Origin of the sequence: Rheinheimera muenzenbergensis (assembly GCF_036984005.1) — a bacterium.
GTDB classification, from domain to species: domain Bacteria; phylum Pseudomonadota; class Gammaproteobacteria; order Enterobacterales; family Alteromonadaceae; genus Alishewanella; species Alishewanella muenzenbergensis.
This window is the reverse complement of the sequence record NZ_JALAAR010000007.1, coordinates 172,159-222,876: the sequence shown is the minus strand read 5'-3', so window position 1 is coordinate 222,876 and position 50,718 is coordinate 172,159. Positions and strand designations below refer to the sequence as shown.

Sequence of the window (50,718 nt, the reverse complement as noted above, 5' to 3'; positions counted from 1 at the left end):
ATACCACCGAAATACAAACAGGCTTTAATAACGCAACCTTCTACTTTCAGCGTCAATTAAAAATGGGTGTATTACCCTTCGTCTACCCGGTAAAAGCGCTCGGTTAAGCGTTTAACATGCTGCGGCGCTATGCCGGGGCCGTTATCGTTAACAGCAAACACGGCTTTTAAATGCTGGCGTTGCCAGCTGATATGAATATCGCCGCCATTTTGCGTGTACTTAATGGCGTTAACCACCAGATTAGAAAAAGCACTGCGCAGCTCTTCAGTCACACCGGTCACTTTTAATGACGGATCTATGTCAAACACCAGCTTATGTTGCTTGTCACGGTTTACGGTTTGCGCTTCCTGCTCCAGCTGCGCCAGCATCAGCGGTACATCTACCTCGTCGTCAAACTGCACCCGGGCCGAGGCTTCAATACGCGATAAGGTTAGCAACTGCTGCACTAAAGCATCCATGCGTTTGGTTTGGTCCAGCATGACATTGTGGGCTTTTTTCCACATGGCTTTATCCGGCAGGTGTTCGTCGTCCATAACTTCCAGATAGCCCTGCAACACGGTAAGCGGCGTACGCAGCTCATGCGATACGTTGGCGACAAAGTCTTTGCGGATTTGCTCCAGCTGTTTTAGCTGGGTAATGTCACGCACAATCAGTAAGTACTGCTCAATGCCATAGGGCATAATATTAAACTCAAGCGTCAGTTGGTCATTTACCGGCGAGGCCAACACCAACGGCTGCTCAAATTTAGTCGCTTTGATGTACTGCAAAAATTCCGGATGGCGAATAAGGTTATCCAGCCGCTGGCCTTCGTCGGCCGGCCAGCGCAACCCCACCAAAATTTGCGCCAGTTTGTTACTCCAGATAATGCTCCAGTCATCGCGCAGCACCACTACAGCTTCAGGCAGGGCTTCGGCACCATCACGAAAGCGCCGTACCACATTGCGCAGCTCGCGGCGCTTACGCCGGTCGCGTCGCTGCAGGTAGTAAATACCTTCAAACAGGTGGCCCCAGATGCCTTCGCTGATTGGCGGCGACAGTTTGCGGTCACGCCACAACCATTTGTCCATTAAAAACAAATGATGGTAATGCCACAGCAACAGCGCTACGGTAAAGATCAGCAACGCCAGCAACAGGCTGTCGGAAATCAGGCCAACCACAGCAATAAAACAGAAAAAAAGGAACAGCTTGGTATAAACCTTCCTTTTTGATAACAGTTGGCGCATAGACTAAGTGTTAACCTTTTACTTGGCAGAGAAACGGTAACCGGAGCCCCGTACGGTTTGCACTAATCTATCATGACCGGCCAGAGAAATCGCTTTACGTAAACGGCGAATGTGCACATCTACCGTACGATCTTCAACATAGACGTTAGTGCCCCAGACATGATCCAGCAGTTGCTCACGGCTGTATACCCGCTCTGGGTGCGTCATAAAGAAATGCAGCAGACGAAACTCGGTCGGCCCCATGTCCAGCGCCTGATCCGATGCCATTACCCGATGCGATACCGGGTCCAGCTTTAAACCCTGTACTTCTATCACTTCGTCCAGGCTGGTGGGTGCCACTCGGCGGATCACCGCTTTGATGCGTGCCATCAGTTCTTTCGGTGAAAACGGCTTGGTCACATAGTCATCTGCGCCCACTTCCAGGCCGCGTACTTTGTCTTCTTCTTCACCGCGGGCGGTGATCATAATAATCGGGATATTGCGGGTCAAATCGTGCTGCTTCATTTTCTTCGCGATTTGGATACCGCTGCCGCCTGGTAACATCCAGTCCAGTAGCACTAAATCCGGATAGGGTTCAACCAGGGCATTGACCGCCGATTCAAAATCTTCAGCGGTTACCGCCTGATAACCATTTTGTTCCAGCACAAAACACAACATGTCACGGATTGGCGCTTCATCTTCCACTACCAGGATCTTTCTTGCCATTGTTCTCACCACATAAAAATAGCGGCACTAAGGCCGTATCGGTTAACTGATTACTCTGCCTAGTATTACCGCACATTATGACACTTTTATGAAAGCAACAAATCAGCTTGCAGTCATGCTTACTTCAAAATGACAAATACAACTATTAAACATTGAAAACAAAAATTAAACATAAGCCACCAGGGTGATGCATGACACTCAGATGAATTTTTTTTGACAGCAACAGCGTTAAGGTCCATGCCGGCACAGGGCGGCGCAACTGTAATGTTGCAGCCATATTACTGTAATAAAAGCGTCACGTCCCCGTTGTAGGGTGCAAGCAACTTTTTAGCACCACCGACAATAACACAACGGAGAGATGGTAATGGCTTTAGGTAAACTGATAAAACTGAGCGCAGTGGCAACAGCCCTTATGCTGGCGGGCTGTGGTGGCGACTTAGTCGTTAACGCTGGTGGCAACGACAATGGCGGCAATAATGGCGGCGGTAACCCGACGCCACCACCAGCCAGTGCCTGCCCGGCTTTTGCAACGCAGGGCAACAGCCTGGCTGGCGTCAGCAAAACAGTATGTGAGATTACCGGCACTATCACCAGCGATGTCCGTTTAACCGCAAACATCGCCTGGTCATTAAGCGGCAAGGTCACTGTAGGTAACGACAATGCCAACAACGCAACCCTGACCATAGAGCCGGGTACCACCGTTTTTGGTAAGAGCGGAGCCGACTATCTGGTGGTTGCCCGCGGTTCAAAAATTCAGGCTATCGGTACTGCAGCCGATCCTATCATCATGACGTCAGTTAACGACATGCTGGGCTTATCCGATGACGAATCAGCGGCCGAATGGGGTGGCCTGGTATTACTGGGTAATGCACCTACTAACAAATGTGATCAGGCGGATTTAGCTAACTGTCAGGTAGAAGCTGAAGGCGAAGCTGGCCCATACGGCGGTGCAGATGCCGAAGATAGCAGCGGCGCGCTGAAATATGTACAGGTACGTTACGCCGGTTTTGAGGTTATTCCGGATAACGAATTAAACGGTATTACTTTTGCCGGTGTTGGTCGCGGTACTACGGTGGAATATATCCAGGTGCACAACAACCTGGATGACGGCGTTGAATTTTTCGGCGGTACTGTTGATGCCAAATACGTGGTGTTAACCGGCAACCGTGATGACTCGCTGGACTGGGCAGATGGCTGGACTGGCCGTATGCAGCACGTTTTAGTGCGCCACAACCCGAACGATACCAAAGCCAACCGCGGCATCGAGGCTGATAACCAGTCCGGTAACTTTACTGCTGAGCCGGTATCAAAACCGCAAATTGCCAACATGACGATTGTCGGTAATAACTTTGACGGCGAAGACGACTCAGAAGGCGTGTTATTGCGTGCGGGTACTGCTGCTGAGCTGTACAACTTTGTTATCACTGGCCCATCAGGTATGGGTGAGTGTTTTGAAATTAACTCTGACGAATCTGTTGCCAATGCCGGCAACGGTGAAATCGTCTTCCGTAACTCTATTATCGATTGTGCCGAGCCAACTAAAAACTCAGTAGATGGCAATGGCAACGTGACGCTGGACGCTAAAGCCTGGTTTATGCAACAGCCTGGCAATATGATTACCGATGCGCTGATAGGCGGTTATGTGCCAGCTCCTAACTCACCTGCACTGGGTAACGGTTATAACGTTGCTAATAACGTTGACCCATGGTTTGACACTGTAGATTACATTGGTGCTTTTGATGGCACTACTGACTGGACAGTTGGCTGGACAGTGGGTATTCACCCGGAAGACGATTTGGCCGCCTGCCCGTCTGGCACTACTGAAGTAAACAGCTTAAGCGGTAAATTAAACTGTCAGTTAACCGGTGATATCACCGATAACATTACCCTGGTTGCCGGCGCAGATTATGTATTAAGTGGCCGGGTACGTGTTGGTATCGACAACACCACAGCAGCAACCTTAACAGTACAACCTGGCGTGCGCATTTTCGGCAAATCCGGTGCCGACTTCCTGGTCGTTACCCGTGGTTCAAAAATTGAAGCCAACGGTACTGCCGCTAATCCAATCGTGATGACGTCAGTACAGGATGTTATCGGTTCACCAACCGCTGCCGGTCAATGGGGTGGTTTAGTATTGCTGGGCAAAGCGCCAAGCAACAAGTGTGATCAGGCTGATTTGGCAAACTGTCAGGTATCGGCTGAAGGCGATGCCGGTAACTACGGCGGCAATAACCCGGCTGACAGCAGCGGTACGCTAAATTATGTGGTGGTTAAACACGCCGGTTTTGAAGTTATCCCGGATAACGAATTAAACGGTATTACTTTTGCTGGTGTCGGTTCAGGTACTAAGTGTTCAAACATTCAGGTACACCAGAACGTGGATGACGGTATCGAAATGTTTGGCGGTAGCGTCAGCTGTAAAAACGTAGTACTGACCGCCAACGGCGATGACTCAGTAGACTGGGCAGACGGCTGGAACGGTAAACTGCAATTTGTACTGGTAAAACACGCTGCAGATGGCGCTAAAGCCAACCGTGGTATTGAAGCGGATAACCAGTCAGGTAACTTCGGTGCCCTGCCAATCTCTAACCCGACAATCGCCAATATGACCATTATCGGCAACACCTTTGACGGCGACGACGATTCTGAAGGCGTCTTGCTGCGTGCCGGTACTAATGCCCAACTGGCTAACTTTGTTATCACCGGCCCTGAAGGTATGGGTGAATGTCTGGAATTTGACTCGGCAGAAACCAAAGCGCTGGCAGCGGCTGGCTCATTAACCATGACAAACTCGGTAATCGCCTGTGCAGAGCCATTTAAAGGCGACCTGGGCAACGGCACTACTACAGAGCAATGGTTCCTTGGCCAGGCCGGCAATAGCGTAGCCGCCAATCAGGCAGCGGTGCTGGACGGCATCTTCACTATCGATGCCACTACGCCAAAAGATATGACGGCAGATAGCTTCTTCGACGCCGTTGACTTTGTCGGTGCAGTAAAACCTGGCAATGACTGGACTGCAGGCTGGACCGTTGGTTTAGACGACTAACAGCAACTAACACTGCCGGGTTTTACCTGGCAGTGTTTTTTATTTCACAGCATTGCACAGCAAGCAAATCAGTCAATGCAACGCAGATATAACAGTAAAAGCTGATAGGACAAAGTTCAGATGAGCAGCATGCAAAAGTTTAATTTCAGTCGTGTAGGCCGCAGTGTGTTGCTGGCACTTAGCACGGCAACCGCGCTGGCGTCGCTGGGTGCAGTAGCGCAGGAAACGCAGCCGCAACCAGCCCAAAATGAAGAAGAAGTAGAACGCATTTCTGTATCCGGCCGTCTGATGAGCTCCGCTGCCTCTGCTGCGGCCGAGCGCCGCGAGCAACCTTATGTGGCCGAACTGCTTGGCATGGAGCAAATATCCCGCGCCGGCGACAGCAATGCCGCTACCGCACTGCGCCGGGTAACAGGTTTAACCCTGGTAAAAGATAAGTTTATTTATGTACGCGGTTTGGGTGAGCGTTATTCCAGCACCTTATTAAACGGTGCCATGGTACCCAGCCCGGACCCAACACGTAATGTTATTCCGCTGGATATGTTTCCGGCCGGTATTATTGAAAGTCTAGTGGTACAAAAAGCCTACTCGCCCGAGCTACCTGCAGCCTTCGGTGGCGGTAATGTAAATATCCGCACCGCCGCTATTCCGCTGCAAACCACCTTTAACCTGTCGGTCGGCACCGGTTACAGCAGCCTGAACAGTGACGACGGCTTTGAATATGCCGGCGGCGGCGATGACTGGCGTGGCAAAGACGATGGCAGCCGGGCTATATCGGCCGAACTGGCCGCTGCCCAGGCACAATATGGCGTGCTGACACCGATTAATATCGCTGAAGCCTTAGGTGGCATTAATGCCGGTAATCTGGCACAGGCAGAAACCATAGTTCGTGAGTTAGGCACGGCCTTTAATCGCGATATTGATGTTAGCCGCACGTCGGTTAAGCCCGATTTTGATGGCAGCGTATCTTTTGGCTCGCGCTTTGATATCGCTAAAAACGTAGTGTTTGGCGTGATGAGCGGTTTAAGCTATGACCGCTCAACACAGAATATCGACGAGCAAGAGCGCTACTACTCCGTATCTGGCGAGTCGTTAACACCACTTAACCGTTATGACGATATTAAGGGTACTGAGCATCAGGTTAAACTGTCTGGCATGCTGAACTTTGGTTTAGAGCTGGGTGTGGATCACCGGTTGGAAACGTCCACCATTTATCTGCGCGATACCAAAGACGAAGTTAAGATTAAAAACGGCGACAGTATCGAAACCATCAACGAAACCAACCGTTCTAATACCGACACCAGCATTACTTATGAAGAACGCAGCATGTTAAGCAACCAGTTGCGTGGTAAGCATAACTTCCCTTACCTGATGGATTTAGCCGTAGACTGGCAATATACCGATGCCAAAGCACGCCGCTATGCACCAGGTGAAGTGGAATACCGCTACCTGAACGAAACCCAGGCCGATGGCTCTGTGTTCTCGTTCCTGCGTCGTAACCAGAATGCAGTGAATTACAGTTTCAGCGATATGAAGGACAACACGGAAAACTTAAGCTGGAACGCTAAGTTACCCCTGACGCTGGGCAAAGCAGAAATGACCTTTAGTGGCGGTTACAGCTATTTTGAACGTAGCCGTGATGCCCAGACCGACCGCTTTAACTTTGATACCGTAGGCTACAGCCTGCAACAGTTAGCCGGCAGCTTTTCGGAGATTTTCTCCGACAGCAATATTTTAAATCCGGATAACGGCTTTAAAATCTCTAACGTCACCACTCAGGCCGATGATTACCTGGCCGCACAGATGATCGATGCCGGTTACGCCGCGCTGGAAGTCAACTACGACTACAAATTCCGCTTAAATGTCGGCGTGCGTTATGAAGACTTTAAACAGGTATCGCTACCGCTGGGTGCCGATGGCAATGTTAGCGGCGAAGTGACCGATTCAGTGTTACTGGAAGACGGTTTTTACCCGGCACTGTCATTAACCTGGTTTGTTAATGACGACTTACAAGCACGCTTTGGTTACAGTAAAACCGTAGTACGGCCGGACTTACGTGAAGTTACCCCGGTACTGTACGTTGACCCGTTAACCGACTTCAAAGTAACCGGTTTTGCCGGCCTGAAAAGCACCGACATCAGCAGTGCTGACGTGCGCTTAGAATGGTACTACGACAATAGCAACTACAGCATCGGTGTATTCTATAAGGATTTAGAAAACCCGATTGAAGCCATTGAATTGTCCGGCTCGGACGGCAACCTGTTAATGTCGTTCCGCAATGCGCAAAGTGGCAAAGTTTATGGTGCTGAAGCGGAGTTTCTGCAGCAACTGGACATGTTTGGCGGTGACTTTGGTAAGCTGGCCGACAACTTTTTCCTGGCTGGTAACCTGACACTTAGCGAGTCTGAAATCAGCATTCAACGTTTCCCGGGCGCTAACCTGACCAATTTAGAGCGCAGCTTAAGCGGCCACTCTAAGTACGTGGCTAACCTGCAGCTGGGCTTTGACTCTGACAACAACCAGCACAACGCTACCTTAACATTTAACGTGTTTGGTAAGCGCATTGCTTTTGCCGGTGTGAACGATAAAGACGACGCCTTTGAACAACCGTTCAACTCGCTCGACTTCACCTACAGCTATACGCCAATGGACAACATGACGTTAAAGCTGGGGCTGAAAAACCTGCTGGACGAAGATGTGGAAATTCTGCAGCAAGGCGAGATCCTGCAAAAACGGGTTGAAGGCCAAAACTACAGTTTAAGCTTCTCATATAAGTACTAGCCGCTTTGTTAATACAAAGGCCTGCAATTTTGCAGGCCTTTTTTATTGCATTACATTCGCCTGCTATTGAAAGGTGTAACGCACGCCCAGTGCATAGCGGGTACCGTATTGCCGGGCAAACAAAAACTGCTCTTTAAAGCGGCCATAGCCTCGTTCAGTTTCATTGTTCAGGTTGATACCTTCAAAGAAGACTGTCAGGTTTTCGTTTATATCGTAATTCACGCTTAAGTCCCACTGGCCGAAAGTGCGGCCAAACTGCGGCGGAGCATCAGATGAGCCCTGGCCCTGGCCAATGCCAATCAGGTAGTTATCACGCCAGGCATAAGTGGCTTTAACCGACAAACCATCGGCTTCGTAAAACAGTTGCAGGTTAGCTGAGTCGCTTAAACCGGTTAGCGGCGACTGCACCTGCAAGCTTTGCGGGTCAAACTTTACATCACCATCGACAAAGGTGGCATTAACGCCGACACCAAAACCACTGTCGCCAAACAGATGCTGCAGCGCCAGTTCAACACCGTCTACCGATTTATCTTCGCTGTTGTACGGCCGGGTGACCAGCCAGCTGATTAACGGGTCATCTGCGGCTGGTTCTATCACGCCATTGGCATTACCATGGCCGTTAGCCAGCATTTGCAGGTAAATGTCGCCTATGTCAGGGTTGCTGTCGCCGGCAGCAACCAGCTGCTGCTGGGCGGCCAAATAACGCGGCCCCTGATAAATGTCTTTTAGCTCATCGTACTGCACGGTTACGGTTTCGTTAGACAGGAAGTTTTTCACGTCTTTTTTGAAGTAACCCACCGAAGCATAGCTACCTTCGCCGTAGTAATATTCCAGACTGAGATCCAGGTTGGTTGATTCAAACGGCTGCAGGTTGGTATTGCCTTCAGCGCCGGTACGTGCGCCAATTTTCGGGCTGCCACTTAATGCCCGGCCGCCAGCCAGAGCTCCCAGCGGCGCCCGGGCAATACTTTTACCCCAGGAAAAACGTGCGACGACATCATCAGTTAACTCGACCCGGAAATCGAACATCGGTAGCAGCACATCATGCTTACCTGTGACTTCTAAAAAGGTGTCGTCGCCGGCTTCATACTGGGTGATCCACTCCGATGCCGACGCCCACACCACCTGGGTTGGCACTTTTTGCCGCACATTACTGGTAACATCGGTTTCTTCGTAACGTACACTGGCATTAATTTGCGCCGGCAAGCGGCCAATATCAAACTGCCAGTCGGATTGCAGGTAAATACTGCTGGTTTCTTCCTGCACAGAGCCTTCGCTGTCGATACCGTCAAAATAGGCATCCACCACGTAAGCATCGGCTCCCATCAGCGCTTCGGTCAGATAAGCCTGCTGCCGTGCCACTGCTTCATCAAAGTCATAGCTGTAGTAGTAAGGTGACGCCATGTTCAGGCCGCCGCCGGCAAACTGATCTAAAAAGCCGGCGGTGCTATGACGGGTAAACATGCCATCGGGCAAGATAGCTGTGAAACTGGGGCTAAAACCGGCGCCGCCACGCAAGCCACTCCAGGCACTGTAGCCGCTAATGGTTTGGTCGGTTACAGCAAAACCGGCTTTAATGCTGGTTAGCGGTATAGCAAATACCGAGTTGTACCAAACGGTATCCAGTTGCAGCTGTTTAACTGCCGACTTACCCGGTGAATGGGTAAATTGGCTGAAATTTGAATCAATTTCACCGGGTTGCAATTCATTACTGCCGTTGCGCCACAAAATAGCGGCTTGCGGAATTTCACCGCTACGGTAGTCATAGATTTTGCTGATCAGCTTGTCAGAGCCCAAAATGATCTGGCCGGCACTGCCCAGACCTTTATCCGCGCCATTATCGGCTTTATTGTCTGAGTCGTGGTAATCCAGGCTAACGTGCCAGTCTGCACTGATTTGCCAGTCCAGATTTAAGCCGACAGAGCGCGCTTTAACTTCGGTGGTATTGCGGCTGGCGGTAAAAGAGCCGTCATTGCCGCTGATATCGGCAAACAGTGCAGTGCCATTGGCGTCCAGTTCATAGGCGTTAATATTGCCGCCAAATTCGTTCCAGATCCCCCAGCCTACGGTGTTTACGCCGGTAATGGCTTGCGATACGGTGTAATCGAGCGAGGCAATAAAATTATCGACCGGAGCAAACTGCAAAGTAAGCTGGCCGTTAGTGCGCTCGCGCTCAACATCATCAATACCGTAGTTCATATCTTTCGGGAAAAACGCTACCCCTTGCTTATTGCCCTCGGCATCGGTCGGCCGGTTGTCGATAACCATAGCGGCATCAAGATCAGGCAGGTTGCTATTGGTTTGGAACTGCCAGCCCTGAATATTGGCTTCCTGGCGTTGAAAATCACGCTGCTGGTGCGACAAAGACAACGCCACGCCAAACTTATCATCTGCAAAGGTATCGCTGAACAACGCTGACACTTCCGGCGTAACATCATCATTTTGCTTGTTTGATGTGTCGTAAATACCTTTGGCCGAGACCGAATAGCGCAGGCCCGGTGTCTGCAGCGGCTTGGCGGTAATAATGTTTACCGTAGCACCTAAACCACCACTGGGATTTTCGGCCCGCGCTGTTTTATATACTTCCAGTGAACTGACACCGTCTGATGCCAGGTTTTCCAGGTTATATGAGCGGCTGTTGCCGGTACCCGGCATTTGCCGGCCGTTTAAGGTAATAAGATTAAACTCCGGGCCAAAACCGCGCACTGTGATCTGGCTGCCTTCGCCATTGGCGCGGCTGACAGTGACCCCGGTTATCCGCTGCAGCGATTCTGCCAGGTTGGTATCGGGAAATTTACCCATTTCTTCTGCGGAAATGGCATCCACTACGCCGCTGGCCTGGCGTTTGACGTTCATCGAGCGGATTAAACTGCCACGAATACCACTAACTTGGATCACTTCTATTTCTTCGCCGGCAGCATCGTTTTGTGCCGCGTTATTGTCCTGCGCCTGTACCAGACTGGTGGCCAATAACATGGCAATGGCGCTGGCCAGACGGTTCTTCGTAAAGGTTAGGTTTTTCATAATGACCTGCTAAGCTCTGTTCGTTATGTCCTGCCGGACAGCTGTGCCCGGCGTCTGCTATGCGAAATACGGTTATCTGGCTTATGGCTGCGTAATCACCACATTGTCTATGCGGTATACCGCGCCATTACCCGCACCCCAGGCCGGAAATACCATCAGCACATCAATGGCACTGATATCCAGGCCAGCATTAAACAGGTCCTGCAAACTAAAGGTGTATGTTTGCCATTGCCCAACAACCGGCATTTGCCCTTGCTGGCTGTTACTTAGCGCTAACTCCACCGCGCTGCTGGCATCATTCGCTTCAATTTTAAATAGCCAGGCTGCCGCGGCATCATTTGGCGGGCTGACAATTTTCATTTCAAACTGCACTACACCATTTTCCAGCAACGCTGAAGCGTCGTAATACACGCCATCCGCAGCCAGAAAGCCCATGACTGTCGGCGTAGCCCCGATGACAAACTGAGCAGTGGCACCGTGGCTGTCATCGTCCTGCTCAACTGTTGGCGTGCTGCCACCACAGCAGTCCCAAATCGACCACTGTTCCGCTGCTTCATCGGCGAACAGGGTTAAACCCGAGCCCTGATTGGCCCCTGGTAAATAAATTTTGGCATTATCAACCCGGTATACGGCACCTTCGCCGGCACCCCAGGCCGGGAAAATCATGACCACATCTATCGCCGACACATCCAGACCGGCCGCGGCCAGGCTGGCCAGCGGAAAGGTGTAGCTTTGCCATTGCCCCGCAACCGGCGCCACCCCTTCCAGGCTGGCGGTCAGATTTAACTCAACCGCTGAGGCCGCGTTGTCAGCTTCTACTTTAAACAGCCAGGCAGCATCAGGCGTTGAAGGCATGCTTACCACTTTCATTTCAAACTGAATTACGCCCTGCTCCAAAATAGCTGTGGCATCAAAGGGTTTATCACTGCCACCATTGGCTGAGCGGGTAATAAAACCCATCACTGTTGGTGTCGCGCCGATAGTAAATTCAGCTACTGTGCCATGAGCGGCATCATCGGTTTGTTCGGTCGGGCTGGAGCTGGCGCAGCAATCCCACATTGGCCAGTCCGGATTTTGCTGATCAGCAAATAACACCAGCTCCGGGTAGCTGATCTCGGCACTGATTTTCACGTTATCAACCCGGTAAACCGCGCCCTCTCCGGCGCCCCAGGCCGGAAAAATCATCACCACATCTATGGCTGAAACGTCAAGGCCGGCATCGGCCAGCATTTGTAGCGAAAAGGTATAGCTCTGCCATTGGCCGGTTACCGGCGCAGCGCCTTCACTGCTGGCACTCAGCGGCATTTCTACTGCGGTAGAGGCGCCGGTGCTTTCAGTTTTAAACAACCACACCGCCTCAACATTGGCCGGTGCAGACACCACCTGCATATCAAAACTGATACTGCCGGTAGCAACAATTGGCGAAGCATCAAAAGGCTTCGCCTGGCCGGCCGGATCGGTAATAAATTCGGCGCGGCTAACAAAACCATTTACCGTTGGCGAAGCACCCACACTGAATTCGTACACATCGCCACGATCGGCATCTGCTACCAATGCCGGTGTCGAACCACCGCAGCAATCCCAGGCGGCCCAATCGGGATTAGGTGTACCGTCGAAGATAGTTAAATTTTGCGCAACACCACTTGATGGCGGTGACGGAATAGGTGCTTCACCGGTGACCAGTGCATCTTCAGGCTTGTCGTAGCCGGTGCGCACCGTTTCGCAGCCTTTGCCAGTATCCGGATCGGCCGCACACTGATAAACCCGCACATAATCAATTTGAAAACGCTGACCGTCGGCAAAAGCCGCAGCATCAATGCCGAGGTTATTAACATTTTCCGGCCAGTTACCGCCTACCGCCAGGTTCAGGATCAGGAAAAACTCCTGATCAAAGGGCGCTGCGTCCCAGTGTGTTTTCAGCTCGCCACTGCCCTGATCAAAATACTCGGCAAACCAGCCGCGATGCGCCAAACCAACAGGTTCGCCCCGGCTGTTATAACGCACCGCAGATTGGCGCTGAGTAGCATACAAATAGTTATCGACATACCAGCGTATTTCGCCTTGCTGCCATTCAACCGCATAGGTATGAAAATCATCGGCCGGGTTTACCCCCTCAGGCAACAGGTAGCCTTTGCCAGAGCTGGCATTGTTCGGCCACTCGCGACCATAGTGCAAAGTACCGTGTACATTGGCTTCAGCTACGCCGTCAGCGCCCACCACTTTCAGGTTTACCGCTTCCATAATGTCAATTTCGCCGGATCTTGGCCAGCCACCATAGACGCTGTCGGTTGGCATCATCCAGAACGCCGGCCAGCTGCCCTGGCCAAAAGGTAGCTGGGCACGCATTTCAATGCGGCCATATTTAAAATCGGCCTTATTGCGGGTAACCAACCGGGCTGAGGTATAAGGTTTTTCTGCACCTTCCGGTGCCGGCAGGGCAACGATATTTAACATACCATCGGCGATATAAGCGTTATCGCTGCTGTCGGTGTAACATTGTTTTTCGTTATTACCACCACCGCTGCAGTTGACTTCATGCGTCCACTTAGTCGCATCTAAACTGTTGCTATCAAATTCATCCTGCCACACCAACTGCCAGTCGCTGACCGGCTGGGTTACGTCAACCTGATTAAAATCAGATTTAGTCTCAGCGCCGCCGCCACAACCGGCCAAGGCCAGCGAAAGCACACTGGCGCAGGCTATGCGCGCCAGGTTTGCAGATTTATCCATGTTGTTTGCCCCGTGTTATCAGCATTGTCAGCCGGCTGGCACCCTTTTTAGTGCTGCCGGTTAATATGTAAGCGCTTTCATAAATTAAGACACAACGGCGGAAACGTCAATGTGGCACTAAAGTTTTTTTGCTGTTATTTTAACCGCCCTGGCAAGCTGAATAAATTTACCACGTAAATTCAAAAACTTAATTATCGGCAATAAAAAACGCCGGTCACAGACCGGCGCTTGTTAACAAGTGGGCAGTATTAAAACTTATGTTTAATACCCACAGCCAGATAGTCACGATCCGGCGCTGTGGTATCGAAGTTAAAACTGCTGTACCAGCCGTACAAGGTGGTATTTTTGCCGGCTTTGTAATCTACACCTAAGCTGATTGCATCATCATCTTCCAGTGTCTGGTACTGGGCTTTCAGTTCAGTTTTACCCATTGGGTAAGCCGCGCTTAACAACCAGCCGTCCTGCTCCAGGCCGCTGACAATATTTTCCTGGCTATGAAACATGGCGCCCAGTTTAAAACCGGCAACTTTACCCTGCGCCTGCACCCGCATGGCGTCGTAACCGGCAACATCGGCATCCATCGCTACCGCCGCATAAAAATTGCTGTTCTTCAGATTTTCATCACCGTAATACACGGCCGCTGAAAACGCATCTTCGGCATCGGCGGCATCTTCCATTACATAAGTCAGCTGCACACCAAAGCCGTTAAAGCTGGGGCTGTAATAAGTAATTGAGTCGCTGGCACGTACTTCACCTTTCCACAGCGCTTTAACGTCAGCCTCGTAATCACTAAACAGATCGATTTTACCCTGAGCATCTTTTAATGCCGTGTCGTGCCGGCCCAAACGAACTTCGCCAAAGCTACCGGCCAAACCAATATACTGGTTGCGCGAGGTAATGTTGTCACCATCGCCGACATCGGCTAAATCTACGCCCCACTCCAGCTGATACACCAGCTTCAGGCCACCTTCCAGTTCGTAGTCGCCTTTTAAACCAAAGCGCGAACTGTTGCTTTTCAGCTCAGAGAAGCGGCCTTCGCCTTCATCACTGGATTGTGCTGACACATTTAACTGGCCATACACTGTTACCGGATCTGCCTGCACGGCAAAGGCGGCCAGAGTGGTAGATAAAATTGCTACTGTTGTTTTCATACCTTGCACCTGTGTTGTAGTGAGCGTCGTTGCGGTCAGATTCGACATCGCTAATGTTGATGGCGGCTATCTTATGAATAATTTATGACACTAAAATGACAAAATGACATTTTTACGACTATAACATGATGATTTTATGACTAAGGATCCTTGTATTGCCTGAAACAAAGTATTTATCAAATTTTGGCAAATGCCAGCTAACTGGCTCTGCAACAACAAAAAAAGGGCCTCTATGGCCCTTTTAAGAAGAAAAAACCAGCAGTAACAACTATCAGGGCTTTTTCTCTACCACTTCGGTAACTTCAGCATCGCTTAAATGCGCCACATTGCGGCCGCGGGCCAGAAAAATAGCATGCTGGCAAATATTGCGGCTATGATCGCCAACCCGTTCCAGTGCTTTGGCCACGTTAGACACCTGCAAACTCACGCCTATTTGCTGCGCATCATGCTTCATGCTGCTTAGGCTATGGGCAATAATCTGCGCATAATCGTCGTCAATGGCTTTATCTTCGCGCAGTACATGCAGTGCTGCCTGCGCATCTATCTGTTTAAAGGCTTCCAGCGCACGCTGCAGCATTTGCTGTACCTTCTGCGCCATCACCGACAAGGCGTCGAGCTGAGCCTGGCTGGGACGGCCGTACTCGGCGCCTTTTAACAGGGCTTTGGCAATGCGTTTGGCTAAATCACCTACCCGCTCAATGTCGTTTACGCTTTTTAACACCGACAATACCAGGCGTAAGTCGCTGGCGGCAGGCTGGCGCCTCGCCAGAATGTCCAGGCAATGCTCATCAATATCCACTTCAAAGCTATTAACTTTGCGATCAAAATCTTTGACCTGTTGCGCCAGCGCCACATCGCCACTGGCAAAAGCAGCCAGAGCATCGCTTAGCTGTTGCTGTGTCAGCGCTGCCATTTGCATCAGGCGGTCTACTGCCTGTTGTAACTCTGCATCATAGGCCTGCGAATAATGGCCACCAATCTTACTGTTTGGCATAACGCCGTGCTCCTGCGAATTTAGGTTGGGCAAACTTAACCATAACGACCGGTAATATAGTCTTCGGTGCGTTTTTGCTGCGGATTGGTAAACACATCGTTGGTGTTACCAATTTCAATCAGATTGCCTAAATGGAAAAACGCTGTGCGATCAGATACCCGCGCCGCCTGCTGCATATTGTGGGTGACGATAACAATAGTGAAATTCTGCTTTAGCTCGTCAATCAGCTCTTCAATAATCGAGGTAGCAATAGGGTCCAGTGCCGAGCAGGGTTCATCCATCAGGATCACCTCGGGGCTTACCGCAATACTGCGGGCAATACACAGCCGCTGTTGCTGGCCGCCGGATAAACCGGTACCGGGTTGATCCAGCCGGTCTTTTACTTCATTCCACAAGCCAGCGCGGCGCAGGCTGGACTCAACGATATCGTCTAAATCGGCTTTACGCTCGGCCAGGCCATGTAAGCGCGGGCCATAGGCGATATTTTCATAAATCGACTTCGGGAACGGGTTTGGCTTTTGAAACACCATGCCAACCTGGGCCCGCAATTGCACGACGTCCAGCGCCGGCTCATGAATATCGCGACCGTCCAGGGTAATGCTGCCGGTTACGCGGCAATGCTCTATGGTATCGTTCATCCGGTTCATACAACGTAAAAATGTTGATTTACCGCAGCCAGACGGGCCGATAAAAGAAATCACTTCATTCTGATACACGTCCATGCTGATGCCATGCAGCGCTTCATTTTCGCCGTAGAATACTTTGACGTCTTTGGCACTGATTTTTACCGGAACTGTGTTTGTCATGCGTTTATCCGTTAGCTAAAAACTAAAACTGTTACTACACCTTGCAGCGGCTGTTACCGGCTGCGCCTACCAGCGTTTCTCGTATTTTTTCCGCAACCAGATAGCCAGGCCGTTCAGGCTTAGCATCATCAGTAGCAGCACGATAATGGCTGCTGAGGTACGGGCTTCAAAGAAATTACGCAGCTCATTGCCCTGCCACAGGTAAATTTGCACCGGCAATGCCGTCGCCTGCTCAAACGGCGACGCTGGCACAGACGCAACAAAAGACTTCATGCCAATCAATAGCAGTGGTGCTGTCTCACCCAGTGCCTGAGCTACGCCTAAAATAGCACCGGTTAAAATGCCGGGTATCGCCAGCGGTAATACATGGTGAAATATCGCCTGCATTTTCGACGCGCCCAGCCCCAGTGCGGCCTGGCGAATTGACGGCGGTATAGCTTTAAGAGTCGAGCGGGTGGCAATAATCACCGTTGGCAATGTCATAAGCGATAACACCAAACCACCCACTATCGGTGCCGACATTGGCAGATTAAACCAGCCAATTAGTACCGAGGCACCCAGCAAACCAAACACTATTGACGGTACTGCTGCCAGGTTATTGATATTAACCTCAACCAAATCAGTAATACGGTTACGCGGTGCAAACTCTTCCAGATAAATCGCTGCCGCGACCCCCATCGGCACCGCCAGTAAAATCACCACCAGCATCATATAAAACGAGCCCATAAAGGCACCGGCCAAACCGGCGGATGCCAGCGAGCTGCGCGAGTCAGGGTTCATAAACAATGCCAGACTAAAGCGGCTTGTTATCACACCGTCTGCGGCCAGTTTATCTACCCATTCGCGCATTTTCGGGCTTAGCTGCTGTTGTTCATCGGGCAGGCTGCGGTCAATATTGCCTTTTAACCAAACATCGATATTGGCATCAGTTAGCAGGTGCAAGGTACGGGTTTGGCCAATAATAGTTGGATCTGCCACCACCATATCGCGCAGTGCAAAGCGTTCACCTGAGGTGACTACCCGCGCCAGATCGCGCCGGTGTTTGCTGGCATCGGGCAAGATTTGCTGCAGGCTGTCGGTGATCAGACGGTTAAAGTTAATAAAGCCCAGCTGGGTTTGCCAGGCCAGATCACGCTGGCGAAAGTCATTGTCAGACTCGCCTGCCTGCTGTACCGGTTTTTCTTCAACCTTAATAATCTTAGGGTCAAAATAAATATCCAGCGTAATGGCCGACTGCCAGAATGCCGGCAGACCCTTAGCGAATATATTAATAAACAGCACGGCCACCAGCGCCAGGCTGATCAGCACCGCGCTTAAGCCCAGGCTGCGGAACAAACGTTCTTTGCGATGGCGCTTTTGCAGCGAGGCTATAACTTTTTGCTGTACCTGCGACGGTGGTGCCACAGCTTTAATCGGATTTTCTGCAATAATGGTCATATTTTACTCGTATTGCTCGCGGTACTTACGCACTATTACCAGCGCCATCACGTTTAACAGCAGCGTAATAACAAACAGCGTTAATCCCAGGGCAAAGGCCACCAGAGATTGCGGGCTGGAAAAATCGTTGTCACCGGTAAGCTGGTTTACGATTGTTACCGTAACCGTTGATACCGCTTCAAATGGGTTAGCCGTTAGTGCCGGGCTGTTACCTGCAGCCAGTACCACTATCATGGTTTCACCTATTGCACGGCTGGCTGCCAGCAATACCGCACCGACAATACCAGGCAAGGCTGCCGGCAACACGACTTTCAATACCGTTTCAGATTTAGTCGCGCCAAGGCCCAAAGAGCCGTCACGCATCGATTTTGGTACCTGGGTTATAATGTCGTCGGACAACGAAGAGATAAACGGAATTATCATTATGCCCATCACCACACCGGCAGTAAGTGCCGAGGTCGCGTTAATGCTCAGGCCGACGGCATTACCCAAATCACGTAAAAACGGCCCTACCGTTACCAGCGCAAAAAAGCCATACACTATGGTAGGAATACCGGCCAGCACTTCAATCACCGGCTTGGCAATATTACGCAGCCGGTAAGGTGCGTACTCGGCCAGATAAACTGCCACCATTAACCCCAGCGGAATAGCCACCAGCATTGCAATCGCTGAAATCAACATAGTGCCCGACAGTAGCGGTACTAAGCCAAAACTGCCTTGCTCGCCGACACCAACCGTAGAAAAACGCGGGTTCCAGGTGGTACCAAAGAAGAAGTCTGTCGGTGATATATAGCTGAAAAACTTCATGGTCTCGCCAACCATCGACAACACTATGCCAATAGTGGTCAGAATAGCCACCGCCGAGCACAACACCAGCAGCGCCTTCACCACTTTTTCGACCTGATGACGCGCTTTGAGCAACGGGGTGATTTTTTGCAGGCTAAGTAACATGCCAACAGCTGCGATAACCGCGATTAGCGCCGTCAGTACTATGGCGCTGTTGGCTTTAAGCTGGTTTAGCTGTTCAGCAGCGTTAAGCTCCCACTGTTCAGCATCAGCTACCACACCAAAATTACTCGCCAGGTTATTAATGCGCTGTAAAACCACCCGTAGTTGCTCAGCACTCTGGCTGGCAATATCGGCCGGTAAAGCACTAACCAGCATCGCATTAATCACTGCCGGTGACAGCCACAGCCATAATAGCAGCAGCATAAAGGCTGGCAGAACCGCCCACAGCCCTACCATCATACCGTAGTGGTGCGGCCTGGAATGCATACGCAAATTAGGGTTAACTGTAGCAACGTTGCGGCTGCGGCGGGTACCAAACTGATAGCCCATAGCCAGCAACATCAACAGCACTACAATTAACGACAGGTTACTCATGGTCACTCCGTAAGCAGCATTACGCCAGTTAAGGCTGGCAGTGTAAGCGGCTTATATTTCATTTTTATGACAGCCCAATATAACTAAAAGAACCCTGCTGGGTTCTTTTAGTTTATAGCGTTGTAATTACAGCGATTTTTTTGATGCGATAGCTTGCTGAATTTCAGCACGCTCGTCATCTGCCAACGGTATTAAGCCGGCGCTTTCCAGCACACTGCCAAAACCTGACATAGTGTCACTGACATGAAATTGAGCATATTCCTGCAAGCCCGGGATCACGCCAATGTGAGCACCTTTAACGTAAATAAACAGTGGCCGCGATACCGGGTATTCACCGGAGATAATGGTATCCTGGTTCGGTTCTACGCCAGACATAGTGGCAACCTTAATACGGTCACGGTTGGCTTCATAGAAGCTTAAACCAAATACGCCGATAGCGTCTTTCTGTGCCTGTAACCGCGCCAGTGTTTCAGTATAATCACCGGCAATTTCTACCACTTTGCCGTCGGTACGCATAGCGGTACAGAATTTATGGGCCGCATCTTTATCCATGGCTTTTACTTCAGCCAGTGATTTACAACCCGGGATCACCGCTTTTTCTTCATAAACTTCACGGGTACCGTGGTTTGAACCAGGAATCGCCAGCAAAATTTCCTGATCCGGCAGGTTTTTGTCGATTTGGTTCCAGCGCGTGTATGGGTTGGTTACCATTGCACCGTTTTGTGGCACCTGGGCTGCCTGCGCTAAAAACACATGCAGTGGCTCTAATTTAAACACTGCCGCATCGGTACGTGACGCAAACACTATGCCGTCATATCCAATTTTAACTTCAATAATTTCTTTTACGCCGTTAGCTTTACAGGCTTCAACTTCATTTGGCCGGATTTTACGTGATGAGTTAGCGATATCGATAGTATTGGCGCCAACACCCTGGCAAAACTGACGTAAACCGCCTGATGAACCGCCTGACCCTACCACTGGTGTACGGAACTGGGCAAAATTATTACCAAACTCTTCAGCCACAACAGACGAGAAGGGCAGTACTGTTGATGAACCGGCAATTTGAATAGTATCACGGCTACTTTGAGCCTGAGCTGACGTGCTCAGCACACCAACAGCTAACAGCACAGCGGTAAGAGTATTTAATTTCATCATCATTCCTCGGTTATCCGATCTTGGGTTAGCTGCAGTTTGCTGCATTTTTATTGCAGTAATATGACAGGCGACAATTTTTTAATTGTCGGTATAGCCATGATGCTGCACACAGCAGCGATTGCGTCCCTGCCGCTTTGCCTGATACAACGCCTGATCGGCGCGCAACAGCAGTTTGTCCAGATCGTCCTGCTCGGGCTGATACATGGCAATGCCAATGCTGCAGGTAACCGTTAAACTGTTGCCATCACTAAGGGAGAATGGCCGCTGTGCCACCGCTATTCTGATACGGTCAGCCGATAAAATCGCTGTTTTTAAGTCGATTTCCGGCAGCAGAATAAAAAACTCCTCACCACCGTAGCGACCGGCTAAATCGGTTTCGCGAATACTTTGCAGACATAAACCGGCAAACTCAATTAACACCTTATCGCCGGTAGCATGGCCGTACTGATCATTTACCTGTTTAAAATGGTCAATATCCAACATCAGTACTGCCAAATCTTTGTGATACCGGTTGGCCCGACGGATTTCAGCTTGCGCCCGCTGCAAAATGGCACGGCGGTTAGATAAGCCGGTTAACTGATCGGTGGTAGCCATTTGCAGTAATTCTTTATTGCTGTCGAGTAGCTGCAGCTCGGTTTGGGCATGGCGGGCAATTTCGGCGCGCAGGGCTGTTGCGGTGTGGCGAAATTTAACAATCACCACTGCCAGTAACACTAATAACGCCACGCAGCACGCCAGCAAAACCACAACAACTAAGCTGGCATTGGCAAAATGGTAATCGGGTTGGGTTGCATCAGCGCGGCCAGAAACGGCTGCCAGAAGCATGCTACAGCACTGCCAACGCCGCCGCTGACTTAAGCTGATCTGGGAAAATCTGACTGTGAACACAGCTAAGTTCCTGCTTATTAGCACTGTTGGCAACCTGTTTAGTATAGGCCAGCTTCTTTAACGGTAAAGGCAACGGCTTTTACCGGAAAAGCCCGGCATAAATGCCGGGCTGCTATCAGATACTCCGTGTTAGTTAGCCAGGATCTCCAGTAAACTGCTGGCCTGTTCAATGCCGTCCTCATCTTTAAATGACATCACGCCAAGATAAGGAAATGGGCTGGCTGTCAGACCGGTTGTAATCAAGGTAACATTGTTAGGCCTGCCGGCTATAGCCCGCATGCTGGCGGCGACGCGGCTGTTATTTTCATTGGCGTTGGCAAGCCAAACCGGCATGGTGTAGCTGGCCTGCTCTGCACCAAACAGCGAATAACCGTGTACAAACACCAGATAAAAGTCGCCTGCGGCCCCATTGGCTGCAGGTGCAGGATCACGCAGTGTTACCTCTTCGTAACCGCCCTCATTGGCGGAAGAACCTACCGCAGAGCATGACAGCGCAATACAACGATAGACAAACATATCCAGATCCGCGCCAGGTACATCAGCCAGCTCTTCATACAGGCTAAAACGCACCAACCGGGTACCTTGCGGCACCAGGAAAGTATGGAAGCCTAAACCCGGCTCATTGAAGGTAAAGCTGCTGTTAGCATCCTGCGCGACTACACCGGACGACCCAAAGGGTGCAGTCAGTCCCCACAGCGCCGTGCTGGTCATGCCGCTGTAGTTCATCATTACCGGAAAGCTGACACGGCCACCTTTGGCCAAAGCAGAGGCATTAATTTCTGCCGGCGCAACAATCTTCTTCGGCGGCACCACTTTTACCGCTATCGGGCTGCGTACACTGTGTACTCCGTCCGACCAGGTAATGGCACCAAACACCCATTGCTCAAACACTGCGTCTTGCGTTGGCGTAAAAATCAGACTAAACGGCACTGTCGCACCCGCTGGCACCGACAGCATATTGGCACCGTCATTAGTAACAACTGTCACGCTGACACCGGCAGGAGCTTCAATACTGGCGGTATATACCGCGGCTGAAGCACTGACATTGGTTACCCGGCGCTGCAAGGTTTCTTGCTCTGACAGCTGAGCAATGGCCATAGAGGGCAGGTTTAACTGGCTGGCGTCGGTGTTGTAACCGGCATTGACAAAAGCAGCGCAGGAAAAGCCACTGGCCGTTTGCACAAAGGCGCCCTGGCCCACTCCACAGAGGAAGGCAAAATATTCCAAATTAGAAATAGGATAGGTCAAGCCCGGATTAACAGCAGTATTAGGCACTACATGGCCGGCGCCAAAATCAAAGGGATCAGCCGCGGTTACGCCGTTTTCTTTGCTCAGGTTTTGCCTGGCTGTCGTCATAATGGCCGATTTTATCATCGCTGCCGACCACCCCGGATTAACTTCTTTTACCAGAGCGGCAATACCGGCAATATGCGGGCTGGACATTGACGTGCCTTGCAGGTAGGTGAAACTGGTACCTGGCGCGCCAAACATTGATTGCGCCGATGCACCGGCGAGAATTTTCACGCCAGGGGCAGTGATATCGGGTTTAATGATATCCAGCGTATTCAGGTTCGGCCCCCGGGACGAGAACCCTGCCATCAAATTGCCCACCTCAACCACATCGTCTACAAATACCGACGGGCTCATTTTTACATTAACAGTACCACCGCCACTTATTTCTGCGTTAATAGCACTGCCGGCTGCCAAAGTAGTCATTACCGCAGGGAAAGTAAAACTGCCGGTGCCCCCCATAGCAATAGGTGCCGCTGCCGAGTTATTGTACATAATAACCGCCGCAACACCGGCCGCCTGCGCGTTCGCCAGTTTAATATCAAAGCCGCAGTTACCACGTTGCATCAGCGCAATTTTGCCCGCCAGTTCGGCGGCATTATTCAGCGCGGTACAGGCTTCAAGTGGCGACGCCACAACCACGTCAGCAACAACATCACCGCTTACACTAAGCGGTACTGTCGTAACACCTTCTATTGACTGATACACACCCTGTAGCGGACCGGCGGTGACTTCGATGCCGTTAGATACACTGGTACCACTGTACGTCGAAGCCGCAACCGTAGTAACCCAGGGAGCCGGCGTGCCAATGGTGCTTGCTGCCGGGCCGTTATTACCTGCAGACACTGCGACAAAGACCCCGGCCTGGGCAGCGCGCAATTTTGCAGCAGCCTGTGGCGTGGTGATATTGGTTAAACTGCCGCTAATGGAATAGTTAATCACATCGACACCGTCAGCCACAGCCTGGTCAATGGCGGCCATAGTATCGCCGCCAAAACAACCGCGTTCCGGCTGCCCCTGCGGATTAGTGTAAGTGCTATTCCAGCAGGCTTTATACATAGCAACACGGGCGCGCGGGGCTATACCCGACACGGTAGCCACTGCGGTGCCGTTGAGTACCGCTGTAACATCTGCATTACCAGCAGCAGTTGAGGCGACATGGGTACCATGATCATCCGCATCCCGCGGGGAGACAAACTCGCCTGGTTGCAGCTGATATACGCTTTCAAACGATTCTTTGTAATAGCGGGCACCAATCAGTTTGTTATTACAGCTGAAAGCCGCATCTTCACCGCTATCACAGGCTCCGGCCCACCCCGCCAGCGGAGTGTAGCTGCCATCATCGGCAAAGCTGGGATGCTCTGGCCAGATACCGCTGTCAACTACACCTATGACTATGCCTTCACCTTTTACACCTTGCACATGTAAACCGTCAGGTTCACCGGTCAGGCCAAGAAAAGCCGGCGTATTAGAGGTGGTAAGTTGCTGCGCTTCATCACGCCATACCCCCAGCACATTCGGATGGTTACGCAATGTTTCGGCCTGAGCCGCGGTCATTTTCGCCGAAAAGCCATTAAAAGTATGGGTGTACGAATATAACAACTTGCCGCTGCCACTTTGCGTGGCTAACTGTTGATGAAAATGTTTTAAGCCGTTGGTGTAGCTTAGCATTCGGGCTGATCCGGCATTGTAGCGGTTAAGACCGACGGTGACCGATTCTGCCGCCGGCAGCAGCTCACCCAGTTCTTCCGCTTTTTCTACCCCGCTTTTACCTTTTACCTGCACAATATAAGGCACCGGCGTCGTGCTTTCTTCTGCTTGCTGTAGCAGGGTGCGGTCTACTTCAATCTGATAATTCGTCGCCACTACTACAGCTGGCATGGCGCCTACCGCCAAAGCAACAGCACAGGCCGTTCTGGACATAAATTGGTTAAATTGCATCTGATATCTCCGTTTATTGTTTTTCTCGCTGTACAACAGGAGTTAATTCGGAGGGAAGTCACTGCCGTTCGGCTTCCAGCCATCTGACTCTCGCTGCAGCGTTGTTTAACGCCGCAATAGCGTTATTGCTGCGATAAACTTACTGACAACTACTGTATAATTTTTTGACAGCCAGTCATTTCACTCAGCCGACACGGTACAGAGCCTGCAAAGCTGTAACTGCTTGTTGCAGATATGTGTACGCAGGAGCCGACCAGGTGCTGTGCAAAAAAGCAGACGCTGCCAGGCTAAACCAGCCCGTGTCGACGCTGACGTACCATCAAGCCTGCCAAAGCGCCAAACAACAACCAGAAAGTGGCCGGTGCCGGTACTGCGGTAGTTTGGCCCGGTGCTAAATTCACCAATGCGGTAAATTCATCGGTGGTAAAGTTATAGGAGGTGAAATAAGGCGGTAAGCCGGGATCATTCAGATCGAAAAAGCCCGAAAAGGCGAATTCTCCGCTGATATCGCTAACATCAAAGTTCAAATATTCCAGGCCAGCGAAAACGTTGGCCGGGTCAAACCCTAAGCTTACAAAGAAAAAACTGCTGTCAATTTCATAGCCGAACAGGGTAAAACTTTGCCACGCCAGCAATTCGCCGGTGCCAGGAAACCATTCATCAAGATCGTCAGTATCAAAACTAATAGCGCCGATAGAAATAATACTGCCACCCGGGTCTTCTACCAGCAGCTCCTGTGTCAGGATCAGGCCTGCATGGGCCGGTTTCGACAGGGTGACAGCACTGAGCAGCACGACAGACAGTGCAAGAACAATAGACTTCAACATGGATTACCTCTTATTTATTTTGTTTTAGATTAGGTGTGGTGCAATTGCTTGCAATTTAACCAATGCATAAAACAATCCAATTGTTAATACTGAATTTATTCAATCTATTAGCTATTGTTAAACTAGCTTACGCCCGAGCTGATGTATAAAAAATAGACAATAAAAAAGGCGAACCTGAGTTCGCCTTTTTACTGCTAACGGACAGACTAAGACCAGTTAAGTACGACTTTACCCGACTGGCCGGAGCACATAATGTCAAAGCCTTGCTGGAACTGCTCTACCGGCAATTCATGCGTGACCATAGGGCTAAGGTCGAGGCCGGATTGAATTAAACTGGCCATTTTGTACCAGGTTTCAAACATCTCGCGGCCGTAAATGCCTTTAATCACCAGGCCTTTGAAGATTACTTTATTCCAATCTACGGCCATATCTGACGGTGGAATACCCAGCATGGCAATCTTGCCACCATGATTCATGGTATCGAGCATGCCACGAAACGCCGAAGGCACCCCGGACATTTCCAGGCCAACGTCAAACCCTTCCGTCATGCCCAGCTCTTTCATCACGTCTTTTAAGTTCTGCTTGCTGACATCCACCGCCCGTGTAGCACCCATTTTCAGTGCCAGCTCCAGCCGGTACTGGTTGACATCAGTAATAACCACATGCCGGGCGCCAACATGACGCGCCACCGCCGCGGCCATAATACCAATGGGGCCAGCCCCGGTAATAAGCACATCTTCGCCAACTAAATCGAATGACAGCGCCGTATGTACCGCATTCCCAAAAGGATCAAAAATAGCGGCAATATTGTCAGGAATATTATCTGCCAGCTTAAAGGCGTTATAGGCCGGAATAACCAGATACTCAGCAAAAGAACCAGGCCGGTTGACACCGACACCTATGGTATTACGGCACAAATGCACCCGGCCGGCGCGACAGTTGCGACAGTGACCACAGGTAATGTGGCCTTCGCCGGAGACGCGGTCGCCAATACTAAAACCGCGCACTTCTGAACCCATATCTTCAATAACACCTACATATTCATGGCCTACTACCATGCCATGCGGAATAGTGTTTTGCGCCCACTCATCCCACTTATAAATGTGCACATCGGTACCACAAATCGCGGTTTTCTTTATGCGAATTAACACATCATTCGGCCCTACCTGCGGTTTTTCTACCTCGGTTTGCCAAATACCCGGTTCTGCTTTTAACTTTGCCAGTGCTTTCATTTTCACGCCCCGCCCTTATGCGATCACGCCCATGTCTTTACCAATGCGGATAAAGGCGTCTATCGCCTTATCCAGTTGCTCTGTTGTATGTGCTGCTGAAATTTGTGTCCGGATACGGGCCTGGCCTTTTGGCACCACCGGGAAAGAGAAACCGACCACGTAAATACCTTGCTCCAGCATGCGCTTAGCCATCTCAGCTGCTATTTTGGCATCGCCCAGCATTACCGGAATAATAGCGTGATCTTTGCCGGCCAGCGTAAAACCTGCCGCCGACATTTTTTCGCGAAAGTAAGCGGCGTTTTGCCACAGTTTTTCCCGCAGAGCGTCGCCCTGGGCTAACATATCCAGCACTGTGATTGACGCAGTAACAATAGAAGGTGCCAGTGAATTAGAGAACAAATAAGGCCGCGAGCGCTGCCGCAACCATTCAATTACTGCTTTTTTACCCGAGGTGTAGCCACCGGACGCGCCGCCCAGCGCCTTACCTAAAGTGCCGGTAATAATGTCTACTCTGTCCATAACGCCGCAATATTCGTGGGTACCACGGCCATTTTTGCCAACAAAGCCTACCGCATGGCTGTCATCTACCATGACCAGCGCATTATATTTATCCGCCAGATCACATACTGTTTTCAGATCAGCAATTACGCCATCCATTGAAAACACACCGTCGGTAGCAATTAGCTTAAAGCGGGCGCCATCAGCGTCGGCTTGCTTTAACTGCGCTTCTAAATCGGCCATATTGTTGTTGGCATACCGGTAACGTTTGGCTTTACATAGCCGCACACCGTCAATAATAGAGGCATGGTTTAAGGCGTCAGAAATCACTGCATCTTCAGCACCGAGGATGGTTTCGAACAAGCCACCGTTAGCATCAAAACAAGATGAATATAAAATAGTGTCTTCAGTGCCTAAAAATGCGCTGATGCTTTGCTCTAATTGTTTATGAATATCCTGAGTACCGCAGATAAAACGCACCGAAGCCACACCGAAGCCATGGCTTTGTAAGCCTTGTTGTGCCGCAGCAATCAGTTGCGGGTTGTTGGCCAGGCCTAAATAGTTATTGGCACAGAAATTCAGTACCTGCTGGCCGGCAACACTCACGTCTGCACTTTGTTGTGAGGTGATAATACGTTCTGCTTTGTATAAACCTTCTGCCTTAACATCTTCTATTTGTTGTTGTATGTGTTGCAGATAAGCGCCATTGCGCATAAAGCCTCCTGTTTAGGGGGTGAGGGTTCAGAAAAACGGCGCCATTGTAAAGCTTATGCCAACGCCGTGCAGCGCTTTTGCACAGATTAGTGCACTGTTTGGACCTGCTGCTGTCAAGTTTAGCCTACAACAATGCAGCTTGTGAGCGTTCGCCGGCGCTAGTACGCCAGCGCTTCGTAATGCTGTTGTAACCGGGTTATCCTTGGTTTGGCCTGCTCGGTGGCATAAGGCTTAAACAGCAATAGCACCTGCAGTACGCCCTGATAAACACTGGCTTTATCAATTTGCTGCTGCGGCGATTGGGTTTTCAGATAGCTGATCCAAAACGTCACCACCAGCTTTATCGTATGTGCCAGATCGGTAATGTCGTCATCTTCAATACGGATCACGGCAGAGGCTTTCAGCGCTTGCAATACCGCAGTTACCCGCGCCAGCACGCCTTGTTGCACTAACAGGTAATCCTGCTGCAATGCCGCATCGCGCGATAAAATATCCGGCAAATTGGCGTAAAAGAAATGAAAACGCCACATCAGTTCAAATACCGCGTCCAGATAACTGGCCAGGGCATCCAGCGCTTCTGCCTGATCTGTAGGTGGCTTAATGCGGGTGTCCAGCAGCTTGGCATATTCTTTAAAAATCTGCCGTACTATGTCTTCTTTATTGCGAAAATGGTAATACAGGTTACCAGGGCTAATGCCCAAATGTGCTGCGATATGATTGGTGGTAACCTGGCGCTCGCCGACCTGATTAAACAGTTCTATGCTGGCTTGCAGAATTTTATCTTTTGTTCTGAGCTTTTTTTCCATCTGCGAAACAGGCTTATGGTTGGCTAAATTAATTTGCTATAGTAACGCCAAATTGACTAAAAACTCTAGTCGCAGGGTAATGCCGCCACTACCCTCGCCAAGGAATGCCGCTAACATAATGAAAATTAAAGCTATTTACCCAGGCACTTTTGACCCTTTAACCAACGGCCATGCAGATCTGGTACAACGTGCTGCCTGCATGTTTGACAGTGTTATTGTCGGCGTTGCCGCTAACCCGAGTAAACAACCGCTGTTTTCACTGGATGAACGGGTAGCGTTGGCGCAACAGGCCTTTGCCGGTATAAAAAATGTCAGCGTTATTGGTTTTTCCGGCTTACTGGCCCAGTTTGCCAAAGAACAACATGCTGCCGTGTTAATCCGCGGCGTGCGGGCCGTGGCCGATTTTGAATATGAATTTCAGCTGGCCAGCATGAACCGCCAGCTTAACCCGACACTGGACAGTGTGTTTATGACGCCGTCAGAAAAAAACACCTTTATCTCATCAACCCTGGTAAAAGAGGTGTGCCGCCATGGCGGAGATGTGTCGAGCTTTGTGCCGGCTCATGTTGAACAAGCGCTAAAAACCAAATTAAAACTATGAAACGAAATTTATCTGCACTGGCGCTGTGGTTTGGCAGCGCATCGCTGATGGCTGCGCCCTGGGTTGATACCACAGACAACTATTTGCGTCAGTCACTGCAAACTCTGGCGCAGGCCGGCATTTTAACCGGCCCGGTAAATACCTATCCGCTGATGTGGAAAAACATTGCTGCCGATTTGGCCCGGGCTGACGAGCAATCGGTGGCAGAGCTGCGCTTTGCTCTGGCCCATGTGCGTGCCGCCCTGCACGCCAGCCAGCACAGCTACATTGCCGGGGTTAAACTGAAAGCCAGTTCAGATCCATCGTTGTTTCAAAGCTTTGGCGAAAGCTATTTTGAGCAAAGTAGTGTCAGTGTATTTAAAGAGTATCTGGGGGATAACTGGGCAGGAAAAAGCCAGTTAAATTACCGCAACACCGCAGATAACAACACCGAGCAAGACCTAACGTACGATGGCAGTTACCTGGCGCTGATTGCCGGCAACTGGGTACTGGCAGTAGATCAGTTGCCGTTATGGTGGGGACCTGGCCAGCAAAGCAGCCTGTTGCTGAGCAACAATGCTAGACCAATCCCATCGCTGCGTTTAAGCCGGCATAGCTGGCAAGCCAGTGAGGCGAGTCTGTTTAGCTGGCTTGGCCCCTGGAGTTTTACCGCTTATCTCGGACAGGGCGAACATCAGAGCAACCCGGCACAGATTAAACATTTTGGTGCCCGCTTTAGTGCCCGGCCGCTGCCGCAGCTGGAGCTGGGCCTGTCCCGCATTAGCCAGTGGGGCGGTGATACGCTTGACAATAGCGCCGGTGCCTTTGCCGACATGCTGTTGCTGCGCAGCGACAGCGACGACAATGCCGACAATATGGCCGCGATTGATTTCACCTTCCATACCCGGCTGGCTGGCTGGCCACTGAGCTTTTACGGCGAGCTGGCTGATGATAACAACGGTGGCCAACTGACTAAGCCGCTACAACTGTATGGTGTACGCAGCTATTTTGGCTCAGAAGCGGCCGTACATACCTTAAGCCTGGAATGGTCTGATAGCTATATTCGCTGTGATGGCAGAGCGCAGGCTGGCAATTGTGCCTACGAAAGCGAACTGTACCCGCAGGGATACCGCCGCTATGGCCGGCTAATTGGCAGTGGCTACGGCGCCGATGCACAGGTATTATCGGCAGGTTACCGCTACCAGACATTTGACGGCTACAGCTGGGCAGCAACCTTACTTCGCGGCCGTTTTGTCAGCGAGACAACCGCGCTACACAACTGGCAACTGCGGCTGGAATACCGCCAACCACTGTTTAACGGCCTGCTAAGCCTTGAAGGCCGGGTGTTTGATAAATCACCGCAGCCGGAATTAAAAATTAAGCGCGCTAGCCTGGCGGCAACCTGGGAATATCGCTTCTAGCCCTGCGATTATCCGCCTGCATTACAGGCGGATAATAATGTTACGCCGGTACAATAGCCGCGATAACCACCAAAACCACACCACATGTGCCACCGCAAACAGCAATGACGCCAATTTGGCTGGCAAAAACTGCGCCAACAGGCTAAACAACGCCTGATACAGATTAGTGTCGCCAACCGGGATCAGGCCTAAGGTTACAGCCCAGAGCCAGGACAGCACATAAATAAACAGCGGATTAGTGCCGTACGTTACCAGGGGTTGCAGCAGCAACTGCCGGCCTTTTATGTCGCTTAACCACAGCAGGCCAGCCAGCAACCAAAACAACAACCCGGCCGTTAGCAATACATAGCTGCCACTCCACAGCGCTTTGTTAACCGGCCAGATCTGGCTGCATAACCAGGCGGCCAGCAATAAAGCCAGTCCGGCAGTTAGTAACCAGCTGGCGCCGGCTGTGGCAGTTCGTTCGCTAAGTTGTTGCGCAGCATAATAACCCAGCAGTACTGAAGCCACTGCCGGCAAAGTGCTTAGCAAACCTTCAGGGTCAAAGGCGATGCCAAAGCCCTGATACAGATGTTTTGCTCCGAGCAGCGCTAGATCGAGCTGCCGCACCAGATTATGCTCTAAGCTATATGGCTGCTGAGCAGTCCCTTGCAACAGCAACCAATATAACGCTAACAGTATCGCTGCCAGCCAGGGCAGATGCGGCCGCTTAACAAGCAGCACCAACACGGCTGCAATGCCGTAACACAGGCCAATGCGCTGCAAAACCCCAGGTAAGCGCAGCTCGGCCAGGCTGCCGCTAAACGGAAACCAGTTTAATAAAATCCCGATTAACACCAGCAAGGCACTGCGCTTGGCGATACGCAAAAAGGTTGCGGCATCCGCTTGGGCCCGGCGCAGCGCATAAAACATAGCGGCACCGACCACAAATAAGAACGCCGGAAATACAATATCAGCGAAGGTAAAACCGTCCCAGGAGGCGTGTAGCAAGGGGCTGTACACATGCTGCCAGGATCCTGGCGTATTCACCAGGATCATCAGTGCTACCGCCAGGCCGCGTAGCGCATCCAGCGCTAAAAAACGATTCGCCGGCATTACTTCCAACTGGTCAGCTTATGGCCTTTAACGGCATAAAATAAAATAAACAGGTAGCATGGCAGCATGACAATATAAGCACCTTGCTGGCCCAAACCTGTGCCGCTTGCCAGGCCCCAGAATAACGGCCCGAATGCACCACCGGCGATACCCATAATTAACAGTGCCGACCCTACGCTGGTCAGGCTGCCCAGGCCAGATAGTGCCAGTGGCCAAACGGCTGGCCAGACGATGGCATTGGCTAAGCCCAGCACCGCAATAAACAGTAAGGTATCCGGTAATGCAGTACCACCAAATGGCACTAACAGCGCATTGGCAATGGCATAAGAGCTGGTATCACCAAATACAATGGCCGTTGTCAGTAATAAACCTAATACAGCAGATATGGCCAGCGCACGTTGCTGCGATAACACCCGCGGGATCAGTACTATACCCAAAACATAACCCAGCACCATGCATGCCATGGTATAGGAGGTCATTACGGTGTAGCGCTCAACGCCCAATGATAAGGCAAATAAACCTATGGTATCACCGGCAATAACCTCAACGGCGACATAAACAAACAGCGCCACTACACCCAACGCCAGGCTGGGTCGCGCCAGTGCTGCTTTTAGCTGACCACTGCTACCCGCAGTATCGGCTTCTTTTTCCAGCTCCGGCAAAGGGGAGTACTTGACTGCCAGCGCCAGCAAGCCCAAAAAGGCTGCCAGGCCAAGATACGGTAATACCAGGCCGGATGCCATAGTGTCTATTTGCTCTGCAGTCAGTGCGACATCTGTTTTAGTTGCAAAGCTGCCAGCCATCAGCGCAGTAAACACTATGGGTGCCACTACACCGGCGGTTTTGTTTAAGATCCCCATAATGCTGATACGCACAGCCGCCGTTTCTTCCGGACCAATCTTAACCACATATGGGTTAACAGCGGTTTGCAGTAATGTCTGGCCGGTACCTATCACCAGTTGCGCCAATAAAAATAACGCAAAGGTTTGTGTTTGCGCCGCCGGTATATACAGCAAACCGGCCAGCATCATGGTTGCCATGCCCAGTGCCATACCATTTTTATAGCCGACTTTGCGGATCAGCCAGGCCGATGGCAACGCGGTAAAGGTAACCGCTATATAAAAAGAAAAGATAATCAGCGACGCCTGCAAAGGTGTTAATTGCAACATCTGTTGCAAATAAGGCATCAGTGAACCATTTAGCCAGGTGGCGAAACCCAGCACAAAAAATAGCATAGCCACTATGACCATGGGCATAGTGCTATTACGGCTTTTTGTCTGTTGTGCAGCCATTTCCATATTCCTTCCCCGCTTTGTTATCGTGCTTGTTATTGTGATAGTTCTTCTGACAGTTCTTGTATTAACTATGCTTGTTATCTGTTGCTATCGCTTTGCTGGCCGGCTATCCAGTTTTGCCTGACCTGCCAGTTAGGATCCAGCAGTACCATATCGGCCTGATATCCCACCGCTATCTTGCCCAAATGGCTGGCATGAAGAAATTGCGCCGGATACAACGAAGCCATCCTTAATGCCTCATCAGGCGCAACGTCCAGGGACTCTATGGCGTAGCGCACAGCAGCGGCCATATCTAGTACCGAGCCAGCCAGCCGGCCTTCGGCATCGGTCAGTTTATTGCCATGGCGTACTACCTTGCCACCGAACAAATCAAATTCGGTGGCATCTGTGCCTACCGGCGACATCGCATCGGTAACGAGCATTAACTTGCCTGCAGGTTTAGCCGCCAACGCCACTTTCGCTGCCAGTGGGTGCATGTGGTAGCCATCAAAAATTACGCCGCACCAGCTGTGCGGATCGGCCAATGCCACCCCCACCATGCCCGGCTCACGCGAGGTAAGTGGCGACATGGCATTATACAAATGGGTAAAACCGGTGGCCCCGGCGTTAAGCGCCGCCTGCACAGTCGCTGAGTCGGCGTTGGAGTGCCCCAGGCAGACAATCACATTTAACTCGGTCAATTGACGTATTTGTGCAGGACTAACGTTTTCCGGTGCCACCGTAAGCAGTTTTATGCCTAAATCTTTGCGGCTGTAAAGTGCCAGCTCGCCAGCGCTAAGCTGGCGGATATGTTGCTCGGGGTGCACGCCCTTTTTCGGCACCGACAGATGCGGCCCTTCAAAGTGCACACCAATTATGCCGGGTTCGTTGTCAGCAATAGCTTGTGCTATCGCATCAGCGGCATTTTGCATCACGTCTAACTGATCGGTAATAACCGTTGGCAACATGGCCGTAGTACCGAAACGGGCGTGCGCCCGCAGCATAGTACGCAGCGCTTGTCGCGTTGGCGTGGCATTAAATAAAGCACCACCACCACCATTTACCTGTACATCAACAAAGCCTGGTACCAGCATGCCCTGCGTTACCGCGCCGGTTGCCGGTTCAATAGCCTGAATAACCCCATCGACGAAAGTTACACTAAGGTTGTCGTACCATTTTTCGCCGTCAAACAGGCGGCTGACACTTAACTGCTGCATCTATTATTACCGTTCACTGGTTAAACCGTTTTGGTGACTTTATTCAGCCCCGGCGGGGCGTCCGGGTTAATACCGCGGCTGCGCGCGACCACTTCTACATCGAGGTAAAAGCGTTGCAAAATTAATAACGGCAGCAAACGCGGATGCGCTGTTAAACCCTGATGGTGTAACTGCACTAAGGCGGCGCCACGGCTTCTGACATCGTCAATCTGGCTGCGGTGTGCAGTGATGGTTTCATCTTCGACACTGACATCGACAATGGCGAACTGATTTTTAACCAGGGTAACAGGGCCATGTAAAAACTCTGCACTGGAAAAAGCCTCGGCATGAATGCCGCACACTTCTTTCAGTTTTAAGGCAATTTCGCGCGAAATGGCATAACCCAGGCCCCGGCCCAACACAACCAGATGAGCGACTTTTTCCAGCGCTGTGCTATTTAACTGTTGCGGTGCATCGATAGCAGATTGCAGCAACTGTGGCAGATTTTGCACCGCTTGTTGCAACTGCGCATTGTCTGACCAGGCAGATACTAATTGCAAAATAGCGCTTAAGGTTGCCAGATAACTTTTGGTTGCCGCTACAGCCTTTTCCGCGCCAACATGCAGTGGCAGCACAAAGTGTGCTTCTTCAGCCAGTGGTGATGTAGTGTCATTAACCAGAGCCACCACCATAGCGCCGCTGCGTTTGGCCATAGCGACCTGCGCCAGAATATCCGGGCTGCGGCCCGATTGTGAGATCACCAGCACCAAAGCGTCAGCCAACTGCAACGATTTGTTATAGACACTGGCAATCGACGGCGCCGCTGCCGCCACCGGTAAACCTATTTCAATTTCAATTAAATATTTGGCAAACACGCCAGCATGATCAGACGAACCACGGCCAACCATATAGACAAATTTTGGTGCCCTGCTGCGGATCTGCTGTACCACCTGCTGTACCGTTGCCGCATTGGCTGTCAGTTGCTCGGCGATACGTTGTGGGGTTTCTCTGGCTTCTGCAGCCATAATGCTATTGTTCATTACGTCTTTACCTATTATGCGACACTAATTGAAGATGACTGACTGTGCTTGCGGGCAAACCAAACTGCGCCGAGCTCGGGCGTTTGTTGTGCCGGTGTAACCTGTTGCTGAATATCCTGCGGTAAGTGCGGCAATAACTTATACGCCAGACCACCAATAAATGACAGCCGAGGTGGCTGTTGGCTAAGCAAACGCCGGGCAATGGCGGCAATAAACTCCGCGCCCTGAGCGACTACCGCTTGTGCTGTCACGTCACCCTGCTCGGCAGCACTAAACACCAGCGGCGCATATTTAGCATAGGTTGTCGGGGTAGCATGCATAAAATGCGACACTATGCCCAGGCTGTCACTGACCGCCAGTTCCTGCAGCAATAGCCCGGCCATGCTCGTTGCCGGTGCCAGTTGATCCAGACTCAGCAAGACCTTATGCACCAGTTGCATGCCAAACCAGGCGCCGCTGCCATTATCACCATAAGGAAAACCATGGCCACCGACTTCTGTCAGGCTGCCATTAACGGCTGCCAGACCACAGGAGCCTGTGCCGACAATTATTACTGCTCCGTCCTGCCCCTGGTGAGCGCCCATACAGGCAATATGCAAGTCTGTCGTTAAATGCAGAGCTTTAAACGGATGTTGCCAGTCAGACAACAACTGAAAATACTGCGGTACGTTCACGCCGGCCAACCCGGCGCCAGCGATCAGGCGGGACATATCATTAAACGACAGCCCTGCGCTGCCAAGCGCTTGCTGGGTTGCAGCCAAAATAGAGTCGGTGGCTATTTTCATGCCACGCAACGGATTGGCTGGCCCGGACAGCCCCTCGCCTAGCACCTGCTGCTCTGACGACACTATAACGGCGCGACATTTACTGCCGCCGCCATCGATCCCCAGATACAAAGGCGCATCGGCCCTTAGTGCTGCATTCATCCTGTCCACCTTATTGCATTTGCTGTATAAAGCCTGACCAGCAGGCTGCTGCTTTCTTACACTGGTTTCTGTGCCAGAGCAAAATTGACAGCGTTGTCATTTTTTAAAATCAGCATATAATAATTCTGACAAATAACAAGTCCTTTGTTTAAAAATGCAGCTGGGTTTTTCTGTTTAAGTTATGCTAGCTTGCAACTATCATGAAATAAAAACAAAGTTAAACAATGAGTTAAATAATTAAACCAGCAAACAATTTAACTTCCGGCACATGCAGTAACATGTCGGCATCAACGGGGAAAAGCAATGCGAATACTGATCTTACTGTTACTACTGTTTAGCCTGCCAACCTGGGCCACCAACTGGACCCAACAACAGCTGGCCGATTTTGCCAAAGGCAGCACACTGCACTTCGCGGTTGATTCTAATCAGCTGGCTGAGGCCAGTCGCTTTCGGGCCGCTATAGTACTGCACAACAACTCATCTGTTGCGTTACCTGCCGGCCAGCACGACTGGCAAATTTACTTTCATCTGATCCGCCGTGTTGATACCACAGAGCAACAGGGCTTGCGTATTCAGCATGTACAAGGTGACTTACACAGCCTGAGCCCAACCGCCGACTTTGCCGGTTTAGCAACCGGGCAGCAGGTGCAACTGGTGTTTGAGTCGGCTCCCTGGCTGGTAAGTTATTCGGACTTTATGCCGCGCGCTTTTATTGTCAGCAAGCCGCTACAACCAGAAGTATTCGCCAACACCGACACTGAAGATTTGCAACAGTTTGTGCTGCCATTAACCCGCGATGCCCAGTTACAACGCAATTTCGGCAGCCCGGATCTGGTTGCCATTGCAACGCCTGAGCGTCGTTTTGCCAGCAATCTGGCCTTGAATGGCACACACAACAGCAACGCCAATCCGGCGCTGCGTATTATCCCCACTCCGCAGCAGGTTAACTTCAGTAAAAAGCGCATTAAACTTGGTGCACACTGGCAACTGGAGTTTTCCGGTGCCGCCAGCCACGAAGCACGCTATTTGCAACAGCAGTTACAACAACTGGGTATTGAACTGGGCAGTAACGCAGACAGCAAACAACCGCTGATAGAGCTGACGATAACGCCGGCCTTGCCACTGGCTGCAGAAGGCTATCAGCTTAGCCTGAGCGCAAAACGTATTAGCCTGAACGCTAAAGACAACGCCGGTGCCTTTTATGCAGTGCAAAGCTTGTTGGCCTTACTGCAGCAGCAAGGCGATGACTGGCTGCTGCCGGAGGGTAATATCACCGACCAGCCACGCGCGGCCTGGCGCGGCATGCACTATGATATGGCGCGTAATTTCCATGGCAAAGACGTAACGCTGCGGCTGATTGATAATATGGCGCGCTACAAACTAAATAAGCTGCATTTACACCTGACCGAAGATGAAGGCTGGCGGCTGGAAATTCCCGGCTTACCCGAACTGACCAGTGTCGGCGCCTATCGCTGCTTTGATTTGACAGAGCAGCAATGCCTGTTAACCCAGCTTGGCACAGGCCCGCACAAGCAAGGCTCAGGCAATGGCTATTACAGCACCGTCGATTTTATTGAGATTTTGCGCTACGCCGGCGAGCGCCATATTGAAGTGATCCCGGAAATTGACCTGCCAGGCCACGCCAGAGCGGCCATTGTCGCAATGAATGCGCGCTACAACCGGCTAATGGCTTTAGGCCAGCCCGACGCTGCCCGCGCCTATTTACTGGCAGAGCCCGGCGACAGCTCACAATACATCAGTGTTCAAAACTATACCGACAATGCAGCTAATGTATGTTTGCCGTCTACCTATGCTTTTGTCGACAAAGTGATTTACGAGTTACAACAGCTGTATCGCCAGGCTGGCCAGACCTTGCATATTTTTCATATGGGCGGTGACGAAGTTGCCGCAGGCGCCTGGCAGAGCTCGGCTGCTTGTCAGCAGCTATTTGCCGCACCGGGCAATGGCGTCAGCGGTGTGGCCGACCTAAAGCCGTATTTCGTCCGTCAGCTGGCACAGCTTACTGCGCAGCGTGGCCTAGCACTGGCTGGCTGGGAAGACGGCCTGATGTACGACAAGCTCAATACCTTTGAACGCTCACAACTTACTAACCCGCGCATCCTGGCTAATGCCTGGGATAACATCTGGGAATGGGGTGTAGCCGATCGCGCTTACCGGCTGGCCAATAACGGCTACCAGGTGATCCTGTCGCCCGGCACTCACCTGTATTTCGACCACCCGCACGAAGCGCACCCGCAAGAACGTGGCTACTACTGGGCCACGCGTTTTACCGGTATCGACACTGTCTTTGGCTTTATGCCGGATGATCTGTACGCCAATGCCGTCACTACCCGCGATGGCGCTGACATCACTGATTTAGAGAAGCTGCTCGGCCGTGCTTTGCCGCCGCTACTGCAGCCAGAAAATATCGTCGGCATTCAGGGTCAGGTATGGACCGAAACCATCCGCACCGCTGAACAACTGGAACAAATGATGTATCCGCGCTTACTGGCACTGGCCGAACGCGCCTGGCATAAAGCTGGCTGGGAGCATAACAATGACACTAACAGCAGGCAGACTGACTGGCGCAGTTTTGCCAGCCGGCTGGCACAAGTTGAACTTGCGCGCTTAGCCAAACAGGGCAGCAGCTATTATCTGCCACCACCGGGCGCGCGCTGGCACAACAACAAACTAACCATTAATACCGCCCTGCCGGGATTAAGCATTGAATTCAGCCTGGATGGCGGTAAAAACTGGCAAGCCTATAGCGGCCAGAGCGTGCTGCCGGCCGAGTCATTGCTGTTTCGTAGCAGAGCTGGCGCGGTCACCAGCCGCAGTGTCGACCTGAGCCCGGTCCGGGCAACCGCTGACAGCGCGCAGTAACCAATAAAAAACCCCGGTTAAAACCGGGGTTATTTTTACGGCAGCAAACAGTTGCCGAAATTAAGCGCTAACCGCTTCGCCTGCTTCAGCGATTTTTCTTACCAGTTTTTGCGTATGTTGCAACGACATCAGCTGGGCATAAATAGCCGTTAAATAGCCGTTTTTGCGCAGCTCAAGGAACTGTTCATCGCTCAGCTCGTTCAGTTTAGCTTCGTCAACCAGATAAATACCGGTAATACGGCGCTCTTCACCTTTAATTGTCAGCGTCAGTACCTGCTCTTTAATCAGATCCATGCTTTGTAATTTATCGATAAAGTTGCGGGTAACCACGCCCATGTCGAGGTATTCTGCCATCTGCTGTTTGCGGAAGGTCAGGAATTCGCTTTCACTGCCGTCTTCATTAAACAGGGCAAAACCATCTTCCTGGCTTACACGGCTTGATGCTTCGTCCAGTGCCACTACCAGACGCTCGCCCTCAGGCGTATTGTCTTTTACCAGTACCAGTGGGTAATTGCGGATGGCGCGCGGTACATAGTGCGCCTGCCACTTTTCATCTTTAATAAACAGGTTTTGCTGGGCATTAAGTCCCAATAAAGCAACCGGCTGCAACAGTTCCTGATTTTTAATAAATACTACCGGAAATTCGGCACCGGCAACCACGAATTCGTGCACAACCACAGGTAACATATGCTCTTTGCTGATATGGGCAAAAGCATTGTTATTATTAATTTTTGTTTGGGCGTGCTGATCTTTTTTTAACGGCACAACTTTTGGCGTAGAAGTCATAAACTGCTCTTTCATTCTGTTCTTGGATAATAATAGTGCTGCTGGCAAACTGTGTTAGATGATGCGGGTCAACGCTGTTGCCATCAGCTGCGCGGCCTTATCATGCGCTAAGTTGCGCGCCGGATCAACAGCTGAACTGTGGCAAAAGTGCAGTTAATTAGCCAAGGGTAACCGGCCTGATAAGCAACACAATAAAGCCGTTGATGACATCGCTGTCATTTTCATGCCAGTATAGCTTCAGCCCGTCGTACAGTGTTGCCACTGGCATTGTTAGCCATTCATCGATATAACATAGGTTTGCGTACTGCCAGAGGTATCCGATGCAGCAAAAACTAAAACAACATTTGTGGCTGTGGTTAGTCTGGCTGGCCGGCTTTTATGCTGTTTGGTTATATCTGGTTATCGGTTTAGGTTACTGGCCAGAGGCCAAAGCCCACTGGCCCATTGCTGTCGCTATGGCCATAGGCAGCTATGCCGCCGGATCTACCCCGATGGGCGGTGGCACTGTTGGCTTTCCGGTATTGGTGCTGCTATTTGAACAACCCGCCACGCTGGGGCGTGATTTCAGCTTTGCCGTGCAAGCTATCGGCATGACCAGCGCCAGTATTTTTATACTGGCACGGCGTCAGCCCATTGCCTGGGCCATGCTGAAAGGCGCCATGCTGGGCAGCCTAATCGGCACACCGCTCGGTATTTGGTTGATAGCCCCCTATATCCCCGGCTTGTGGATTAAACTGGTGTTTGCCGTGGTCTGGGCCAGTTTCGGTTTATTACACCTGTACCGTTTAAACGAAATTGCCGGCCACAGCGGTATGACCGAATTTAACGAAAAATGGGACTTTAACGTCGGCTGCTGGCTGGGTTTAGGCGCAGGCGCAGCGGTGGCCGCAGTGACCGGCGTTGGTATCGATATGGTGCTGTATACCGCTCTGGTGCTACTTTGCCGCACTGATTTAAAAATTGCCATTCCCACCTCCGTCATCATTATGGCCTTTACCTCAGTGCTTGGCGTTATTGTAAAAAACCTCAGCACCGGCATGCAGCCAGGTGTATTTGAAAACTGGCTGGCCGCTGCGCCGGTAGTCGCGCTGGGTGCGCCGCTGGGGGTATATATCGTTGCGCTAATTGGCCGTAAACCAACCTTGCTGGTAGTAGCCTTTTTATGTGTGCTGCAGTTTTTCTGGACCCTGTATTCCGAACGCGCCAGTTTGGGCCTCAGCGGCATGCTGCTATCCACCCTGGCTGTAGGCATTTGTTTACTCGGCTTTGAGCACCTAAGGCGCTGGGGCGCTAAACTGGTTGGCTATCGTAGTGAGAATGCCGCTGTTGAGCGTCACGTTGTAAACGACACCAACACTGTCACATCCCAGACCAGCGGCGTGAAATAAAGTTGCCGCTACCAGGCCTTCGCCATTCGATCCTCATCCGCTAACTAGCCGCACTTTAATTCATCTAACATTAATCAACGATTGACAACGCTGTCATTTTGACCCAATAATTAACTTGCAGTACATTTAATAAACTAACGTTAAGGAATAGATAATGAAATGGTTGATTTATGCCGCTTTCGCGGTTTTCAGTATGGCTGCAAATGCAGATGAAAAACAATCCGGCTTGTTAACGCTAACCCAGCCTGAGTTCCATGATCAGGTGGTAAGTCAGGGTTGCGGCTATTGGGATGAACGTCAAGTGCGGGTATGTGATTATCGTACCGTATTGGTCAATGAGCCTTATACCGCTTGTCACTATAACCGCACTTATGCCAGCAACCCTGCGCTGTTCCCAACCACTGTTACGACCACTCATGGTCCGCAGCACAATTGCCAGTATACGATAACTCACGGTGCGCCAGGCATGTCGCCGCACGCTACATATCATTTACGCAGCTCAGAACAGTTAACACGTCAGGTAGAGCGCACAGAAGAGTACAATTGCCGGATGGAGTCACGGATGGTTTGGGTTGAATTGCCCAACTGTAATGCCAATCCCCGTGTGCAATCACAACAACCTCTGTCATCCAATGCGCTGACTTGGCAATATGCCACTGCCTTTAACGGTTCAACCTGCCCCACAGGCTCGATCCCTGCGAGTGCGCCACTCAGCTCTGCGGGTTCAGCTTGTTCGTCCGCAAACTCCATGGCAAGAACCAATGAAGCCACCACCAGCCATTGGCATGGTGCAGGTCCGACGTGCTACAAAGCTTTACAGTGTCAATGATATAAGTTGTCGACATGTCGGCAGCGCTGTTATGCGCTGCCGACAGTCGACAAACTGGCGGCTTGCTGGAAATCTTTAAGCCAGTGCTGATGTAATACAAAATCGCGGCCCGCATTCGCTACTAACTCTTGATTGCTAAGTAACAACCTTTCACTCTGTTTGATTTCATCTGCCGTCAGCGGCTGTATATTGGTTTGAAATTTCATACCGTACAAGACGTACAAAAAGTTCTTTTCATTAAACAAATCGAACCGGCTAAAAAAGTCGCTTTGTTGCGGTGGGCGTAGCCTAAACATTGCCAAACGGCTTTTTAATTGCTCAGACAGCTTTGACTCATCTCTGTTTTCTTGCCAAAAAGCGGAATCTTGCCGATCAGACAGAAAATAATGCAGCTTGATAAAATCAATAACTCCATCCCAGACATAACGCAGCACCTTATTGAAGTAAGGCTGGCAAACAGTGATATCGTCATACTGGCGCGGGAAATGCCGCGCCAGCATTTCTGCTGCAAAATCCGTCACCAGAATAGAAGTCGCTTCCAACGGCTCAACAAAGCCCTGAGCCAGCCCTAAAGCCACACAGTTTCCTTGCCAGAACGTGGAACGGTAGCCTATCGGCATCGAAATTTGCCTCGGCGCAAAGGTAGTCGTGTCCACTCCCAGATAAGCCGCAAATTGACGGCGCGCCTCATCATCAGCCATATGCTTGCTGGAATACACAAAACCTGTACCACGCCGGGTTGTCAGCGGAATATCCCAAATCCAGCCAGCACTGTGAGCCGTAGCCGTAGTATAGGGCGGCAGCGCTGCGTCGGCCTCTAGTGGAACTTGCTGTACCAGAGCCCGGTCGGTGAACAATTCATCAGCTTTACTGATAAAAGGTACCTGCAAGGTTTTATCAATTAGCACCGATGCAAAGCCACTGCAATCGACGTAAAAATCAAAATGTAGTGCAGCACCCTCGCTGGTTGTTAAACAGCGGATAAGTCCATGGTCATCGAGCTCAGCCCCCGTTATCGTCGCAACCTGATGTTGCACCCGGTAACGCTGCCTGGCATTTTTAGCTAAGAGCGCAGCAAACTTCACTGCATTAAAGTGATAAGCATAAGCCAATGGTGCCTGATAGCCGACTGACCGGCGCGTTTTTGGTGCTAATCCAAGCTCGGCAAATCTGGCCTGAATACCAACATCATCAAAAGGTATCTGCTCCCGCTTGGTTAACCAATAAGGTGTAATGTCGAAACCAGCCGGATAAGGACTATCAAACGGATGATAATAATGATTATCGCCGTGTATCTCTTTATCTAACCAATTAACAAACTTAATGCCTTGCTTAAAAGTGGTGTCGCATTGCAGCAATAATTCTGCTTCATTGATACCAAAACGCTCCAACCCTTTCATAATATAAGGCACGGTACCTTCGCCCACACCGATTGTCGGTACATCTGCAGACTCTATTACCACAATTTGTACATCGGGGTCGGCTCGAAACTCATGCCCCAGATGGTTGGCCGCCAGCCAACCAGCCGTACCTGCACCAACAATCGCAATTCTTTTAATTTTCATCAACAATTACCTGCAATTCTCGGTTTCTGTCAGTAACAACATGACACCTAACAAGGTGTACAGTTGCGAAGCAAGAAAAAACCAGCCGAAGCTGGTTTTTTGTTTAACTGCAACTTAGAAACTATAGTTTAACCCCAGTTTATAAGTTGTTTCGCCTTTAAATGACCACGCAGGGAAACCATCTTTAAGTGCAGGCTTAACATCAGAATTGACACCAGCCGCACCGTATTGAACATCATCCTCGGCTAACAAATTCACCACCTCTAAACGCACTCTGGCATAGTCAGTGATGTTCCAACCTAGTGTCAAGTCCAGTGAACCGTAGTCATCATGCATCCGGTTACCATAGTACTTACCATATTCCCGTACCATGTATTTTGAACGCCAGTTGTAAGCTAATCGTGCTGAGTAATCCACATTTTCCCAGTAAGCAACAAAGTTTCCGCTGTGCTTGGATGACTCGGTGAATACCGACAGACGATCAGTGTACACTTCACCCGGTGCTTTAGCTTCAGCAAAAGTATAGTTAGTAGCAATACCAAAACCATTGTCAAAATTATGGTTCAGCTGCAATTCGACACCTTCAATGGTACCGCCACCAGCATTGACGTAATTGTTGACTGTCCAGTTATCAGCAGGTACTTCCAGATCGTTGTTTATCGCGCCAACTTGCTGGTCGAATAAGGTATTAGCTACGATGAAATTACTAATATCCTTAACAAACAAGGTTGCAGACAGCAAGTTACTTGCGCCGTAGTAATACTCCAGACTTAAATCTGCCTGCGAGGACTTCATCGGCTTCAGATTTGGATTACCAAAGGTTATTTGTTCATTTCCGCGCCTGTCATCCGGGTAACCGGAGATACTGGCAGTAAACAACGTATCGTAGGTTGGGCGTGTAATAGCCTGACCCGCTGAAAAACGTAAAATAACCTCAGACGACAAATCAAACAGGATATTGAAACTTGGCAATATGTCGTTGTAACTGCCTTTCACTTGCTGAACATTCGCACTCCAACCCGTATTGACACCTAGATCATCAGAAGATATGCCATCGATAACATGGCCAGAAGAGGTCACATCAGTGCTGATATAGCGCGCACCAAAATTACCGCGGAAACCATCACCGGCAAAGGAGAACATACCGTACAGCGAGAAATTATCTTCCTCAATTTTTCCATATCCGGGCCGGCTGTAGCCAAACTTGCTCACCAACGAGTTTGTGGCATTGATCATGGCATCAACATCGCCTTTCGGGATAGTGTAACCGGCATAACCCAGATCCATAGTACCTTTATACAAATCGGTAGATTTAAATGAATTTGTTTTAGTTTGATCGTAAATAGCCCGGTATTCTTTGCGCTCAAAGGTATGGGTGGTATAGCGCACACCTGTTTCAAACTTATTCAGAACGCTATGATCTAAATCCAACGCCAAATCAAGCTGCAAGTAATTTTCTTTATCGGAGTTAGGACCTTTGGTTCCGGTCCATTGTGCGGTTTCCACATTAGTATCCAGCTGATCAATGCCAAAACTCATATCACGGCCATTGATATCAATCTGCTTACCGGTTGCATCTACCTTGCCCGCCCATTGTACCTGATGAAATTTGTCACCCCACCAACCGTAACCAAAGTTGGCTGTCATTTCTGTGCCGCCCTTGGCTTCAGTAGTACCCGCAATACCCGTTAACGTATAGCCATCGCCAATATATTTAGCATTAAACTCGAAAGTATCTGAAGTCATTTTTCCTAAACGGGCCCAGTTTTGGAAAAATACTTTCGAAGCACGGCTATCCGGTGTGTCACTGATCACACATACACCGGCAGCGTTAAATTTTTGACAATTAGATGGGCCATCACCCCAGTCAGTATCGGTATTGATGTACATGTTAGCACCAAGACTGTCGGCTCCAAGCTCCAATGTCATAATATGCGCGCCAAGTTCTAACTTGTCATTGGGGCGATATTGTAATGTCAGGTCCAATGCTTCGCGGGTTTGCTCTTGCAGAAAGCTTGATGGTTGAATGGAAGAGCGACCACCCCAGTCTAGATCTGCTTCAGTTCCGCGACGCAGATATTCCCGGTCAACATAGGCACCGGATACTAAAACACCAAAAGTTTCGTCAGCATTTTTCCAACTGTACAAGCCTGAAATCTCAGGCGCGATGTTCTCATTAATGCTGCCATATTCGCCTTTTACTGAAACAACGCCTGTGTTAGCAAACATGTCTAGTGGTTTACGTGTTTTAACGATGACAGTACCGCCGATACCGCCTTCAACCAAATTAGCTTGTGTCGACTTATATACATCCATACCACCGATTAGTTCTGGTGGTAATAAAGCATAGTTAAAAGAGCGGTCGATATTCATTTGATCATACCAGCCGGTTGAAGCTACATTCTGGCCATTCAGCGTTGTCAGCGTCATTAACGGATCTGAACCACGAATAGTTACTGAACTACCCTGACCAAAAGCACGGCTAACTGTCACGCCCGGCACCCGAGCGAGCGCCTGTCCAACATCAGGATCTGGCAGTTGGCCGATATCTACTGCCGACACTGCATCGACAACGCTATCAGAGAAGCGTTTTGTATTCATAGACTCGCTTAACGAGCGTTGAATACCGCGCACCTGAATCACTTCAACTTGTTGTTCTTTCGCAGCTTCATCAGCAGCGAGAGCTGGCATACTTAATGCGGCGCTTCCCACTAACAAACTTAGCTTAACTGCTAATGCACATTTATTTATTTTATTGTGCTGCATATTACTCTCCCGTTCCTGTTCTGCGTATTTGCTGTTTTACTTCCCGGACAAACCATGACAACGCTGTCATTGGAATTTAACATACACAAAAAATTTTGCCTTTGCAAACCGAATTCGACGAATTTTTAAACGACATTGGCGCATTCAAACAAGCTTGCTAAATATATTACTTGCTATTGCTGGTGATGCTGCCACTGTTCAGACAACAACAACATATTTTTTTTAACAAGCAAATACAGCTACTTATGCATAAAAAAGACCTATTTCCATTCTGTTAGCCAAAAGTCGTAGTAAAAATAAGCAATAAATATTTGCCGTTTGGTCAAAAAAGAGGTATCCATTAGTTCAATTTGATCTAATAAATGACTAGCGCTGTCATAAACTCTAATAAGAGCCGGGATCTGCCAATGAAAGTAACCATTAATGACGTAGCCAGCCAGGCCGGCGTATCGATTAAAACCGTGTCCAGGGTGATGAATAATGAACCCTCAGTACGTAAAGACACCTTTGATAAAGTGATGGCCGCAATCAACGAGCTGCAATATCAGCCCAATGCCGCCGCACGCAACCTGGCCAGCAGCCGCTCGTTTAGCATTGGCTATATCTACGACAACCCCAATGCTTATTACGTGATTGATATGCAACGCGGCATGCTGGATGCCTGTCGCAAGCATGGCTATGAGCTGATTATTCACCCGACTAATGCTAAATCGCCGGGTATAGTGCAAGAAGTGCTGGATCTGGTGCAGCATTCCCGGCTGGCTGGCCTGGTATTAACGCCGCCGTTTTCCGAAATGCCGCATATTGCCCAGGCACTGGAAAAAATTGGCTTGCCGTTTATCCGTATTATTTCGGGTTCAACGCCGTCACCCAAGCTTAGCAACTGCGTATTGGTAGACGACTTTACCGCAGCTTTTAAAATTACCAATCACCTGTTAGAGCTGGGCCACACCGATATCGCCTTTTTATGTGGTGACGAAGAACACAGCTCCAGCGGTGAGCGTTTAGCTGGCTATCAAGCCGCTCTGGCCAAGCGGGGTATTGCACCCAACCCGAAGTTTATTGTACCGGGTAGTTATTCGTTTGAATCCGGCGTTAAAGGTGCAGAACAACTGATGCAGCTGGCTAAAAAGCCCAGCGCTATTTTTGCCTGTAACGATGAAATTGCCGCCGGTGCCTTGTTTGCCGCCCGCTTAATGAATATAGCGATACCAAAACAACTGGCGATAGCCGGCTTTGAAAACAGCCCGTTCTCACGCCAAACCTGGCCACCGCTCACCACAGCGCATCAGCCCAACGTCACCATAGCGCAGCAAGCTGCCGAGCTGCTGTTTCGCCATACCAAACCCAACGCCAGCAAAACCTTGTCAGACAAACAGCCGGTGTTTATTCCTGAGCTGGTGGTGCGCGAGTCTACCGCTGTCAGCGAGTAATAAAAAACCGCACCTAAGTGCGGTTTTTTATTACTCTTATCTGTCTAGTTAAACAGCGGTTTAAGTAACTATTTAACCTAGCCTGCAACCTGATAATAGGTTGGTGCATCAGGGCCAACCGGTAAACCGAATAAAAATACCCAGATGTAAAACAAAATGGTCCAGCCCAGTAAAAAGAATAAGGAATAAGGCAGCATTGTTGCAACCAAAGTACCAATACCCAAATTCTTTTGATAGCGACTGGCTACTGCAAGAATAAGCCCAAAATAGCTCATCATTGGCGTAATCAAGTTAGTTACAGAGTCACCAATACGGTAGGCCGCTTGTATGACTTCTGGCGCATAACCAATTAACATTAGCATTGGCACAAAAATAGGCGCTGTTATTGCCCATTGTGCTGAAGAGCTGCCAAGCGACAAATTAACCATGGCACACATTAAAATAAACAGGGCAAACACCTCCGGGCCATCAAGACCCAAGGCTGTAAGCAACGCGGCACCTTTAACCGCCAGTACCGTGCCAAGATTAGTCCAGTTAAAAAAAGCGACAAACTGCGCAGCAAAAAACACCAACACTATGTACATGCCCAGGGTACTCATGCCTTTGGACATGGCATTGATAACGTCCTTATCGTTTTTCATGCTGCCAACTGTTTTGCCGTAGACAAAACCGGGAATAGCAAAGGTGACGCGACTATGCCTTTTAAAAACGGCGAACCGGCCAGCTCGCCAGTTGTCGGGTGCAATAGTGCGCCACCAAATTGTGGCACTATCGTCAGCACCAGCACCGCTACAACTAGCAACAATGCGATACCGGCATTACGTAAACCAGCCTTTTCTGCTGCAGTCAGTGCTTGCAAATCCTGCTGCTGTAAATCTTCCGCAGCACCAGCCGGGTCAAACTTACCCAATCTAGGCTCAACAATCTTCTCTGTAATTACTGCACCAAGTATTGCAATCATAAAAGTGCTGACAAACATAAAGAAGTAATTAGCTTCGGGACCAACGGTGTATGCCGGATCTATCATATGAGCCGCTTCGGTAGTAATACCCGACAGCAGTGGATCTATAGTGCCAAGCGCCAAATTCGCGCTGTAGCCCCCAGAGACTCCAGCAAAAGCAGCAGCGAGCCCGGCCAACGGGTGACGCCCCAATGAATGGAAAATCATCGCTGCCATAGGTACCAGCACCACATAACCCAACTCAGAAGCGGTATTTGATACTACCCCGGCAAAAACTACCGTCAACGTTACCAATTTTGCCGGTGCTTTTAATACCAGCCCCCGCATAGCAGCCGATAACAACCCTGAATGCTCGGCTACAGCCACACCGAGTAACGCAACCAATACCGTGCCCAATGGGGCAAAACCAGTAAAGTTAGTTACCAAGCCGGTGACAATACGCTGTAAACCTTCGGCACTTAACAGGGAAATGACTTCAATCATGCCATCCGGCGCCCGACCTGCGGCCCCCAGAGGCCGGGGATCTGCAACGCTAACGTCCAAAGCGCCTAAAATGCCGCTTAGCAGAATGATAAACACTGAAAAACAGGCAAACAGGGTAATCGGGTGCGGTAGCAAATTACCCAACCACTCTACCGTAGCTAAAAAACGGTTAAACCAACTACCCTTTGTATTGTTTACTGCTAACGTATTGTCAGGCGCTGACATACTGAATCCTCTGTGTAGACCTTGCTCTGTGCGACAGCACTCAGGATAATTAGTACTTTTACTCAATATTTACTAATTATCTTACTAACACCCTGAAAGATTATTCTTTTTATAGAAAAAATGGCTGTCACGTACGAATTATTTTTATTGTTAAGGCGAAAATGTACCACAAGCACGCGGAGTAGAAAACTATAAGGCGGATTTTTCACTAGTTGGCTATAGCAGCTGAAACAAAGGCGACAATATATCGAAATGCCACGCATAGCACTAAAGTAGCGTTGCTGCTTTAACAACAGCCACCTAGCATAACGGTACTTACCATTATGGAGTTCAGACGATGCAGGTGTTAATTACAGGCGGTAGCGGTGGTATTGGTTTTGCGATTGCACGCCATTTTGCCGGCGCAGGGCATAAAGTAATACTGGCCGATTTAAACCAGCAGGCTCTGGCTGAAAAGGTCGCCGCGCTGCAGGCCGAAGGTGGCAATGCAGCAGCCGTGCTGTTAGACGTAACCGATCTGGCATCAATCACGCAGTGCGCAGCGCAGTATGCTATCGATATTTTAGTCAACAATGCCGGTATTCAGCATGTGGCGCGGCTGGAGGACTTTCCACCGGAAAAATGGCAGCAGTTGCTTAATGTGATGCTAACCGGCCCGGCCATGTTAAGCCGGGCTGTGCTGCCTGGCATGCGCGAGCGCAATTTTGGCCGCATTATTAATATCGGCTCTATTCACGCTCTGGTGGCATCGCCATTTAAATCAGCCTATGTTGCGGCCAAACACGGCCTGCTCGGCTTTAGCAAAGTGGTAGCACTGGAAAACGCCGATTTCAATTTCAGCATTAATACCATTTGCCCGGCTTATGTTAAAACGCCGCTGGTTGAACAGCAGATCGCTGCGCAGGCGAAAGAGCACAACCTGACCGAGCTACAGGTCATAGAGCAAATTATGCTGGCACCTATGCCGCAAAAAGCCTTTATTGGCGTAGATGAAATTGCCGCAACGGCCGGCTTTTTGTGCAGTGATGCGGCGCGCCATATCACCGCCCAGACGCTGGTACTGGATGGTGGCTGGACGGCCCGCTAGCCGGGCCGGGAAATCTCAGGCACAATCGGCAGATATTGCAATACATGACAGCAGCTCAGCTTATGCTTCTAAACGGCAGCAGCATTGGTCTTGGCACCATAGCGGCGCTTTCTCTGGTGTATTTATTGATCCTGTACAGCGTCGGCCGC

At 50.4% G+C, this 50,718-nt stretch carries 34 protein-coding genes and 1 pseudogene (1 of these 35 only partly in view); 10 read left to right on the top strand and 25 right to left on the bottom strand.

Annotation, left to right across the window (positions count from 1 at the left end; translation table 11 throughout):
• Positions 1-71: 71 nt before the first annotated feature.
• Positions 72-1,223 carry a phosphate regulon sensor histidine kinase PhoR gene (gene phoR / locus MN202_RS10400; protein ID WP_335736052.1) on the bottom strand — a complete coding sequence of 384 codons (1,152 nt, stop codon included), beginning with the start codon at positions 1,221-1,223 and terminating at the stop codon, positions 72-74.
• An 18-nt stretch (positions 1,224-1,241) separates the two neighbouring features.
• Positions 1,242-1,928, bottom strand: a complete 687-nt coding sequence (phoB, locus tag MN202_RS10395; protein WP_335736051.1) for a phosphate regulon transcriptional regulator PhoB — start codon at positions 1,926-1,928, stop codon at positions 1,242-1,244.
• 364 nt (positions 1,929-2,292) lie between these two features.
• Between phoB and MN202_RS10390 the strand changes: the two genes are divergently transcribed.
• Positions 2,293-4,974: a hypothetical protein gene (locus MN202_RS10390; protein ID WP_335736050.1), complete on the top strand. Its 2,682-nt coding sequence runs from the start codon at positions 2,293-2,295 to the stop codon at positions 4,972-4,974.
• A 129-nt stretch (positions 4,975-5,103) separates the two neighbouring features.
• Complete coding sequence (locus MN202_RS10385; protein WP_335736049.1) at positions 5,104-7,755, top strand: TonB-dependent receptor domain-containing protein; 2,652 nt, start codon at positions 5,104-5,106, stop codon at positions 7,753-7,755.
• Positions 7,756-7,818: 63 nt separating this feature from the next.
• On the opposite strand, the gene MN202_RS10380 is transcribed toward MN202_RS10385, so the two are convergent.
• The 14 genes from MN202_RS10380 to MN202_RS10315 form a co-directional block, all read right to left on the bottom strand.
• Positions 7,819-10,779 (bottom strand): TonB-dependent receptor, encoded by a 2,961-nt coding sequence (locus tag MN202_RS10380; protein ID WP_335736048.1) that lies wholly within the window; start codon positions 10,777-10,779, stop codon positions 7,819-7,821.
• Positions 10,780-10,860: 81 nt separating this feature from the next.
• Entirely contained in the window at positions 10,861-13,509 is a 2,649-nt protein-coding gene (locus MN202_RS10375; protein ID WP_335736047.1) for a family 16 glycosylhydrolase, read from the bottom strand.
• A 248-nt stretch (positions 13,510-13,757) separates the two neighbouring features.
• A complete protein-coding gene (locus MN202_RS10370) occupies positions 13,758-14,660 on the bottom strand; it encodes a porin (RefSeq protein WP_335736046.1) in 903 nt (300 codons plus the stop codon).
• A 271-nt stretch (positions 14,661-14,931) separates the two neighbouring features.
• Complete coding sequence (gene phoU, locus MN202_RS10365) at positions 14,932-15,654, bottom strand: phosphate signaling complex protein PhoU (protein ID WP_335736045.1); 723 nt, start codon at positions 15,652-15,654, stop codon at positions 14,932-14,934.
• A 35-nt stretch (positions 15,655-15,689) separates the two neighbouring features.
• On the bottom strand, positions 15,690-16,460 hold the full coding sequence (gene pstB / locus MN202_RS10360; protein ID WP_335736044.1) for a phosphate ABC transporter ATP-binding protein PstB: 771 nt from the start codon (positions 16,458-16,460) through the stop codon (positions 15,690-15,692).
• Positions 16,461-16,526: 66 nt separating this feature from the next.
• Complete coding sequence (gene pstA / locus MN202_RS10355; protein WP_335736043.1) at positions 16,527-17,897, bottom strand: phosphate ABC transporter permease PstA; 1,371 nt, start codon at positions 17,895-17,897, stop codon at positions 16,527-16,529.
• A gap of 3 nt (positions 17,898-17,900) precedes the next feature.
• Complete coding sequence (gene pstC, locus MN202_RS10350) at positions 17,901-19,280, bottom strand: phosphate ABC transporter permease subunit PstC (RefSeq protein ID WP_335736042.1); 1,380 nt, start codon at positions 19,278-19,280, stop codon at positions 17,901-17,903.
• 126 nt (positions 19,281-19,406) lie between these two features.
• Positions 19,407-20,432 carry a substrate-binding domain-containing protein gene (locus tag MN202_RS10345; protein ID WP_335736041.1) on the bottom strand — a complete coding sequence of 342 codons (1,026 nt, stop codon included), beginning with the start codon at positions 20,430-20,432 and terminating at the stop codon, positions 19,407-19,409.
• A gap of 81 nt (positions 20,433-20,513) precedes the next feature.
• The gene (locus MN202_RS10340) at positions 20,514-21,260 is read right to left on the bottom strand and encodes a GGDEF domain-containing protein (protein WP_335736040.1); all 747 of its coding nucleotides are present in this window, start codon (positions 21,258-21,260) and stop codon (positions 20,514-20,516) included.
• A 192-nt stretch (positions 21,261-21,452) separates the two neighbouring features.
• Positions 21,453-24,554, bottom strand: a complete 3,102-nt coding sequence (locus MN202_RS10335) for a S8 family serine peptidase (protein ID WP_335736039.1) — start codon at positions 24,552-24,554, stop codon at positions 21,453-21,455.
• Between the two features lie 287 nt (positions 24,555-24,841).
• Positions 24,842-25,381, bottom strand: a complete 540-nt coding sequence (locus MN202_RS10330; RefSeq protein WP_335736038.1) for a PEP-CTERM sorting domain-containing protein — start codon at positions 25,379-25,381, stop codon at positions 24,842-24,844.
• A gap of 206 nt (positions 25,382-25,587) precedes the next feature.
• Positions 25,588-26,613 carry an L-threonine 3-dehydrogenase gene (gene tdh, locus MN202_RS10325; RefSeq protein ID WP_335736037.1) on the bottom strand — a complete coding sequence of 342 codons (1,026 nt, stop codon included), beginning with the start codon at positions 26,611-26,613 and terminating at the stop codon, positions 25,588-25,590.
• Between the two features lie 15 nt (positions 26,614-26,628).
• Positions 26,629-27,825 carry a glycine C-acetyltransferase gene (locus MN202_RS10320; protein WP_335736036.1) on the bottom strand — a complete coding sequence of 399 codons (1,197 nt, stop codon included), beginning with the start codon at positions 27,823-27,825 and terminating at the stop codon, positions 26,629-26,631.
• Positions 27,826-27,983: 158 nt separating this feature from the next.
• Positions 27,984-28,631, bottom strand: a complete 648-nt coding sequence (locus MN202_RS10315; RefSeq protein ID WP_335736035.1) for a TetR/AcrR family transcriptional regulator — start codon at positions 28,629-28,631, stop codon at positions 27,984-27,986.
• A gap of 118 nt (positions 28,632-28,749) precedes the next feature.
• On the opposite strand from MN202_RS10315, the gene coaD reads away from it, so the two are divergent.
• Both coaD and MN202_RS10305 read left to right on the top strand, forming a co-directional pair.
• Positions 28,750-29,232: a pantetheine-phosphate adenylyltransferase gene (coaD, locus tag MN202_RS10310; protein WP_418334278.1), complete on the top strand. Its 483-nt coding sequence runs from the start codon at positions 28,750-28,752 to the stop codon at positions 29,230-29,232.
• A complete protein-coding gene (locus tag MN202_RS10305; protein ID WP_335736034.1) occupies positions 29,229-30,632 on the top strand; it encodes a capsule assembly Wzi family protein in 1,404 nt (467 codons plus the stop codon). The genes coaD and MN202_RS10305 overlap by 4 nt, the downstream gene beginning before the upstream one ends.
• 21 nt (positions 30,633-30,653) lie before the next feature.
• Here the strand turns inward: MN202_RS10305 and MN202_RS10300 are convergent, their stop codons facing one another.
• The 5 genes from MN202_RS10300 to nagK form a co-directional block, all read right to left on the bottom strand.
• Entirely contained in the window at positions 30,654-31,727 is a 1,074-nt protein-coding gene (locus tag MN202_RS10300; RefSeq protein ID WP_335736033.1) for an acyltransferase family protein, read from the bottom strand.
• Complete coding sequence (gene nagP, locus MN202_RS10295; protein ID WP_335736032.1) at positions 31,727-33,019, bottom strand: N-acetylglucosamine MFS transporter NagP; 1,293 nt, start codon at positions 33,017-33,019, stop codon at positions 31,727-31,729. Before nagP ends, MN202_RS10300 begins: the two co-directional genes overlap by 1 nt.
• Positions 33,020-33,099: 80 nt before the next feature.
• Positions 33,100-34,218 (bottom strand): N-acetylglucosamine-6-phosphate deacetylase, encoded by a 1,119-nt coding sequence (gene nagA, locus MN202_RS10290; protein WP_335736031.1) that lies wholly within the window; start codon positions 34,216-34,218, stop codon positions 33,100-33,102.
• Positions 34,219-34,238: 20 nt separating this feature from the next.
• On the bottom strand, positions 34,239-35,237 hold the full coding sequence (gene nagB-II, locus MN202_RS10285) for a glucosamine-6-phosphate deaminase NagB-II (protein WP_335736030.1): 999 nt from the start codon (positions 35,235-35,237) through the stop codon (positions 34,239-34,241).
• 14 nt (positions 35,238-35,251) lie between these two features.
• Positions 35,252-36,163 carry an N-acetylglucosamine kinase gene (nagK, locus tag MN202_RS10280; RefSeq protein ID WP_335736029.1) on the bottom strand — a complete coding sequence of 304 codons (912 nt, stop codon included), beginning with the start codon at positions 36,161-36,163 and terminating at the stop codon, positions 35,252-35,254.
• Between the two features lie 303 nt (positions 36,164-36,466).
• Here nagK and MN202_RS10275 point away from each other — a divergent pair, with 303 nt between their 5' ends.
• Complete coding sequence (locus MN202_RS10275; RefSeq protein ID WP_335736028.1) at positions 36,467-39,046, top strand: family 20 glycosylhydrolase; 2,580 nt, start codon at positions 36,467-36,469, stop codon at positions 39,044-39,046.
• A 60-nt stretch (positions 39,047-39,106) separates the two neighbouring features.
• On the opposite strand, the gene MN202_RS10270 is transcribed toward MN202_RS10275, so the two are convergent.
• The gene (locus tag MN202_RS10270; RefSeq protein ID WP_335736027.1) at positions 39,107-39,832 is read right to left on the bottom strand and encodes a SapC family protein; all 726 of its coding nucleotides are present in this window, start codon (positions 39,830-39,832) and stop codon (positions 39,107-39,109) included.
• Between the two features lie 320 nt (positions 39,833-40,152).
• Between MN202_RS10270 and MN202_RS10265 the strand changes: the two genes are divergently transcribed.
• Entirely contained in the window at positions 40,153-41,220 is a 1,068-nt protein-coding gene (locus MN202_RS10265) for a sulfite exporter TauE/SafE family protein (protein ID WP_335736026.1), read from the top strand.
• Between the two features lie 154 nt (positions 41,221-41,374).
• Entirely contained in the window at positions 41,375-42,049 is a 675-nt protein-coding gene (locus MN202_RS10260) for a hypothetical protein (RefSeq protein WP_335736025.1), read from the top strand.
• 29 nt (positions 42,050-42,078) lie between these two features.
• On the opposite strand, the gene MN202_RS10255 is transcribed toward MN202_RS10260, so the two are convergent.
• On the bottom strand, positions 42,079-43,614 hold the full coding sequence (locus MN202_RS10255; RefSeq protein ID WP_335736024.1) for a tryptophan halogenase family protein: 1,536 nt from the start codon (positions 43,612-43,614) through the stop codon (positions 42,079-42,081).
• Between the two features lie 114 nt (positions 43,615-43,728).
• A complete protein-coding gene (locus tag MN202_RS10250) occupies positions 43,729-46,380 on the bottom strand; it encodes a TonB-dependent receptor (protein ID WP_335736023.1) in 2,652 nt (883 codons plus the stop codon).
• Between the two features lie 407 nt (positions 46,381-46,787).
• Here MN202_RS10250 and MN202_RS10245 point away from each other — a divergent pair, with 407 nt between their 5' ends.
• Entirely contained in the window at positions 46,788-47,813 is a 1,026-nt protein-coding gene (locus MN202_RS10245) for a LacI family DNA-binding transcriptional regulator (protein ID WP_335736022.1), read from the top strand.
• Between the two features lie 77 nt (positions 47,814-47,890).
• Here MN202_RS10245 and MN202_RS10240 read toward each other — a convergent pair.
• Positions 47,891-49,482: pseudogene (locus tag MN202_RS10240) on the bottom strand (AbgT family transporter).
• Between the two features lie 337 nt (positions 49,483-49,819).
• Here MN202_RS10240 and MN202_RS10235 point away from each other — a divergent pair.
• On the top strand, positions 49,820-50,569 hold the full coding sequence (locus tag MN202_RS10235; RefSeq protein ID WP_335736021.1) for a 3-hydroxybutyrate dehydrogenase: 750 nt from the start codon (positions 49,820-49,822) through the stop codon (positions 50,567-50,569).
• 62 nt (positions 50,570-50,631) lie between these two features.
• Positions 50,632-50,718, top strand: partial view of a hybrid sensor histidine kinase/response regulator gene (locus tag MN202_RS10230; protein WP_335736020.1) — the 5' end (the start) only. It continues 3,318 nt past the right edge of the window; 87 of the gene's 3,405 nt are visible here — the first part of the coding sequence; the start codon lies at positions 50,632-50,634; the stop codon falls past the right edge of the window.

Coding starts and splice junctions, on each gene's coding strand:
- phoB (WP_335736051.1), bottom strand. CDS start 1,928: ATGGCAAGAAAGATCCTGGTAGTGGAAGATGAAGCGCCAATCCGTGAC.
- nagB-II (WP_335736030.1), bottom strand. CDS start 35,237: ATGAACAATAGCATTATGGCTGCAGAAGCCAGAGAAACCCCACAACGT.
- phoR (WP_335736052.1), bottom strand. CDS start 1,223: ATGCGCCAACTGTTATCAAAAAGGAAGGTTTATACCAAGCTGTTCCTT.
- MN202_RS10235 (WP_335736021.1), top strand. CDS start 49,820: ATGCAGGTGTTAATTACAGGCGGTAGCGGTGGTATTGGTTTTGCGATT.
- MN202_RS10340 (WP_335736040.1), bottom strand. CDS start 21,260: ATGCTTCTGGCAGCCGTTTCTGGCCGCGCTGATGCAACCCAACCCGAT.
- MN202_RS10320 (WP_335736036.1), bottom strand. CDS start 27,825: ATGCGCAATGGCGCTTATCTGCAACACATACAACAACAAATAGAAGAT.
- MN202_RS10330 (WP_335736038.1), bottom strand. CDS start 25,381: ATGTTGAAGTCTATTGTTCTTGCACTGTCTGTCGTGCTGCTCAGTGCT.
- MN202_RS10335 (WP_335736039.1), bottom strand. CDS start 24,554: ATGCAATTTAACCAATTTATGTCCAGAACGGCCTGTGCTGTTGCTTTG.
- MN202_RS10260 (WP_335736025.1), top strand. CDS start 41,375: ATGAAATGGTTGATTTATGCCGCTTTCGCGGTTTTCAGTATGGCTGCA.
- MN202_RS10275 (WP_335736028.1), top strand. CDS start 36,467: ATGCGAATACTGATCTTACTGTTACTACTGTTTAGCCTGCCAACCTGG.
- MN202_RS10245 (WP_335736022.1), top strand. CDS start 46,788: ATGAAAGTAACCATTAATGACGTAGCCAGCCAGGCCGGCGTATCGATT.
- MN202_RS10375 (WP_335736047.1), bottom strand. CDS start 13,509: ATGGATAAATCTGCAAACCTGGCGCGCATAGCCTGCGCCAGTGTGCTT.
- pstC (WP_335736042.1), bottom strand. CDS start 19,280: ATGAGTAACCTGTCGTTAATTGTAGTGCTGTTGATGTTGCTGGCTATG.
- nagA (WP_335736031.1), bottom strand. CDS start 34,218: ATGCAGCAGTTAAGTGTCAGCCGCCTGTTTGACGGCGAAAAATGGTAC.
- MN202_RS10265 (WP_335736026.1), top strand. CDS start 40,153: ATGCAGCAAAAACTAAAACAACATTTGTGGCTGTGGTTAGTCTGGCTG.
- nagK (WP_335736029.1), bottom strand. CDS start 36,163: ATGAATGCAGCACTAAGGGCCGATGCGCCTTTGTATCTGGGGATCGAT.
- pstA (WP_335736043.1), bottom strand. CDS start 17,897: ATGACCATTATTGCAGAAAATCCGATTAAAGCTGTGGCACCACCGTCG.
- MN202_RS10390 (WP_335736050.1), top strand. CDS start 2,293: ATGGCTTTAGGTAAACTGATAAAACTGAGCGCAGTGGCAACAGCCCTT.
- MN202_RS10250 (WP_335736023.1), bottom strand. CDS start 46,380: ATGCAGCACAATAAAATAAATAAATGTGCATTAGCAGTTAAGCTAAGT.
- MN202_RS10300 (WP_335736033.1), bottom strand. CDS start 31,727: ATGCCGGCGAATCGTTTTTTAGCGCTGGATGCGCTACGCGGCCTGGCG.
- pstB (WP_335736044.1), bottom strand. CDS start 16,460: ATGACAAACACAGTTCCGGTAAAAATCAGTGCCAAAGACGTCAAAGTA.
- MN202_RS10385 (WP_335736049.1), top strand. CDS start 5,104: ATGCAAAAGTTTAATTTCAGTCGTGTAGGCCGCAGTGTGTTGCTGGCA.
- phoU (WP_335736045.1), bottom strand. CDS start 15,654: ATGCCAAACAGTAAGATTGGTGGCCATTATTCGCAGGCCTATGATGCA.
- MN202_RS10315 (WP_335736035.1), bottom strand. CDS start 28,631: ATGGAAAAAAAGCTCAGAACAAAAGATAAAATTCTGCAAGCCAGCATA.
- tdh (WP_335736037.1), bottom strand. CDS start 26,613: ATGAAAGCACTGGCAAAGTTAAAAGCAGAACCGGGTATTTGGCAAACC.
- MN202_RS10305 (WP_335736034.1), top strand. CDS start 29,229: ATGAAACGAAATTTATCTGCACTGGCGCTGTGGTTTGGCAGCGCATCG.
- nagP (WP_335736032.1), bottom strand. CDS start 33,019: ATGGCTGCACAACAGACAAAAAGCCGTAATAGCACTATGCCCATGGTC.
- MN202_RS10345 (WP_335736041.1), bottom strand. CDS start 20,432: ATGAAATTAAATACTCTTACCGCTGTGCTGTTAGCTGTTGGTGTGCTG.
- MN202_RS10380 (WP_335736048.1), bottom strand. CDS start 10,779: ATGAAAAACCTAACCTTTACGAAGAACCGTCTGGCCAGCGCCATTGCC.
- coaD (WP_418334278.1), top strand. CDS start 28,750: ATGAAAATTAAAGCTATTTACCCAGGCACTTTTGACCCTTTAACCAAC.
- MN202_RS10270 (WP_335736027.1), bottom strand. CDS start 39,832: ATGACTTCTACGCCAAAAGTTGTGCCGTTAAAAAAAGATCAGCACGCC.
- MN202_RS10255 (WP_335736024.1), bottom strand. CDS start 43,614: ATGAAAATTAAAAGAATTGCGATTGTTGGTGCAGGTACGGCTGGTTGG.
- MN202_RS10370 (WP_335736046.1), bottom strand. CDS start 14,660: ATGAAAACAACAGTAGCAATTTTATCTACCACTCTGGCCGCCTTTGCC.